Origin of the sequence: Segetibacter aerophilus (assembly GCF_007991655.1) — a bacterium.
In the GTDB taxonomy this organism is placed as follows: Bacteria; Bacteroidota; Bacteroidia; order Chitinophagales; family Chitinophagaceae; genus Segetibacter; species Segetibacter aerophilus.
Genome location: NZ_BJYT01000005.1, coordinates 1 through 57,671, shown reverse-complemented (window position 1 = coordinate 57,671; position 57,671 = coordinate 1). Strand labels below are relative to the sequence as shown.

Genomic DNA, 57,671 nt, shown 5'->3' with positions numbered 1-57,671 from the left:
GATTGCTGAAAAGCTACGGCACTCTTCTATAATTGAATCTACTTTTTCGGGCGTTAGATGTTCTCTGAAATGCTTTCCTAATTGCATCATTGGTGCGTATCCACAAGCTCCAAGGCATTCAACAACTTTCAGAGTAAAAAGTCCGTCAGGCGTTGTTTCTCCCACGCTGATACCTAATTTACTTTTTATATAATTAATAATGTCATCGCTACCTCTCAGCATACAAGGCCCGGTTTGGCAAACTTCAAAAACGAACTTACCTACCGGCTTCATATTGTACATACTGTAGAAAGTCGCAACCTCGTATACCTCTATAGGTGTAATACCAAGCAACTCTGCCACATAATCCATAACTGGAACATCCAGCCAGCCACCAAATTCCTCCTGTGCAAGGTGCAGCACCGGCAGTAAAGCACTCTTTTGTTTTCCTTCCGGATAACGTGCAAAAATCTTCTGCACTTCGTTTAAACTCTTTTCTGAAAACTGTATCATTTATAATTGAAAAAGGCAAAATGAAAAATGACTTCAATTTTTCATTTTTAATTTTAATTTTTAATTATCCGTCCATCTCACCGGCAATCAAATTTAGCGAGCTCATGCAAATGATTGCGTCACTCAACATGCTACCTTTTATTAGTTCTGTGTAAGCCTGGTAATAGATGAAACAAGGTCTGCGAAAATGCAAGCGATAAGGAGTACGACCTCCGTCGCTAATTAGATAAAACCCTAATTCGCCATTTCCGCCCTCTACACAATGGTAAACTTCACCTGCAGGAATATCGGTCTCGCCCATAATTATCTTGAAGTGATAAATAAGCGCTTCCATTTTTGTATACACATCCTTCTTTTCAGGGAGATAATACTCAGGAGCATCCGCATGAAAAACTTCAGCGTCTTTCCCCTTGAAATCCTGCACCTTGCGGTAAGCCTGCTTGATAATTTCAAGCGATTGCCACATCTCTTCGTTTCGAACTAAAAACCGGTCGTATACATCGCCTGTTTTTCCAACAGGAACAGTAAAATCAAAGTCTTCGTAACTGCTATAGGGAGAATGTACGCGCACGTCGTAATCTACTCCTGCTGCTCTTAAGTTAGGACCCGTAAAGCCATAGTTAAGGGCTCTCTCGGGAGCGATACCTCCAACTCCCTGTGTCCGCTCCATGAAAATCCGGTTGCGGTTAAAGAGGTTTTCAAACTCCTTCAGCACCTTCGGATATTCATTTAGAAACTTCTCGAGTTTCCTAAATGCTATGTCGTTGAAATTTCTTTCAAATCCACCGATACGGCCAATATTTGTTGTTAAGCGGCTACCGCAAACCTCTTCCCATATTTCGTAAATCAATTCGCGGTATTGCATCACGTACAAAAAGCCAGTAAAAGCTCCGGTATCCACGCCAACAACTGAGTTACAAATAAGGTGGTCTGCAATTCGGGCAAGCTCCATTATGATTACTCTCAGGTAGTCGACCCTTTTTGGAAGCGTAAGGCCTAGCAGTTTTTCGCACGTCATGTGCCAACCCATGTTATTAATCGGGCTGCTGCAATAATTCAATCTATCGGTGAGCGGTGTAATCTGGTATAAAGGACGATGCTCAGCAATTTTCTCAAAAGCCCGATGTATATAACCAACAGTTTGTTCAGCGTCCACCACTCTTTCACCATCTACCTCCAAAATATTCTGGAACACACCATGCGTAGCCGGGTGCGTCGGCCCCAGGTTTAAGGTGGTAGTGGTTTTTTCAATACTTCCATCGGGAAGCACTCTATGTTTAGGTTGTTCTACAACAGACATCTTTTATTTTTTTGTTGTCGGCATTTCTATTCTATTCAACATTGTTGCGTCGCACTCTTGTACTTTCAATGTTTTCGGCACCTTTTTATAATTCGAATTAAAAGAAGCTATATCCATGTTTTATCCTTATCAGCTTCGCTGATTGTCCTTGGCTCATCAGGTACCTCACGATTGCCAAAGTCAATGCTGCCACCGCGACCAAACATCTCATCATCTTTATCTATACGGCTTTGATCTTCCAAAGGAAATTCTTTGCGCATAGGGAAATAATCCATCTCCTCAACATTCAAAATCCTCTTTAAGTTCGGGTGACCAATAAAGTTGACCCCAAAAAAATCGTAGGTCTCCCGTTCCATCCAGTTTGCGGATTCAAAAATGCTGGTGGCAGTGATTACATCTGGTTGAGCTACCGGAAGAAATACCTTGAATCTTATCCTTACATTCTCCACGAGGTTATGCAAGTGGTAAACCAGGGCTAACTCCTCCCCCACACGTTCAGGATAATGAACCGCACATAAATCAGTCAAGAATTGAAATCCCAAATCGGGCTCATCGTATAAAAAACGCATCACCTTCAAATTCATTTCCCTCGGGGCAGAAAAAGTAAGCATGCCATAAGGTTCACCAAATTCAGTAAGTGATTCTCCAAACTTGTCAACTAATCTTTGTATGATATCAGGGTTAGTTAAGGGCATCTATCTAATTTGAAAATTAATCAATTTGAAATTTGAAAATGAAAAGGCGTAGGATCACATTTTCAAATTATCAAATTTCGAATTTCCCGCATTTGCTTTATTGTATGCCGTAGCTTTCCATCAAAGCTTTGTACTGTTCGCCGTTTCTGCGACGGGTACTTTCGTTGTGTACCAGATCCTGGATACGCAATACGCCATCAATAATTGCTTCAGGTCTTGGCGGGCATCCCGGAACGTAGACATCTACAGGAACTACCTGGTCTATACCTTGTAATACGCTATAAGAATCGAATATACCTCCTGAACACGCGCAGGCACCAACTGCCATTACCCAACGAGGTTCGGCCATTTGCAAGTAAACCTGCTTTACTATCGGAGCCATTTTTTTAGCGATTGTTCCCATCACCATTAGCAAGTCGCACTGGCGAGGTGAGAAGCCTAGTCTTTCACTTCCAAACCTCGATAGATCGTAGTGAGAACCCATGGTTGCCATAAACTCAATACCGCAACAACTGGTTGCAAATGGTAACGGCCAAATGGAGTTTTTTCGTGCAAGGCCTAAAACCTTTTCTAAAGAGGTGGCACCAAAGCCCTCTCCCATATATGTTTCTGGAGCTTCGAGCTCTTTAACTTGTGTATGAAATCTTACTGGACGAGCCATAATTTGTCTGATTTTAAATCCTTTTCAAATTACCTTCTAAAAAATAACCGTTGTTTTACCAACATTTTTTGAAAGCTGCAAAACAGCAATTAAAGACGTGCAAAAGTACTGCAAGTGCGTCAAATCCAAAGAAATGTTTCAAACGGAATTATCTGAAATGAATCACAAATTCCTGTTGTTTAGATTATTTAAAAAGGGATGAATGTTTTTTTTAGAGGATGCAAAAAACATGCAAGCCCCAACCCCGATGGTACAAGCACAGCACTGTTTTGCTGTACAAGTGAGTGACACAACGATGTTGAAAGAAGCAGAACGGTTTGAACAAAAAAGTTATCGATACAGGTTTAAACGAAAAAAGCAGGAATTTTCGCCCTGCTTATAAAATTCTTTCTGATCTTAATCTTCCCACTGCAACGCGCCCTTTTTAATAATATAGTAAAAACCTGCCAGGAAGAAACCGACAAACATCGCGAGCGCCCCAAAGCCCGACCAGCCTAACTGCCTGAAGTTTACGGCATAAGGATAAAAGAAAATAACCTCCACATCAAACAAAACAAAGAGGATGGCCACAAGGAAATATTTTACTGCCATCGGCTGACGCGCATTACCAACCGCTTCTATACCACTTTCGAAGTTTTGAAGTTTATCGCTTGTTTTTCGTTTAGGACCTAATAAGTGAGTAAGGCCCATCATCAAGCCAACAAAGCCGATAGCACAAAGTAGCTGAAGCCCTATAGGAAAATAATTAGCCGAGGTGCTTGCCTCATTTATTGCAGCGTCTAAAAAATACATGTTGTAGAAATTTCGATGTAAAAATAAGGAGTATCGGGAAACGGAATAAAAATCAGTTTGGGAAAGCATGAACCCTATTGCAAAAGTAAGCGGCTGATTACTATCCGCTGCACTTCACTGGTGCCTTCATAGATTTGGGTAATTTTCGCGTCACGCATTAACCGCTCGACGTGATATTCCTTAACAAACCCGTAGCCGCCATGTATTTGCACCGCTTCCACCGCCGCCCACATCGCAGTTTCACTACTGAAAACTTTTGCCATCGAAGAGCTTACCGTATAATCCTGCCCCTGGTCTTTTTGCCACGCAGCCTTTAAACACAACGCTCTTGCCGCCTCGATCCTGGTAGCCATATCTGCCAACTTAAATTGTATCGCCTGGTGATGCATAATCTCTTTGCCAAATGCCTTTCGCTCCTTTGAATATTTAAGTGCAAGTTCATATGCTCCGCTGGCAATACCCAATGCCTGGGAGGCAATGCCTATTCTTCCGCCGGCTAAAGTTTTCATGGCGAACTTAAAGCCAAAACCGTCTTCGCCTACCCGGTTTTCTTTAGGCACTTTTACATTGTCGAACATTACTGAAGTCGTATCACTTCCCCTGATGCCTAATTTGTTTTCTTTCCCCCCGACTGTCACACCGGGCCACCCTTTTTCTATAATTAAAGTATTGATACCATGACTTTTTTGCTCCGGGTGAGTTTGAGCCATAACGAGGTACACTGAAGATGTTGAGCCGTTGGTTATCCAATTTTTGGTGCCGTTCACAAGGTAGTGGTCACCCATGTCCTCGGCGGTTGTATGCTGAGAACTAGCGTCACTTCCAGCCTCGGGCTCGCTTAGCAAGAACGCGCCGATATATAATTCACCATCCTTCTTGCCTTGGGCAAGTGGGGTTAAATATTTTTGTTTTTGTTCTTCCGTTCCAAACGCTTCGAGGCCCCAGCAAACCAGGCTGTTGTTTACGCTCATACAAACACTCACGCTTGCATCGATTTTACTAATTTCCTCCATTGCCAAAACGTAGCTAATAGTATCCATTCCACTACCGCCGTATTGCGGGTCTACCATCATACCCATAAACCCCAGGTCAGCTAGTTTGGTTATCTGTTCTTTTGGAAATTTTTGTTGCTCGTCCCTTTCTATTACTCCCGGCAGGCATTCTGCAATGGCAAAATCCCTTGCCGCCTGTTTTATCATCAGTTGTTCTTCAGTGAATTGGAAATTCATGTAGTGGAATTATTTTAAGCAAGGTAAGAGAATTTAAAAGAGGAAGTATTGTGGAACGAGCGTTAGGAATTCTATTTAACATCGTTGTGTCACACCATTCAACCTATTGTTATTACTCGACTTTTATTGACCCGGCAGCAAGTGAGGTTCTATAATGTCCGAATACATCTCACAAGCAACCAGGTAGAAACGAACAGGGCGGTAAGAATGTTTGATGAAGAACTTTAAATATTCCCGAAAAACAAATAAGCAAGTGTAATAGCAGTCAGTAAACCGACAAGGTCGGCGATCAGCATAGCGCCAACTGCATACCGTGTATTCTTAATAGATACGGCACCAAAGTAAATCGCAATCACATAGAAGGTAGTGTCTGAGGCGCCTTGCATTATAGAAGCAAGCCTGCCTACAAAAGAATCTGCCCCGAAGTTCTTCATTGCATCTACCATCATTCCCCGCGCACCTCCGCCACTTAGCGGGCGTATCAGGGCTGTCGGCAAAGCATCTACAAAACGGGTATCAGTACCCAAGGCAGCAAAAAAAGACTTTATCCCGTTAATAACCACATCGAACGTTCCGCTTGTACGAAGAAGACTTACTGCCGCCAACATTCCCACGAGGTAGGGAATGATACGTACTGACGTTTCAAATCCGCCTTTCGCGCCATCTATAAAAGCATCGAACACATCGATTTTTTTATAAACTGCTGCAGTTATAATTAGTAAAAAAATAACCAGTATAAGTCCGTTGCTTAGCACATTAGAAAATGTTTGTACCGATTGCGCATCTAACGAGGTTAAATACACCACGAGTAGTACAAGCAATACCGAAAAACCTCCGACCCACGCCAATACCACGGGCTGTAATAAGTTGATCTTCTGCTTATATGAAACGATGATCATTGCAGCAATAGTGGCTACAAAAGTGGTAATCATACAAGGAACAAAAATATCGGTTGGGTTTGCCGATTTCATCGAAGCCCTAACGGCGATAACGCTTACAGGTATCAGGTTAAAACCGGCTGCATGCAAACACAAAAACATGATCTGTGCGTCGGACGCCACGTCTTTTTTCGGGTTAATTTCCTGCAGGCTCTCCATTGCCTTCAATCCAAAAGGCGTGGCCGCATTATCTAAACCAAGCAAGTTGGCTGAGAAATTCATCATCATATGCCCATGAGCGGGATGACCCTTTGGGATACCGGGAAATAGCCGGGAGAAAAAAGGACCAATGACTCGCGACAACAAACGAATACCCCCTGCCCTTTCCGCAATGCTCATAAAGCCCATAAATAAAGCCATGATACCAATCAAACCTATGCAGATGTTAACTGCGCTTTTACAGGTTTCAATGATTCCGTCTGCTTTTTTGACTAATCGTGATTGTATTGATTTGTAAGTAAAAATGGCCATCTTTCCCTCTACCCCTTTTAAGATAGAAATGGAGTCATTGTCAACCTTGTCGCTGATTATAACATTAGCGGGATGAGCTGAGTCGGCTGCTACATAAGCAAATGCGGAAAGATATTTAGCAAACCCTTCTTTAGTCTTGATACCAGTTTCGGTGGGAGAACCAATCATCAAATATCGAACACTATCATATGCATCGTCAGCCTTACCTACCACCATTTGACTAAATATCTGGCTATCTCCAAAGAAAACTGCTTTTGATGCTGCAACCAGAACTGCTATAATAATGAAAGCCGACCAAATCCTACTCAATGCCATTAATACTGTTTGATATTAGGTGTCGTGATTTAAGTGTCACAATAATACGGTTATAGTTTCAAATACCTACTTTTGCCGCAAAATGGAGAGGTGTCTTTTACATGTAGTGTTCACCTTGTCTTTTGAATTTTTAATCTTTAATTTTTAATTATAATGGGTCTTCAAGCAGGTATTGTGGGATTGCCAAATGTGGGAAAATCAACTCTATTTAATGCACTCAGTAACGCTAAAGCGGTTGCAGCAAACTTTCCTTTTTGTACAATCGAACCAAATATTGGGGTGATCACCGTTCCTGATGAAAGATTGATTGCGTTGGAAAAAATCGTAAATCCTCAACGCGTTGTTCCGGCAACTGTTGAGATTGTTGACATCGCCGGACTGGTAAAAGGTGCAAGCAAAGGTGAAGGTTTAGGCAACCAGTTTTTAGGAAACATTCGTGCTACCGATGCAATTATACATGTGCTTCGCTGTTTTGAAGACGATAATATTATTCACGTCGATGGCAATGTAAATCCTGTTAGGGACAAGGAAATTATTGATACAGAACTTCAGTTGAAAGACCTTGAAGGAATAGATAAGAAAATCTCTAAAAACGAGAAATTATCAAAAACCGGCGATAAAGAATTCCTCCATGGACTTGACCTCCTAAAGCAACTAAAGGCTTTTATGGAGCAAGGTAAAAATGCCCGCGGCTTTGAAGTAAGTCCGGAAGATAAAGAAAAGCATTTTGCAGATCTTTTCCTGCTTACAATGAAGCCGGTGATATATGTATGTAACGTAGATGAAAAAAGCGTTGTAGGCGGCAACAATCATTCAGAGGCGGTGAAAGAAGCCGTGAAAAACGAAAAGGCTGAAACATTGCTAATCAGCGCGTCTATTGAAAGTGAAATTGCGGTGATGGAGAGTTTTGAAGACAGGCAATTGTTTTTAGAAGATATGGGATTACATGAAAGTGGTGTTGCGCGGCTGATCACCTCAACTTATCGCTTACTAAACCTTGCCACTTATTTTACCGCCGGTGTACAGGAAGTGCGTGCATGGACCATTACAAAAGGAATGCTTGCTCCGCAAGCTGCCGGAGTAATTCATACAGATTTCGAAAAAGGTTTCATTAGGGCTGAAGTAATTAAGTACACAGACTTTATAAAATACGGTTCAGAAGCAGCTTGTCGCGACAATGGTAAACTTGCAGTACAAGGAAAAGATTACTTGGTAGAAGACGGGGACATTATGCACTTCAGATTCAATGTATAAATTCTAGAGTATCTATTTATGTAAAGAGACGGTCAAAAACCGTCTCTTATTTTTTTGTGCTACAGCAAGCAACAAGTTGAGCTTAGTTTTCTACTACGAACCGATATCCAACGCCCTTGATCGTAATTATCTCAATTCTCAATTCGTCCTTCAAATAGGTCCTAAGCTTTGTGATGTATACATCTAAGTTTCGGCTGTTGAAAAAAGAATCGTTGCCCCAAATCACATTGAGAATATCTCTTCTGTCAATAATGCTATTGCGATTTCTATAAAGCAGTTTTAAAAGCTCTGATTCACGGAAAGTGAGTTTTTTTTCTTCTGTACCATATACCAATGACAATCTATTTACATAAAAAGTAAACTTCCCGAGATGGATGGTTTCGTGTTCTTCACTTTCCTTTTTGTCTTTATTTCTTAGCACATTCTCGAGCCGAACAATTAGTTCTTCAAGGCTAAAAGGTTTTCTTATGTAGTCGTTGCCACCTACTGTAAAACCCTTTACCACATCTTCGGTTTGTGACTTTGCAGTTAAGAATACGATCGGTGCAGTTTTATCAATTTCCCTGATCTCCCGGGCAATTTCAAAACCATTTTTGTTGGGCAACATAACATCTAAAACACAAACATCTGGTTGATATTCATTAAAAAGTTTTAACACATTTGTTCCGTCAGCTTCCATACGAACGTCAAATCCCCTGGTTTCAAGACTTTCCTTTACAATTTTTCCAAGAAACAATTCGTCCTCTACATATAGTACTTTGATCGCCATAATTACCGTGGAAATTTAATAATGAAACTGCTACCTTTTCCTTCACTGCTTTCTACCTCGATCATCCCCTTATGCATTTGAATAACGTGTGCGACATAACTTAAACCTAGTCCATACCCTTTTACGTTGTGTTGATTGCCTGTTGGCACTCTAAAGAATTTTTCAAAAATTTTGTCTTTATATTCTTGTGCTATTCCTGGCCCGTTATCTTTTACAGCAATAACCAGTTGTTCAAGCGACCCTTTTATATCAACTTTTATTGCGGCGTCTTTGCCGGTATATTTTATAGCATTATCAAGCAGGTTAAAAATTACGCTTTGCAAATGAATGAAGTCTCCTTTCATTTCAGTGTTTCCCTCGGCTTCTATCTTAACGATCGCTCCAGCTTTGTCAAGTTGTACACGTAAATACGAAACCACTTCCTCAACTAATAACCTCATGTCAAATGTGTCAACTTGTAACTCAATTTTATCTTGCTCGAACATTGAGAATTTAAGCACTTTATCTACCAGCAGTGACAACCTGTTTAGCTCACCTTCAGAAATATCTAAATATTCTTTTGTCCGCTCTTTATCCTGCAAGGCATTGAAGTTTCTCAAGGCCTCAATAGCTACACTAACCGTTGCAATGGGCGTTTTTAGTTCATGCGTGATGTTGCTGATAAAATCATTCTTTACTTCAGCCAGTTTATGTTGCCTAATCAGGCTTGTATAAAAAGCTACAAAAGAAAGTAAGGTTACGGCGACCAAAAAAAAAGAAAACCCAATTGGCAAGGATATTTTTTCTATTAAGTAAGGAAAACTATTGCCGAGCTCTAAACGATATATGGAAGGTTGTTCAATACCAACTAAAACTTCATTATCCTTCTCTTCCACTATCCCCTCTTTCCGTGAGGTTTTGTAAATATTAAAAGGCACATTCAACCGGTCAGCGGAACTCTTTGTTGTATAGGCATTAGAGAGTTCATTAAGAGGAAGCGAATCGAATGGTGTTGAGATGCGATAAACAAAATCAACATCAGGCGGCATGTTAGGTAACTTCTTTTTGAAAAAAAGTCGTCTTTCTTTTTGGCGGTTAGAATCCTTCTCTGATAATACCATTCTTACAACATGCCTGTTTGTACCCAGTGGTGGAAGTTGCCTTGACATTAAACGTTCTGCCATTTGCAAACGAAAATCCTGGGCGCTTGAACTATCGCTGCTTCTAACGCCATTTATAATTACTACATTGCCGATAGAGGCAGGATTTATAGTATCGAGCTTGATTGTATGGGGATGGATACTATCATTTGAAATAAATGAACTGCCCGGCTTAAGCGTAATAAATACCTCTTTTCTATTGTTAATTCCCTTGCCGGTCGAATCATCCTTCAAACGGTTTACAACGGTATTCGTTAGTCTTACAATAGATCGCCGGGAAACGTTTGCGGGAGCTGACATTGTTTGGCTTACTGCAGGAAGAAGATTATTGTCAATAACCTCTTTAACGTTTTTAGTCTTAACTGTATCAAACCTTAGATGCGACGCCTGCACTTCCTCAACAACCTGGCGGAACAAAGAGTTGCTCTTTACCCGAAGTGTTGTTGCCTCACGCTGATAGTTGTTGTAGATCCAATAGCACTGAAACGCTGTTATAACAAACAGTGTAACGACCATCAAAACAACTAACCATTGTAAACGCTTCAAACGCTGCCCATTTGAAATCAAATGTACAGGATTACTAAAACGGTAAATGTGTCATTAACCTTAATTAACCTTAATGATAGATGCATTAACATGTGCGCCAGAAGACGATGTATAACTTTGACAAAACTCAACACATGAAGAAATATGTATTCTCAACAGCACTTCTCATTTCTGCTTTTTCTTCTATCGCCCAAATGAAACAGGGAAGGGTATTGTACGAAAGACAGGTGAAAATGCAGGGGCGCCTACTGCTACAAGGGGCGCCTGAAAATCCTGAAGTTGCCAAAATTTTAAGCCAACCAAGAATAGACCGTTTTGAATTGCTGTTTGGAAACAATCAATCCATATGGCAAAAAGCAGATGATGAAATGCCTCCGGAAGAATTACCTTCTAGTGGACCAATTCGTATTTCATTTATGGGAGGTACCGATGACATAACTTTTGTAGATATCAATTCAGGGAAGCGAACAGACCAGGTGGAAGTTGGTGGTAAAAAATTCATTGTTGAAGAGGATATAAAACAATTGAACTGGAAAATTTCCGACGAAACAAAAAACATACTTGGACATCCCTGCAGAAAGGCAACTGCAGAAACAATAGGTAAAAGGCCTCGAACCCAAATGATTAATGGTGAAATTAAGAAGGAGGAAGTAACAGACACTACTTATTCAACTGCGTGGTTCGCAACTGATATACCTGTCTTTGCCGGTCCCATGTACCCAAAGCAGTTGCCTGGTTTAATACTGGAGCTGGATTTGAATAATGGCCGCACCCTTTACAAAGCAATTGAACTTACAGAAAAGACCGAAGTAGCAAAAATAAAAGTGCCGCAAAAAGGTAAGAAGGTAACGATACAGGAACTTCAAAAAGAAAGAGATGCACTGATGCAGCAGATGCAACAGAATTTTAAAGGTGGCAATATTACAATTAGGGGAGGAAGTTAGAAGCGCTCATTAATGTTTTAAAAAAGTCCCGGAGGTTTATCCTTCGGGACTTTTTTATCTGCCCATTCAGTGAGAGAACTTAAATATTAGCAAGGTTTCGAGTGACTATATTTTTCTTTTTGTTCGAGCATTTAGTTCTGTATTGTACATCGTTGTGTCACTCACTTGTACATTTATTTATTTGCTCTACTCAAGCCGGCACTTTGAACAATATTTGGACAATTATTCCTTTTATTAAAAATTGTCCATAAACATCTAAACCTGCAATAATCGATCTTAGAATTTTTTGAAAAAAGATGCATTGTAGCGCCCGTACAAGTGTGCGACGCAAGAGTGTTAGATGTAGCTTCAAAGCTCATCACAAAAAGAAAAAATTCTAAAAAATCGAAGTGACTTCGCAGGTGAAAACCTTTCAATCTTTACATTCTTATCTGCACGTTATTTCTACCTCCACCGGTTGAAAGGCCCGTCTTGTTTAAACTAAATGTAAAGCTTAACAGAAAGTACCTGCGAAGGCTGGTAATGCTTGCATCCTCGATATAGTTCTGCGTAGTGTTGCGGTTGATGCTGATGTTGCGATTAAGCAGATCGTAACCTGACAACTTAATCTCGCCACGATTATTCTTCAAAAATAATTTGCTAAGTGAAGCAGTCCACAATGGAACATTGGTATTAAAAGCGGATGCCTGGCGACTGTACATATTATAAGTAAAATCTGTAGCGAAGAAGAATTTAGCAGGCAGCTGCCATCCAATTTCAGCACCGTAGTTTTGACTTAAATAAGTAGCATTTAAAGTTTTTTGAAGTGAATACACAGCGGAATTATAATTAGCTGAAGCACTCAAAACAAGATTCAGTTTTTCTGTTGGATTAACGTCTAAACGAACCGCAGGTCCAATCGAAGTGGTAGCAATATTGTTCTGGTTTGAATTGATGAATTGCTTGCCTTTATTGAAAGCAATAGTGCTACTTACCTCCATGCTTCCTCTTAAAGGTTTGATTGGAAAACTGTAACTCAGGCTACCACTTATATCGTAGACGCCGTTTACATTCACCGGCCGCGACCTAACCAAACCAACGCTATCGACGATATCATAATTAACGATTTTGTTTTGCGTCTGGCTAGCATTGATGTTTATAAAAGCGTTCCTGTTTTTATAGAAGTTGATCGAGGTATAGCCAAGCCTTACTGCGTGCGTGTATTCCTGCTTTAGAAATGGATTACCCTCTCTTATATACAGCGGATTACTAACATCAGGCACTGGTTGCAGTTGGGTGACGGAAGGCTGGGTTGTGTAAGTATGGTAGAAAAAGCTGAGCTTATTAAAACGGTTAAAATTGTATTGAAACTGTGCTACCGGTAACAGGTTAGAAAATGCTTTTTTAATTAGAGAATCATTAATTCCCGTTTTTATTTTTCCTTGTAGAGCTGCATTCTGCCAATATGCACCAACCGCATAATAATATTTTTTCCGTTGCGTACGTAAGCGTAAACCTGAGTTTATATACCCGTAGGAATTATCGAAATTATTTGAGAGCATTGGGTTTAAACGGTTGTACTTACCCGTAGAGGAATTGTAGTCGTAGGTCGTTCTGTTAGAATTGTTTTTACTGTTGCTATTGGCGATACTAAACTCTAATAATGATCTTTTAAAAACCGGTTCAGTGTAAATAGCTTTGGCAGTATAAGACCAACTATTTGCGTCTAACTGGCTCTGGCGGTAAATAGAATCCCTCCTAACCAATGTACTTTCCTTGTTATAAAATTGGGTAATAGCTTGTTGGTCTTCGTTGCCATCGCTTTTGTTTTTGGTAGCTTGCAGATTTATAGAAAAGGTTCTTCCTTTTAGCCTGAATTTCTTTCTAAACAACACTTCGTTTTGAAAATTATAACCGCTGCTTTTGCCAAGGTTATTACTAAAGCCTGAATTGCTTACCTGCCCCCTACCTGACGATGTTTCATAATCGCTTACAGAATTGTTTGTTGTACGTTGACTGCCAAACGAAGGAGATATTTTAAGAGAATGAAAAGAGTCTATTTGAATGTCTGTAATGAAGTTGACGCGGTGGGTGTTGGTCAAGTTATTCGTTCTTGAATTTGACTTGTAGAAATAAGAAGAATCGGGTAGTAAATACTCGCGTTGAACATTGCTTTCTATGAATGGATTATAACGGCTGTAGAAGTAATTACTTCGAAAATCTGTTTTTGTACCAATGATATCATTATGATTAAAACCGCCACCCCACGTGGTATTTATACCATTATTATTTTGAGTGCCTGCCATTTGGTTCAAAACCTGACTTCCCCCTCCCCCATTTTGCTGTTGTTGCAAACCTCCTGAGAAATTAAGCATATCAACAAAGGAAAAGCCTTCAGCATTTGTATTATTTCCCATGCCGATCAACGACGTTTGTCGTGCTCCTTTGAAGGAATTTACATTGAATTTTCCCTGGTAACGATCGCTTGTTCCCGCACCGGCGTTTATTTTTCCGAACATTCCACCTTTGCGTTCTTTCTTAAGTTTCAGATTAATGGTCTTTTCACCACTTCCATCATCAAATCCTGTAAGTTGCGCCTGGTCGCTTTGACGGTCATACACATCCACCTTATCAACTGCATCAGCAGGTAGGTTACGGGTAGCTAATTTCGGATCATTGCCAAAAAATTCCTTTCCATCAACCAATACTTTTTTCACTTTTTCACCTTGAGCCTTAATGTTGCCATTTTTATCAACTTGTAAACCCGGTAGCTTTTTGATTAATTCTTCTACCGTCGCATTAGGCTGAGTTTTGAAAGAACCGGCATTGTATTGAATAGTGTCGCCATTTAGCGTAACCGGTGGAGCTTCGAAAGTAACGACAACTTCTTCCAACATAGTTGAACGGTTGTGCATAACAACATTACCAAGATCAACACGCATGTTAGACGAATTAACTGTAAACAGTTTATTCGAATTCCTATAGTTAACATGTGTAATCATCAGCCGATAGTCGCCACTAGCAATATCCGAAATATCAAACCTCCCCTTTTCATCGGCCAATGAGAAGCTAACTAAAGATGAATCTTTTTGTCTTAGTAACGTAACTGTCGCACCGCTTACAGGTTGTTTTAGCAGCGTATCAAATGCTACGCCTTGAACCGTTCCACCTTTTTGTGCAAGAGCAATTGTAGTGAAAATTATTAGTGAAAAAATAAGCAAGCCGACTTTTCTCATAGCTGTGGTAGTTGATGCTACGAAAGTATTCATATGGTAAAGGAAAGCAGGTTAAGAGGGGTTGGTTTAATGTTAACGAAGGTTAATAAAATCAGCAAGATTTTCAGTGAAAGTTTTCTAATGTTTTAAGGGATTGTCGACAGTTTTTTATTAGGCAAACGGGCATGTTTAATAGAAGCACAACGGATAAACGAAATGCGACGCAACGTTGAAAAATTAGATAACAAATGCTGGATTCAATAATGCTCTCACTCCGTTTAATGCCCGACCCTTTAAACAAGGTTTGCATCATTTTAAAGCAAATTTTATTAAATGGCATAATTTTTTTCGACTTAGAGTTACCTCTCCTTAAAAACAACCACTATTATTTCACTAATTCTAAATCATCTTCAATGAAAGCTGCAGTATTTCATAATCCAAAAGACATTAGGGTTGATAACGTACCTGACCCGGAAATAAAACAACAGGGAGACGCAATTATCAGGGTAACATCCACCGCTATCTGCGGATCTGACCTTCATATATATAACGGTATGTTTCCGCAGCCGCGTAATATGATTTTAGGACATGAGTTTATGGGAATAGTGGAGGAAGTGGGAAGCAATGTCAGCAAGTTAAAAAAAGGAGATCGCGTGGTAGTTCCTTTTCCGGTTGCATGCGGAGGTTGTTACTTCTGCAATACCGGCCTTGTTGGTCACTGTGAAAACTCTAACGCCGATAACTACGGACCCGAGGGCGGATTGATGAGTGAAAAAGGCGGCGGTTTGTTTGGATACACGGATCTGTACGGCGGCTATGATGGCGGACAGGCAGAATATGTGAGAGTTCCCTATGCTGATTTTGGACCCCGGAAGGTATCGGACGCGCTTACTGACGAACAAGTATTATTTCTTACCGATATTTTGCCAACAGGTTACGCGGCGGTTGATTGGGGTGGAGTGAAAGGTGGAGAAACGGTCGCTGTTTTTGGTTGCGGACCTGTTGGATTAATGGCGATGAAAGTGGCCTGGCTTCGAGGAGCATCGAAAGTTATCGCTCTTGACATTGAAGATTATAGGTTAACAATGGCTGCAACTGTTTGCGGTGCAGAAATTATTAACGTGAAGGACCATGATAAAGCAATTGAGGAGATTAGAAACTGGACGGGTGGCCGAGGTGCAGACGTAGTCATTGATGCCGTCGGGATGGAGGCAGATAGAAGTGCACTTGACCGTGTAAAAAGCGTGATTAGAATGGAAAAAGGAACAATCAATGCTTTACGCATGTGCCTGTCGGCTGTGAGACGTGGCGGTACTGTTTCAGTCGTAGGTGTATACGGATACCCTTATGATAATTTCCCCTGGCACCAAATCTTTGATAAAGGATTAACTATCCGCGCAGGACAAGCTCCAGCTCATACTTACATTGACGAATTAAACCGTTGGGTAGAGGAAGGCAAAATCAAGCTGGACGATATTATTACACATCGTTTACCGCTTTCACAAGCAGCTTATGCTTATGACATTTTTAATAAGAAAGAAGATAATTGTGTAAAGGTGATTTTAAAGCCGTAGTTGATAATCGATGTAATAAAGAAAGGTGGCTGAATGGCCACCTTTCTTTATTTAGAAAAACTGTTCATTATTTAATCAAAGTATTATTGAGGATTTCAGCACCGTTTACAAGGTCATAAAACTCTTTTTTTGTCGCCAGGCTTTTAAGCATAGCCAAATGTCTGTCATGGTGAAGGTCTGTTCCAAGAAAGTCAACCATCTCGTTTTTGAATAACCGTTCAGCTATCTTCTTTACATGTGGGCCGTAACCTCCGGACAACGATAACAAGTTCACCTGCAGTTTGCAACCAAGGTCCTTAAATCGCTCGTATTGTTCAAACTCATGATGGTAATAGCTATACCTTTCGGGATGCGCAAGTATTGGTTGTAAACCCATCATTCTTAAATCGAAAATTGCCTGGTCAAAATTTGGCGAGGGCGATAAGTAAGACATCTCAACAAGAATATAATCACCAGCTATTGTAAGCAAGTCTTCCTTTTTTGACTTGGCAAGCAATTCAGAAAACATATGATCTATCATATATTCTGCAGCCGCTTCTACCTGGATATCTACACCAGCGGCCTTTAAAGCATCCCTAACAAGGGCTAATTTTGGCAAAATTGTTTGAGGACTGTTAGGATATAAATCTGATAATATGTGCGGAGTACAAATGAGTTTATGGTACCCTAGTTCTTTCAGATCCTTGATGTATGCTACCGAATTTTCCAATTCCTGCAAACCGTCATCTATACCAGGCAGCAGATGAGAATGCATATCAATTCCTATAAATGACAAATCGGGTTCAACTGGTTTACCCGATCTCTTAAAAAAATTAAACATCTAAAAAAAAATTCATTCCTGCAATTTATAAACTATCCATGAGAAGTAAGAGTGGCCGTAAGTATTTCTTCATCCATTGCTTCGTAGATTGAGTTGTTGCTTATATATTCAGGAACAATACGTTTCATCTGTTTTACAACTTCATCATCCTTATTTAGGATCGCAATGCTTACTGCTTTATCTATACTCTTCGAAATTTTTTCGTAATCATATTCTATCACCTTTGCTATAAGTATTTTTTTATTATGGGTTGAAATCACCTCTTCCTCTTTGTTAAGTAGTTCTTCGTACAATTTCTCTCCCGGCCTTAATCCTGTGAATTTGATTTCGATATCTTTTGCCGGTGTGAGGCCTGCAAGCTTTATCATCTTTTTTGCGAGATCAAGTATTTTAATTGGTTCGCCCATGTCAAACAAAAATACTTCCCCACCGTTGCCCATCGTTACAGCTTCTAATACAAGAGAACAAGCCTCAGGTATAGTCATGAAATAGCGAATGATATCAGGATGTGTAACAGTAACAGGGCCGCCTTTAGATATTTGCTCCTGGAAGCGCGGAATAACAGAACCATTAGAACCAAGCACATTTCCGAAACGCGTTGTGATAAACTTAGTTCTTGTTTTGCGTGGGGCTATTTGAATAACGCCCTCATCGAATACTGGGATTGTCTTCCTTGATTGCAAGGACTGACAGTAGATTTCAGCTATTCGTTTGGATGCTCCCATTACATTGGTAGGATTTATAGCCTTGTCTGTTGAGACAAATAGAAATCTCTCTACCGAATAAAATTCAGATAAATCTGCAAGCACTTTCGTTCCTAAAACATTATTTCTAACTGCTTCGGAAGGATGGTTTTCCATCATTGGTACGTGCTTATAAGCAGCAGCATGAAACACGATGTCAGGCATATACATTGCAAACATGTTATTCATTGCTTTCTCGTCTTTGACATCTCCCAGGAATACTTTTAAAGTGTTTCCTAATTGATATTTCTTCTGCAACTCATATTCAAGTTCGTATAGCCCCGTTTCCGTTTGATCACAAATAATCAGAGAGTATGCATTTATACCAGCAATCTGACGTGCAAGTTCGCTTCCTATAGACCCTGCTGCTCCTGTAATTAAAACTTTTTTATTGCGAAGCATGTTTGTTACATGCTCGTTTTTCAAACTTATTTGCGGGCGACCAAGTAACTCATCAATTTTTACCTGCTGCAGCTGGTTAATATTAAGGTGCCCTTGTATCCATTCCCTCATGGGAGGAATGTTCATCACCTTAATGTTCTGTTCAAGGCAATAGTCAACTATTTTATTCTTTTTATTTAGATCAAAATCCTGGCGTGCGAAAAACAACATCTTTATCTGCCACGACTTAATGACGTTCTGAACCTGGTTAAAAGAATAAATCTTTACATTATCGATTGTTTTCCCAAACAAGTTTTCATCGTCGTCAATGAAAGCAACAATCTTATAGCGATTGTTAGAAGTTTGCTCAATCGTTTTCTTTAAAACAGATCCATTCAACTCTGCACCATAAATAACGATATGAATGTTTTCTTCCTGGTTCACGCTGATCTTGTATAAATGCTTCACAAGAAGGCGGTAGCCAAAAACAGAAAAAGAAGAAATGAAGAAATAAATAAATAAGACTGAAGTTGGAATAAAGGATGCGAGTCCAAAGCTTCTTAATCCTACATTAAGAAGCAGCATTATAAAAAATGAATAGAAGACAGCCGAGATACTTCTGAAAGCTTCCTGAAAACCTGATAGTCTTATAATGCCATGATAAGTCCGGAAAATGTAAAATAAAATGGAGTTTACAATGACAGTTGCCATTATATCATCTACAAGGTCTGTAAGATGAATGAGATCCAGGTCAAAATTTAGCCTAAGGTAATTTGCATATACTATTGCGAAACAGCAAATACTAAGGTCGAGAACAAATATCAACCACTTGGGAGCTATTTTGTTTCGCAGTAAAAATTTCCTTAAGTTTTTCACGACCTTTTTTTGTTTTTCTGAGCAGCGCCGTCACTCGCAGCTAAGCTCAATTTGGTATTCTTCTAGAATTGATTTGGGAGATAATAAAGATCTTTTGTTATAAGTCAAACTTAACTAAGTACATGTAATTACTATGCTCCACGATGAATTATGACTAGCAAAAAGAAGAAATAGTTGCTTTTATATCGGTGGCATTAAAAGTAACTTAAATACAACTCTATCTGCTATTTTCCTTTCAAAGAAGTAATGACTGTTTCAATAATTATTTTGAAATATTCACCAACACTTCGATTATTTATATATCTAAAGTTCAGTTCTATCTTTTTTGGCATGATCTCTTTCACGTATAGTTCCTCGGGATTATGCGAAAGCGCCAGGAGGTCGTTTTCATTTCTGTATTGTATTGAAGCATAATCAGTAATGCCCGGTAAAACCTTCAAAGCTTTCAACTGGTCTTCGCTATACAAGTCAACGTACTTCCTCACCTCTGGTCTTGGACCTACAATACTCATTTCACCTTTTATCACATTTATCAATTGAGGCAACTCATCTACTTTAAATTTTCGTAAGTAGTATCCTGCTTTAGTTACCCTTACATCTTTTCCCCCAACCGTCAACAAACCTCTTTTATCTGCATCCACAAACATGCTTCTAAACTTATAAACTTTAAAATCTCTACCATCCTTCCCTACCCGGGTTTGTTTAAAAAAAACAGGTCCTTTGGAAGTAAGCTTGATTAGTAAAATAACAAGTAAAAAAACAGGAGATAAGATAATTAGTCCTACCAACGAAAACGCATAGTCAAAAAACCCAATCATTTTCATTGTCCAATGGTTTCTTTTACAGCATCCCTGACTACCTTAACGATGTGTTCACACAGCTTATTGTCTAATTGAGGATATATAGGTAGTGAGATCTCGCACGAATAATTTTGATATGAAACAGGATAATGCTGAATGTTATAATGAAGCTCGCGAAAGACTGTTAGCATGGGCAAGGGTATGAAATGAACGTTCACCGCTACTTCAGCTAACGAAATTTTCTCAATAATTTGATCCCGTTGTTCTTCCCTAACACCTCTAATTCTCAGAGGGTACAAGTGATAGCTACAGCAACTAACATCATCATTAAAGGGTGCAATCTCTGCCCATGTATTTTTAGAAAATTCACTTGAAAAGTATTCGAAGACACGTTTTCTTTCAGCCAGAATTGATGTAGTATATTTTCTTATTTGCGCCAACCCAATTGCTGCACATACATCAGGCATATTCATTTTAAAACCTGCGTACACCACGTCATATCTCCAACCTCCTACCTGGCTTTTAGAAAAAGCATCCTTTGTTTGCCCGTTTAAACACCACAATCTTAAAGTCCGATAAACCTCTGCATTATCAAAAGGTAGAGGCAACGTTATGCAAATAGCACCTCCTTCGGCAGTAGTTAGATTTTTTACGGCATGATAAGAAAAGACGGTAAAATCTGCAAGGCTGCCAGTTTTTTTATTTTTATATACTGCCCCAAATGAATGGGCCGCATCGCTGACAATAGCTATTCTTGCTAACTTTTCCTGTTTGTCGCCTTTTGGATTAAATATGCTCGTTACCTCTTTATCGTTTACAACTGTAAATAGAGTATCGTAATCACATGGCCAGCCAGCAAAATCTACTGGTATTACAGCTTTCGTTTTATTCGTGATTGCAGCACGAACCTTTTCAGGGTCTATATTGAAATCATCTTTTACGTCAACCATTATGGGCGTTGCTCCAACGTGCATGACTGCTAAAGCTGTTGCACAGTAAGTATAAGCAGGAATGATTACTTCGTCTCCCTTGCCTATCCCTAACCAATGCAATACGAGCATTAAACCGGAAGTTGCTGAGTTTACACAGAGAGCCTGCTCAATTCCTGCATATTTCACGGTTTCTTGTTCCAACGCTTTTACTTTAGGACCAGTTGTGATCCATCCGCTTTCAAGGGCCGACATAACCTCTGCCTTTACATCGTCGTCTATAAAAGGAGGAGAAAAAGGAATTTTCATTTATTAAGCTATCACCGCTATTTATGCAATGATCGAGTAAAACGAGTGTTTTTACTAAAAATTATACTTTCCCATGATTATAATATTTCATTTAAGTTAGATTAAATGTGACTTTTTTAATTATAGTTAACGGACCATGTTACTTATTCTTCTTATCGATAATACACTTTCCGCTAAGAACTAGGCTTCTAACTCTTAACATTTAGTTTCTGATCAAAATAAATTGGAAAAGGCTAATTTTGCAGACTTATTCAGTTTTAAAGACTAGCCTGTTTACAAGCAACTAGGTCTTTTATAGAGACTCTACAAAAAAAAATATGAAATTATCGAAGTTTATTTTTGACCTTCCCCTTAACCTGATTGCCCAAAATCCTACCAAAAAAAGAGAAGACAGCCGAATGATGGTTGTTCATCGCAAGACAGGACAATTAGAAGATCTGCACTTTCGTGACATTTTAAATTATTTTGACGACAAAGATGTTTTTGTTGTTAATAACACAAAAGTTTTTCCTGCCAGAATGTACGGAAGAAAGGAAAAAACAGGCGCAGTTGTGGAGGTTTTTCTATTAAGAGAATTAAATGCCGCTAATCGTCTGTGGGACGTAATTGTGGATCCAGCGCGAAAAATTCGTGTTGGTAACAAACTGTATTTCGGAGACAATGATGAGTTGGTTGCTGAAGTAATAGATAATACAACAAGTCGCGGAAGAACAATTAAGTTTTTGTGGGACGGAGCTGAAGATGATTTCAAAAAACAACTTGAGGCATTAGGTGAAACTCCTCTGCCAAAATATATAAAGCGTAAGCCGGATGAAGAAGATCGCGAAAGATACCAGACAGTGTATGCAAAACATGAAGGTGCTGTAGCAGCCCCTACTGCAGGCTTTCACTTTAGTAAGGAATTGATTAAGCGTTGTGAAATAAAAGGTATTCGCTTTGCAGAAGTAACACTTCACTCAGGGTTAGGCACTTTCCGTCCGCTTGAAGTAGAAGACTTGCACAAACACAAAATGGACGCTGAGTTTTACCAGATTGACGAATTTGCCTGCAAAATCGTAAACAAAGCGAAGGAAGATGGCCGCCGTATTTGCTCGATTGGCACCACTACGATGCGGGCTTTAGAAAGTAGCTACACGTCGCAACAGTTGCTAAAACCAAGTGAAGGCTGGACTAACAATTTTATTCACCCGCCTTATGATTTCAATGTAGCTAATGCAATGGTTACCAATTTCCATTTGCCAAAAAGCAGCTTATTTATATTGACCTGCGCTTTTGGGGGGTACGACCTTATCACCGAAGCTTATAAAAAAGCTATAAAAGACAAGTACAAGTTCTCTACATACGGAGATGCTATGCTGGTTCTATAATAGATCTTGAAATTAAAATGACCGATTTTTCGAAAAGCTGCATAATTACATGCGGCTTTTTATTTTAAGGCTAGCAGTTGTAAACAGCCGGAAAAGTAAAAAAGCATGTATGGTAAACTAAAAAAGCAGCCGAGGGCTGCTTTTGAAAAATTTCAAATATAACAGGGCTAGTCGTTTTCGGCTTCCGAAATATTAAGGCCTTTATTTATAAGCCAAAGAAATACAATACATGCGCTTCCTATTAAATAGCCGATATAACCCTCCTGATTCTTCAACTGCATAACTGTATAAATTTTTGCCAAGGTACACGTTTTAATAGTTTTCGACCACAATATATATCTAAACGTAAAAAGGGTAAAGATGTTGTACTAACAGCTCTTCAATTTTTAAAGGTAATTCTGGCTGTAAAAACAAGAAATTAACGCACGTCTACCTTTTATAAAAAAAACCGCCCTTAAAGGACGGCTTTATTTTATTTAAGCACAATTAGCAAGATTAATCGATTGAGTAGTCGGTCCATTTTTCGTTACTCTCATGGCTTTTCACTACGTTTTCTATGAAAGCCATTCCTCTTATGCCTTCGGTAATAGAGGGGAATTCTATGATACTAGTATTGACTGTTGTGTTGTTAAGCCTGGCAGATAATGTATTTGCAAAATTTCGATAAATGTTTGCAAAAGCTTCCAAGTAACCTTCAGGGTGCCCGCCGGGAGTGCGTTGATTTTGTTTGGCCAAATCACCCACAAACGGAGTTCCTGCTCTTAAGATTTCCATTGGTTTGTCAAGCCATCTTACAATTAAAGAGTTAGGCTCTTGTTGGTGCCATTCTAATCCTCCATTCTCGCCATACACTTTTATAGAAAGGTTGTTTTCTTCGCCGGCTGCTATTTGCGTTGCGGTTAACACACCTGAAGCTCCATTGTCGAACTTTAGAAATACTCCGCCGTCATCGTCTAACAGTCGACCTTCTACTACTATATTAAGATCAGCACAAAGCTTTGTAACTTGTAAACCTGTTATGTACTCAGCTAAGTTAAAGGCATGGGTTCCGATGTCGCCCATGACACCACTTTTTCCAGACTTCTTTGGGTCTGTTCTCCAGCTAGCCTGTGCATTTCCTTCTCTTTCTGATAATCTGCTGAGCCATCCCTGGTGATAATGAACATATACTTTTCTTATTTTACCCAATGCTCCGCTGGCAACTAAGTCTTTCGCCTGTTTTACCATCGGAAAACCGGTATAGGTATGAGTTAGGCAAAGTATCAATCTGGTTTCATCCAGTTTTTGTTTTAGCTTTTGAGCCTCTTCTAAAGAAACGGTGATAGGTTTTTCGATCACTACGTGAAAACCTTTATCCAATGCGGCTACAGCAGGCGGAAAATGTGCAAAGTTTGGAGTTACAATAGTTACGAAATCCATCCGCTCGCCCTCGGGTAGCTTACTCTCTTTTTCGATCATTTCTTCGTAATTCGTATAAATCCTATCCTCAGGAAGAAACAGGGAACGACCGCTCTCGATGGCAACGTCTTTATTAATGCTGAGTGCTCCACATACCAATTCAACCATTCCGTCCATATTAGATGCAAAGCGATGAATACTACCTATAAAGGCATCTTTTCCACCTCCTATCATCCCCATCCGTAATTTTCTTTTCATAGCAAACAAGGTTTTTGATTTTAGTTTTTGAGTTTTTGTGGTCACGAAATTATACATATTTAATTTCCGCAACTATAATGGTTGATTGAACAGCAATTTTTAATCGGTTGCAAAAAGAAAAACAGTACAAGTGTGCGACGCAACAAATGCTTTGAAATGATACAATGCCCGCACGACCATCTTCTTTCTTTTTAAACAATATGTCTACTATTTACTTTTTACTGACCGTACTATTTCCATAGCTTCTTTCGTCATGCTTTCTATTTTGCCGTAGTCTTTGGCTTCAAGAAGTTGTTTACTGATTAGTTTACTGCCCATGCCAACTGCAGTGACACCTGCCTTAAACCAACCTGCAATATTTTCTTTATCCAAGTCAACTCCACCGGTCGGCATGAACATGACTTCGGGAAATAATTCTTTGATAGCGCTTACAAAAGCAGGCCCTAAAATATTACCAGGAAATAGCTTTACAAACCTGGCACCAAGCTGTTCTGCCCTGATTACTTCGGTTGGGGTCATACATCCCGGTACCCACAGCATATTGTTTTGATCGGCCACTTTTGCCGCATCCTCTACCAAACCCGGACTTATTATGTAGTCAGCTCCGGCATCAATGAAGGCTTTGGCGCTATCTGCATTCTTAATCGTTCCAATACCCAAATACATTCCATTCAACTCGCGCTCACACAGCTGTTTCATTTCCCTAAAGTTCTTCAAAGCAGCTTCTCCCCTGTTGGTGTATTCTACCGTTCTTATTCCAGCATTAAAAAGGGCTCTTAAAACATTTAAACTTACTTCCGTGTCCTTGTAAAAGTATAAGGGTAAAATCCCTTGTTCCGGAATAAGCTTAAGTAGCTCGGTCTTCTTATCCATTTGTTTTATTTTATGGGATGTTTTGGTAAATAAATCAAGACATAATTAAAATGGGAAGTTACAAAGCATCTGATTTAATATAAAAAGCAATTTATTTTTCTTGTACCCACGGAGATACAACTGACGTTTTACAACCGCTTAACATGTATCAATATTCGACTACAACAAAAAAGCTCCGCAATTGCGGAGCTTCGAATTTCATAGATACTAGCACACTTCCATTAAAATTATTCGGTGTCTTTTTTATCATCTTCGGCTTTGTAGTAATTCTTTTTAGCCTCGATAATTTCCTGGTCTTTTTCGTGTTTCAGATCGCGAACCTTTTGCTTTCTCTCATCTTTGGAAAGAGTTTTATCATCTTTCACAGAAGAAATTTTGTAATCGTATTCGTTATCGATTTCCTCTAACTGAAGGTCTAGCTGAGTAGGTTTTGAGTCGCGTCTAAAATCATTTCTTTGATAATAAAAAGGATCATTGAAAGGTGAATAGCCATAACCAAACCTGTTATATCCAAGCCCGAGACCATAGCCATAATAAGGAACAACAGGTGCTATAACAGTTACACGCGGTCTAACATAATGTGCACCTCCACCGTTATAAACACGACCACGAAAAGTACCCCCAATCTTTGGTTGAGCCATTGCGCTCAACGTTACGCTCAACGAGAACAATATCACAAGTAGCTTTTTCATAATTTATTTTTTACGTTGATATTTATACAAATTATGTGCTGATTAAGGTTAAAACATCGTCTTATAACTATTCGATAACAGTTGAATACTACCCTTTTGTTAAAGAAAAATAAAGGAATGTTTTAATGGCAGATGAACGATAAGCAAGCTCAAAAAGCTGACAGTTTTTGGCAAAGCCTAAGCTTAAATGACAGTTCTAATAACGGGCTTTTTCAGACTGCAGGAATTGTAACAGTTCAAGGTTTAAAGCTTTTGTAATAGCTTTTAGCGTTCTTCTACAAACAGCATTTCTTTATCTGCATCAAAGGTTACGTAAGCTCTCTTCCATGGTTGGTCGTCAATCAATTTCCACTTGTGCCCGGAGCCGGTCACATCCATTGCCAGCAAAATCTCCCCGGGTTTTAAAATAAAAGTTTCGCCTAGAAAAGTTGTAAACTCAAGGGTGCCGGTCAGTGTAATCACATATTGAATAGAAGGTGCAGGATGCCAATCGTAGGAAGAATAAGCGGGCGTTTCTTTGAACCTGATATTATTTGCATTTGAAAGAAAATCTTCTGCAACAGATCCCCGAGTAATATGAGTATGCCCATCGTAATCTGTGTAAATTTTATAAGCCTTTATCATAGCATGAATTAAGTAAAATCTGTGCCTCTTGCAAAAGAACTACAAAACCTTTTGCAGGGTTTTAAACTTTTTGGAGCATGAATCGGAAATTGGTAAGAAGTATATTTACACATGAAATTTTTTGTAGAGAAGGATTCTGTGGTACGGGAGATTTGGGGCAAAGGAGATACCATTCTCTTCATCTTTGCGGGAGCGTCTGCTGAGTTCGCTCTTAACAAAGCTGTTGATTGGCTATACTATACCGGGCGCTTGCCTGCCGATCCTTTAGGTAGATTGTTTTCTACTGTCAACTACGCGAGAAAAATTGTTTTTTCTGAAAATGAAGCTGCTCTAAAGGCGATTGATAAGATCGCCGCCATTCACGCCTCTGTCGAACAACAAAGAGGTGATAAAATCCCTGACTGGGCTTATCGCGATGTTTTGTTTATGCTGATTGATTATTCCATTCGTTCTTACGAAGTACTGGAAAGGAAGCTTTCTATAGAAGAAAGAAAAGAAGTATTTGATGTGTTCAATCGTGTGGGGCAAAGGATGGCTTTAATAGGACTTCCTTCAAGCTATGAAGAATGGTTGAGAATGCGCGATGAACACTTGCAGAATGACCTGTTGAAAAGTGACTTTACGGTAGACCTCTACAAACAATATAAAAAGCATTTAGGTCCCGTCAGGTACAGGCTTCTACTTGAGGGCCAAATATTAGTTGTACCTCGGCGGGTGAACGAACTTCTATCGCTTGGAAAATTTTCACTCTTGACCCCGGTTCTTGGCTTATACAAACTGTTACAAAAACTGCGTCTTGACTGGTTTTTAAAATCAGCCATTCTACCTAAAGAATACAAACAAGAAATTAAAGAATTAGATGTGGTATAAAGCCTGCTGTTTGTAATCTTTCATTTCCAAAATCTACTATCTTCAATTCAAACCTAGCTATGATAAATGCTTACTTTCAATTGAAAGAAAACAAGACGTCTTTTCAAACGGAGGTGATTGCAGGCGTTTCATCATTTCTTGCTACGTCCTATATCATTGTTGTCAACCCTTCTGTTCTTAGCCAGGCGGGAATGCCTTTCTCTGCGGTTCTTACGGCCACTGTTATTGTTGCCTTCTTTAGCAGCCTTACGATGGGTCTATATGCCAACAACCCTATACTGGTGGCTCCAGGTATGGGTTTAAATGCGTTTTTTACTTTTTCAGCAGTAATAGGAATGAAAGTGCCGTGGCCAATTGCATTGGGAGCGGTATTCTGGTCCGGTATTATTTTTCTGTTGCTTTCTGTTTTTAATATCCGCACGCACATTGTTCGCGCAATCCCCCGAACACTTCGTTTTGCAATTGCATCTGGTATAGGCCTTTTTATAACACTTATAGGTTTTGCCAATGCAAAATTTCTCGTTGCCAACCCGGCAACCATTATAGGAATTGGCAAATTGACTCCTGTGCTGCTTACTTTTATTACCGGCTTTATTGTTACCGCAGTGCTGGTAATTAGAAATGTAAAGGGTGCAATTTTAATTGGGATTCTATTTACAACATTATTGGCCTATCCCCTTGGAAGATGGTGGGGTATCAGCGACAATACATTCCCGCTTGTCAATTATCAAGGCATAATTGCTGCGCCTGATTTTAGCCTGTTAGGGCAACTTGATCTTGTACACTCACTGCAGTGGTCAGTAGTACCGGTTATTTTTGCCTTTGTTTTTACTGACATGTTTGATAGCCTCTCCACTTTCGTGGGATTATCTGAGGCAGCAGGGATGCTGGACGAAAACGGCGAGCCAAGAAATATAAAGCGTTCACTAATGACGGATGCGGTTTCAACCACTCTGGCCGGGCTAGTAGGCTCAAGCCCCGGCACTGCTTATATAGAATCGGCAGTAGGTATCGAGGCGGGAGGAAAAACAGGATTGACAGCAGTAGTTGGCGCTCTATTATTTTTGCCTTTTTTATTCCTGGCCCCTTTGCTATCGGTTGTTCCTTCTATTGCAACCGCACCTGCGCTCGTTTTAGTTGGCGTGTTTATGATCAGACCGGTAACAAAGATCAACTGGAGTCAACTAGATGAAGCGATACCAGCTTTTCTTGCAATGGTGCTCATCCCGTTTACCTACTCAATTACACAAGGAATCATTTGGGGGTTTCTTAGTTGGACCGTTTTAAAACTGTTTTCCGGCAAATTCAAAGATGTAAGTATCTCGCTGCTTGTTATTGATGTATTTGCAATAGTCGCGTTGATACTGGAATAGCTGGTGTCGAAATAACACGCTTTCTTCCAGCAGCCTTGAGCGACGTAAAAAGACCTACGGTTAATTAAATTCAGGCCTAATTTCTTATTGCTAGTAGACCAAGTTTGCACTTTAGATGGGGTGAGTCTAGTATGAACTTTTACAAATGCTTTTCTTAATTTCTTTATAACTTTAGAATGGTAACAATTGCTAACGTTTTATACCTGCCATATGACTAATATCATCACCAAAATTGAAAGATGGGGTGATACCCATCATCCTCGCTGGATTGATATTCTGAGAATAATATTGGGATTAGTGCTGATTTGGAAAGGAGTTGAATTTGCTTTAAACCTTGATGCGTTTTCTGTACTGATGGCAAAATCAAAGTTGGTAACCTCCTTTGGCATCAGCTTGTCTGCCCACTTAATTATTGTTATTCATATTATCGGGGGTTTAATGATTACCATCGGTACTCAAACCCGTTCTTCGTGTCTTTTTCAAATCCCTATTCTTCTTGTCGCGGTTTTTTTTGTTAATCTTCCTGAGCACGTTTTTAAACCTTACTCAGAGTTCTGGTTATCTGTAAGTGTTCTTGTTGGTCTTATATTTTTTCTTGTTGAAGGCAACGGTCCCTTATCAGTTGATCGAAGCGGTAACCGCAACTCATAATTCAATAAACATTAATCCACTTAAAAAAACTACATGCAAAAAAGCAGACGCACGTTCCTTAAACAATCTACATTAGCTGCCTCTGCTTTGTCGATAAGCTCTAGTTCTTTTGGAAAGGCTTTCAGCCGGTCAGCAAATCCTCAGGCATCCCCTTTAAAAAAGGAAGCATTTAAAGTCTCCATTTTCTCTAAAAATTTGCACTGGCTGAACTGGAATGACATGGCAGTTGCAGTAAAAGAAATGGGCTTTGACGGAATGGATCTGACGGTAAGACCTGAAGGGCATGTACTGCCCGAACGGGTTGAGGAAGACCTACCAAAAGCAGTAGCTGCCATCAGAAAACAAGGACTGGAAGTTTACATGATTACTACAGCCATTACAAAAGCATCCGACCAATATTCGATACCTATCTTAAAAACAGCTGGAGCGCTAGGAATAAAAAATTATCGCCTTGGGTGGTTTTCTTACGACAAAAAAGCGAGCGTGGCTGATAACATTCCCAATTTTAAAAAACAACTGCAGGAGCTGGCCGAACTAAACAAGAAATACAAAATTCACGGAGACTATCAAAATCATGCAGGAGAGTATTTTGGCGCTGCTGTGGTAGACTTGTGGATGGCTTTGAAAGATCTGGATGCGGAATGGATAGGCAACCAATATGACATTAGGCATGCCACTGTAGAAGGTTCGCATAGTTGGGGAGTCGGATTTAATCTGCTACAGAAGTATATCAAAACAATCAACTTGAAAGATTTTCAATGGGCGAAAAAGGACGGGAAGTGGGTAGAAGAAAATGTGCCCCTGGGAACAGGTATGGTTGATTTTAGCAAGTATTTTAAAATATTGAATGAATCGCAGTTCAGCGGACCGGTGTGCCTGCACTATGAATATAAATTGGGAGGAGCAGAAAATGGTGCAAAGACCCTTACGATACCAAAAGACGAAGTGCTACAGGCAATGAAAAGAGACCTTACTACTTTCAAAAACCTTTACAAACCTTACACAAACATTTGAGTTGGTTGCCTTTTAAACCTTTAAGGTGTAGATGAGCAAGCGATACAAGTACAAGGGAGTGACACAACAATGTTGAAGAGAGCTGTAATGCCCGCTACCTCCAATCCATTTTAGCTTTTTAGAGAATCTCTATCAAAAACATTCAATCTATAAACTCAGCTTGCCCTGGTAGTAGTCAAGTATTTTCAGCCTAAAAATGTAATCGTACTTGGTAGAGATTAAGTTGGCGTTCGCCCTGTCAACATTGTTTTTAGCGATCAGATAATCTACCTGGTTTATCGCGCCGGCGTTGAACCTTACTTCTGCAGTTCTAAACGATTCGGAGAAATCTGCTACCTGTCGTTGTAATGTTTGATACTTCTCGCTTGCCGCAGTCATGTTGAAATAGGCTTCCTCTATGTTTTGACTCAATTGTGTCTTAACAGTCTCGGCAACCACCTCTGCATTTCTTACATCAATTTTTGCCAAAGCAATCCTGTTTTTAGCACGAAAACGATTTAAAATAGGAACCTGGATACTCAGAAAAAGAGAGGTGTTGTAGTTATTATTGAACTGGTCTCCATAACCAATTTTTTGTGAAGTGTAATTTTGTCTCGTGGTCATGACGGGAACTTTAGATCCGTTGAGGCTAACGTAGTCACCGGATGGAACCTCCTGGGAGTTAACGAAAATTTCTTTGGTAGCAGCATTCGAATAATTAGTATTGAAACTACCGCTCAGGCCAACAGTCGGGTAAGAAATCCCTTTTGCAACCTGCACACTTTTTAATGCACTTTGGGTTCTTAACTCGGCAGCTTTAACTATGGCCAGTTGTCTTACCGAAGCGTCGTATAAGGCTTTAGGATCTGTGTTGTATTGCTGCAGTGTATCAACAGGAACTTTTTCTACTACTACATTACTTTCAAAAGGCACATTCATTAGTTGCGCCAGGCTGAGTTTAGCAGCATTCAAGGCGTTTCTATTGTTTACGATGGTTATTTCGTCGTTCGCAAGTTGCCCTCTTAAATCATATAATTGTGAAGGTGGAATTGCACCTGCTTCGTTCATGACCGTCAGACGTTGCACCTGTTTTCTTGTAACCTCTGCAGAATTGTAAGATTGCTGCAATTGTTCCTCATTGTTCAGAATTTGTACATAGGCCAAGATGACATTAAGGGTTACGTTATCTTTTGTTTGTTGCAGATCCATCTTGTTCGCTTCGTAGCTAAGGCTATTTTGCTTAATCAAATTCTTTAGCTGAAAACCGTTAAACAATACTACTGTTGAACTGAGGCTGTAATTAGCAAAATTAATTTGTTGATTGATATAGCTATTAGTAAATGGATCAATACTTCTTCCCTGGTTGAAGCCGTGGCCTAAATTGCCAGACAGGTCGGGTAATATGTTTGACTTCGCTTGCTTTAAGTTTACTCCGGCAGCTTGCATCTGCAAGTCACTTTGCCTTACCTGAAGATTATTGTTGATTGCTGCATCCACACATTGTTTTAAAGTAAGTCTTCGTTCACCTGCAGTTTGACTTATCCCTTTTAACTGCGCCACTAAAAACAAACAAACTATACCTGCAATTATTCTTTCTTTCATTGTTTTAATTCTTTAAAAAAATTCTTTTATAGCCAGATCAGCTCTCAATACGTCCATCAAGCAGGTTGACAATCCTGCTTCCGTACTCTGCATTTTTTTCTGAGTGTGTTACCTGTATGATGGTAACGCCTTCTTTGTTTAGTTCAGTAAAAAGGGCCATAATTTCCTCGCCTTGTTTTGAGTTAAGGTTGCCGGTAGGTTCATCTGCAAGTATCAGTTTTGGTTTTACAATCAATGCGCGCGCAATGCCTACCAATTGTTGCTGTCCGCCTGATAATTGGGATGGAAAAAGATCTTTTTTCCCTACCATTTGAAAACGGTCTAAAATGTCTGCAACCATTGCTTTGCGTTCAGAACCTTTTACATCCTGGTAAAGCAGGGGAGTTTCGATATTTTCGTAGACTGTCAGTTCATCTATCAGGTGATATGCCTGAAATACAAAACCTATGTTTTGTTTATAGATCTTCGAACGCTGTTTTTCTTTCAGCTTGTTTACTGATTCGCCCATGAAAATATATTCTCCTTCATTTGGCTCATCCAACATGCCGATTACGTTTAGTAGGGTTGACTTGCCTGAACCGGAAGGTCCCATGATAGAAATAAACTCGCCTTCGTTAATTGAAAGGTTGATGTCTTTTAAAATAAACACTGGTTTGCCACCTTGCATATGCCACTTGGAAATGTGTTTTAGCTCTATCATTTGGTTTTGGTTGTTTGTGCTAGTTGATAAACCAGTAACCTGGCTAGTTACAGAAGTCATATAAAAATTTATTGCTGTACTGTCAACAATATGCCATTTTTATAACTGGTTGATTTGCAAAGTAGAAGAACTATTGTTGGCAGCCAAATGTTCCGTTTGTGATACAGCCTGTGTTCGCTTTTGATACACCGTTTCATTCCGTAATTCTTTCATTCTAAAAATCATAAAAGGTAAAAGCGCCGGCGTTAAAGTGGTCTTCTGATTTTATCGAGAGGATAAATCACTGTTAAAAAGGTTGAAAGCCTGGAGTTTATAAAATTCTGTAGGTGACCCCTTCGATAGCGAGATCGGTTGTAGGAAAAACCTCCCTGGCCTCCTCCAAAAAGTCATTTAGCTCTTCGTATTTGCTGCTAAAATGACCGATTAATAAACGGCCTGCATTTGCCTTTAGGGCTATATCTGCAGCCTGGTGAGTAGTTGAATGAAAGCGTTGAGAAGCTCGTTCCTCAAGGCCTTTCAAATAAGTCGTTTCGTGATACACCATTGTTACATGCTTTACCTTGTCAGCAAGTGTAGGATTGTGTAAGGTATCGGCACAATAGGCGTAGCTTCTAACCGGGGTATTGGCAACGGTAACGGTTTCGTTTAACACTACTTCTCCCGTGTCGGTTGTCACATCTTCTCCGCTTTTTAGCGACTCGTATTGGGTAGCATTAAGATGGTATGGGGTAATTGCTTGTTTGTTAATTTTTCGCGGCTTTTTCTTTTCTCTGAAAATAAATCCCCAGCATTGAATTCTATGATAAACATGGAAGGTTTCGACAGAAAACTTTGCGTTGTCTACCAACACACCTTCTTTGTCTAATGGATGAAAATGAAGGGTATAACCAAACTTGGTATCGGCAGCACTCAAGATCAAATCAATAATGGGTTTCAATTCAGGAGGCGCATACAGGTGAAGATCTGTATCCCGACCCAACAAACCCATGCTAGTGATAAGGCCAGGTAAACCAAAATAATGATCGCCATGTAAGTGAGAGATAAAGATATGGTTGATGCGGCTTCGCCTGATTTTATACCTGGCGAGTTGCATTTGGGTACCTTCTCCGCAGTCAACTAAAAACTGGAATTGATCGAGCGTAACTACCTGCGCAGTGGGATGCCGGTCGTACGCCGGCAAAGCAGAATTGTTTCCTAAAATAGTTACTCCGAACATTGTTACAACAACATTTTTTATATTGGATAAAGATAACGGAATTAGGCTTTCAACTATTGAAGTTGCCGCGGTTAAGATAAACCGCTATATTATAATAACGACTAAAGTGTTGGAAAGAATAGAGTTAAAAATCCGGTACAGTTTGTAATTGCTAAAGGATGAACAATGTTACACTAGTCGCATGATTCGACGCATCGTTGGCGATAGAAGATTTGAAGCCGATGAAGAAAAACGTACTACAAATTTTCGTTGTTATCGTCCATCAGTTCTCTTTCGATCTCTTCCATTTGAATAATATCCCAGGCTTCGCTTTCACTAGGTGTTATATTCATCTCTTCGAGCAATCCCATCTCGTCAAGCTTTTGCTCAATACTTGGTTTCAAACCGCAAATAACAAATGAGGCATTTTTTTCATAAAAGACTTGTTGAAGTTGTGCCAATTCTTCAGCTGCTTTATCTTCAACACTTTCAACTTCTCCCATCTTTAGTACCACATTGCTAATCTCTTCATGTAGAAATTTCGTAACTAATTGAGTAAGGTCTGCTGCTAAATTGTCAGAGAGAAATGGCTCCATCAGCGTTATAACATAAAATTTCTCTTTGGTATCAATTTTGACCTTCATGATTACGGTTTGATTAACATGTGTGAATAACGACGCATACTCAAGCTTCAAAAATATTCGTTATTATTGTATCTAAGCAATTTAAACTTTATGGATAATAATTTTTCAGCCCAGGTTAAAGAAATCATCTCGTTTAGCAGAGAGGAAGCTCTCCGTTTAGGGAATGATTTCATAGGGACGGAACATTTGCTGCTAGGTTTGATAAGAGAGGGCGAAAATACAGCTATCCGCATTTTAAAAACATTAAATGTAGACCTGTATGAGCTTCGCAAAGAAGTCGAGCTTGCAGTAAAAGATAAAACAGGAAAGAACATCGCAAACATCAATAGTTTGCCTTTAACAAAGCAGGCGGAAAAGGTAATTCGTGTCACCGTTTTAGAAGCTAAGGCGCTAAAAAGCCCGCTTGTGGAAACTGAACATCTGATGCTTTCAATTCTAAAAAATAAAGAAAACATAGCAACACAAATCTTAAATCAATTTGATGTGGATTATGATGTTTTTAGAAACGAATTAGGAATGGTAAGAAGCAGCGAACCAAGAAGCGAATACACGGAGGACAATGACGATGATTTCGATGACGACAGGAAAGGCTATTCGCAACAGCAACGAGCTAAGCAACAGAGCAACCCTAAAAGCAAGACTCCGGTTTTAGATAATTTTGGACGTGACATTACCAAGCTTGCAGAAAGTGGCACTTTAGACCCGATTGTTGGTCGTGAAAAAGAGATCGAAAGGGTAAGCCAAATCTTAAGCCGCCGTAAAAAGAACAACCCAATATTAATCGGTGAACCAGGTGTGGGTAAAACCGCCATTGTGGAAGGTTTAGCTTTAAGGATTGTGCAAAGAAAGGTAAGCCGTGTATTGTTCGACAAAAGAGTAATTAGCCTTGATCTTGCAGCACTTGTTGCCGGAACTAAATATCGCGGTCAGTTCGAAGAAAGAATGAAGGCTATCATGAACGAACTGGAAAAGAACCGTGACGTGATTTTGTTTATAGATGAAATTCACACCATTGTAGGTGCTGGTGGCGCCAGTGGATCATTGGATGCTTCTAACATATTCAAACCAGCTCTTGCCAGAGGAGAGTTACAATGCATAGGCGCCTCTACTTTAGATGAGTATCGTCAGTACATCGAGAAAGATGGCGCGTTAGATCGTCGTTTTCAAAAAGTATTGGTAGAACCACCTACTGTTGAGGAAACCATTCAAATACTTACCAATATTCAAAGTAAGTATGAGGACTATCATAGTGTTTCTTACTCCGTTGATGCTATTGAAGCTTGTGTGAAGCTGAGTGACAGGTATATGACCGATCGTTTATTGCCAGACAAAGCAATCGATGTGTTGGATGAAGTAGGTGCAAGGGTTCACTTAAAGAACATTAATGTTCCTAAAGAAATATTAGAGCTTGAAAAGAAAATCGAAGATATTAAGCTTGAAAAGAACAAAGTTGTAAAGAGCCAGCGTTTTGAAGAAGCTGCCGCGCTCCGTGATACTGAAAAGCGCTTGGGTGAAGCTTTGGAAAAAGCTAAAACATCATGGGAAGAGGAAAGTAAAAACAAACGTTTCCCAATTGACGAAGAAGCAATCGCTGAAGTGGTGAGCATGATGACAGGAATACCTGTTAAACGTATGGTAGAAGCTGAAACAGAGAAGCTTCGCCGTATGGGTGATGACATGAAAGCAATGGTTGTAGGCCAGGAGGAAGCAATTGCAAAGGTTACCAAAGCCATTCAAAGGAACCGTGTAGGTTTAAAAGATCCTAAGAAGCCCATTGGTACTTTCATATTCTTAGGTCCTACAGGCGTTGGTAAAACTGAGTTAGCCCGTTCTTTAGCGCGCTATATGTTCGATAGCGAAGATTCACTTATTCGCATTGACATGAGTGAGTACATGGAGAAGTTTACAGTGAGTCGCCTTGTTGGTGCGCCTCCGGGATATGTGGGATATGAAGAGGGTGGTCAACTTACTGAAAAAGTTCGTCGCAAGCCTTACAGTGTAATCCTGTTAGACGAGATCGAGAAAGCTCATCCGGATATTTACAACATATTGTTGCAGGTATTAGATGATGGTCAACTGACTGATGGTTTAGGTAGAAAGATCGATTTCAAGAATACGTTGATCATCATGACATCAAACATCGGTGTTCGTCAACTAAAAGAGTTTGGAGACGGTGTAGGTTTCGCTACTGCAAACAGGGTTCAAAACGCAGACGAGAATAACAAAGCGGTGATTGAAAAAGCGCTGAAGCGCACATTCTCCCCTGAATTCTTAAACAGGATCGATGACGTTGTTGTCTTCAACTCGCTTTCGAAAGATCACATTTTTGAGATCATTGATATACTAATGAAGAACGTGATGAAGCGTTTGACTAACCTTGGTTTCAGTTTAGAGATTACGCCTGCTGCTAAAGACTTTATTGCAGAGAAAGGTTATGATGTTCAGTTTGGTGCAAGACCATTGCACAGAGCTATTCAAAAACATCTTGAAGATGAATTAGCAGAAGAGATTCTAAGCATGAATGTCAAACAAGGAGATGTTTTAATCGCAGACCTTGATAAAGCAAATGAGAAGATCGTTTTCAGCCTTAAAGAGAAAATAGAGGAAAAAGAACAAAGTCAGGCTTAGTCTTCGTAGTTGTAATTTTTTAGCCATCCATCCTTCGGGTTGGGTGGCTTTTTTTATTTGGGCTTTTACCAATTGATTCTACCCTACTTTCTTGTATTAAAAAAAGCTTTTATAGCTTTTGAAGCTTGTTTTGATCAAACTACTTTATTCTCGATTTACAAAAATTGCCTCTCATTTAATCATACTTTCTTTCCGATAATTGTTACATTTTTGCAGAAGCAATTCCTGCGTTTGTATGAAAAAGATAATAATTACTATCGATGGATATTCTTCTTGTGGCAAGAGTACTTTAGCAAAAGCTTTAGCGGCAGAGCTAAATTATGTTTTCATCGACAGCGGAGCAATGTACCGCGCCATCACCCTTTACTTTCTACGGAACCACGTGGACTGGAATGTAAAAGAAGCCGTAGTTCAAGCGCTTGAAAATATAACACTTGAGTTTTGCTATAGCGAGGAAACAAATAGCTGCGAGATTTTTTTAAATGACGAAAACGTGGAATGGCTCATCAGAGATATGGTTGTTGCTGAAAACGTAAGCGAGGTTGCCTCTGTAAGAGAAGTGCGTGAGTTTGCTGTAGAACAGCAAAGAAAAATGGGTGATACCAAGGGTATTGTAATGGATGGAAGAGACATAGGAACAACAGTTTTTCCTGATGCTGAATTGAAAATATTTTTGATTGCAGATCCTGCAGTTAGGGTTGAAAGAAGGTTTCGAGAATTACTAGCTAAAAATCCGCATATCACGATAACGGAGGTGAAGGCAAACCTGGAGACGCGAGATTATATAGACAGTCATCGCGAGTTTAGCCCTCTGCGGAAAGCCAAAGATGCCGTCGTTCTTGACAATTCAAACCTATCGATGAAGGAACAATTGAAGATAGCTCTGAAGCTTGTAAAGGAAAAGTTGAAAGAACCGGAAGTGGCGTAGTTCGTCGAGAGATTAATCGAAATGGAAGTGTTATAGGGGTGGGCAGAGTATGGAGGAAAAAACTAGTCTTTACCGTTCTATTCAAAATAGCTCAAAATTTCTTCTACCGTTCTATCGACCTCATAGAAAGATACAAACTTTCTTATCACCGCTTCGACTACTGCATCCGGGCAGCTTGCTCCGCTGGTAATTAATATTCTAACCGGTTCATCGGATGGCAGATACTCAACAGTGTGCAGTTCCTGCTTACTATGGAAGTTGTAGTGCAGAATTTCTTTTTTTGACAAAATTTTGTCTGCAGAATCAATATAAAAGGTAGGAAGCTTCTCCTCGCACAATTCAACTAAATGAGATGTATTGCTACTGTTATAGCCACCTACCACCACTGCAAGATCAGCAGGAGTTTCCAGCAATCCCATCACGGCAGTTTGGTTATCATTTGTTGCATAACACAGGGTATCCCGTGTATCAGCAAAGCGTTCATCAATGTTTGCATCCGTTAAGTTGAAATACTGCACCATCAATTCTTTTAAAAAATCGCTTATCGCCTGCGTGTCGCTAGCCAACATAGTAGTTTGGTTGACAACTCCGACTTTTTGCAAATCCCTTTCAACGAGAAAACCTTCTGAATATCGTCCTTCAAATTCTACATAGAAATCAGCCAGTGGCTTTTCCCTTGTGATATATTTTGCAAGCTTAACAGCATCATCCATATCGTTCACAACTACTGTTGGTGCGTTCGCAGCACTATGACTGAAGGTGGCTCTTGTTTCCTCGTGGGAAGGTTTACCATGCACTACGATTGTGTATCCTTTGCCTGCAATCTGCTCGCTCCTATTCCAAACTTTCTCGACGAAAGGACAAGTAGTGTTATATTTTTCCGTGGTAATGCCAATTTTGTTCAGCTTGCCCTCAATAGAAAGTGTTGTACCAAAAGCGGGAATGATAACTATGTCGTCAGCAGAAAGTTCATCAAAATCAACTAAAGGTTTGCCTTTGGTATCTTGCAGAAAGTGGACGCCTCTATTCAAGAGATCGGCATTTACCTGCGGATTATGAATCATTTCACTAAGCAAAAAAATGCGCTTTCCCGGGTTTTCATCTATCGTTCTGAAAGCAATCTCTATAGCGTTTTCAACACCATAACAAAAGCCAAAATGACGGGCGAGAAAAATTTGAAGCGGACCAAAATCCAACAGGGTGGGACTAAAATCTTTTTTTAGCTTATCTGCCTCTTTCCTTTTGCTTTTTATAGCACTAATAATACTGCTTCGATAAACACCTGGAACATTAAATTTCTTCATAATTTTAAACGGAAACAAAGGTACAAAGTGCGAAAGGAATAAATGTTAAGGCTGCAAGAAATAACTATTGCACATTTTTCGTTTAAATCAATTCCGGCTAAAATTTCAATTTAAAGAATTCTTCATTTTTGTTCGTAAACCCAAATTAAACAACTACCTATTTTCTTGGAAAATTCAGCTACCTGGAATGAAAGTCAGATCAAGAATGAACAGTTTTACAACGATGTTTATTCGCGTGTAAATATTGAAAGTGTCTTAAATAAGATCAAAAACAAGGACACTTTTTTGGATAATGCTGTACGTACCTACACGAGCTTTGCAGGATTTTATCATGGAAACTTCAAAAATGAGATTGCGGGAAAAAAGGTATTAGAACTGGGCTGTGGCGATTGCGTAAACGTTGCTTTGATGGCGGCTTTTGGAGCTAATGTAACCGCCAACGATATATCTGCACAATCAGGAAGGATAATAGAGGAACTCAATAGGCAGTATCCTTTCAGACATCCTATCAAGTTTATTTACGGAGATTTTCTTTTGGCTGAAATACCACCTGAGTCATTTGACATAGTCGCAGGGAAAAACTTTGTGCACCATTTAACTCATGAGCAAGAGTTGGAGTTTACAAAGAAAATAGTAAACGTTTTAAAACCTGAAGGTGTTGTTCGATACTTCGAACCTGCCGAAAACAATAAGCTTTTAGATACTCTTCGCTGGATAGTTCCTGTTCCTGGTCGACCGTCGATCTTGCAAAAAAGAAAGTTTGAAGAGTGGAAGAATAAAGACCCACATCCTACGAGAGACAATAGCTATAGAAGTTATGTGCAGATAGGCAACCAATTTTTTGCTAAAACAGAAATAGTTCCTTTAGGCGGGATTGAAAGATTTAACAGACTTCTTCCGCAAGGACGTTTCAACTTTCGGTTCAGGCGATTTGCGCTGAGGTTTGAAACATTATTGCCTCGAAAGTTCAATTTACTAATTGCCCGAAGTCAGACTATAAAGTACAGTCATCCAATTAAACCTGTTAAATAACAAAAATGCCATCTCTTGGGAGATGGCATTTTTGTTATGTTCTTTGCTAATCTTTACTCTGTCTTTGCGAGCCCAGAAGTTTTGGCCGTCATGTCTTTGATAACATTAGCAGCTTCGTTTATATAAATATCTGTTCTAAGGTTCTTAAGCCAATTCTTATATCTCTCTCCCTTGTCTTTATCAACGTTGTTATACTTCGCCTCATCAGTTTTTAGTCCTTCAAAAGGAAGTTCAACTGTCAGCTTAGCTAAACTATCATTTTGTTTTATAGTAGCCCTTAACGCCTTCTGTTCCTCTTTATACTTGTCGATATTCAAGCTGTAAATTTTGTCATTCTGCTTCGACAGCCAAAGCGCATTATTATTAATCAGGTTAAAATTTACATTGTTTTTAATTCTTTCTGCACTCTTTGCCTTCACCTCATTCACATCCCAGCCACCTTGCCATTTAGTGAAACTTGTTTTCTCAATTTCATCCCATGGCAAAGCATTCTCGTTGTCTTTTTCTCTGAATTTTAAGTACTCATATTCATCAGGAAGTACAATGTCTGGAGTAACACCTCTCAGTTGGGTTGAACCTCCGTTAACTCTATAGAATTTTTGAAGAGTAAGTTTTATTGCCCCAAATTCAGTTCTTCCCGTAAAAAGGTCTAAAGGCCTGCCGAAAGGAATATTTCTCTGAACGGTACCTTTGCCATAAGAAGAAGTACTTCCGATGATAACTCCACGACCATAATCCTGGATAGCTGCTGCAAAAATTTCAGAAGCTGATGCACTAAACTCATTGATCAAAACAGTAAGAGGTCCGGTGTAGGCAACAGACTTATCGTTGTCTCTAAGCACAGTCGCTTTACCTTCTCTGTCTTTCACTTGCACTATCGGTCCATCAGGAATAAACAAACCTACCATTTCAACAACTTCAGGTAAGTATCCTCCGCCATTATTTCTTAGATCCATTACTATTCCGTCAACACCCTCTGCTTTAAGTTTTTGAATTTCTTTAGCTACGTCCGAGGAGCAACGATGTCCATCTGGCTTTTCATAGTCAGCATAGAAATCAGGCAGAAAAATGTAACCAATTTTCTGCTTTCCGTTTACAATTGCGCTTCTTACATATACTTCATCCTGAACTATTTCATCACGAATAATCGGAACCAACTTCAAACTTCCGTCAGGCTTTTTAAGCGTAAGTCTCACCTCTGTTCCCTTGTTGCCGCGAATTATTTTTACAGCATCTTCAACGGCTAACCCGGTTAACTCGGCAGGTTCATCTTTCCCTTGTCCAACTTTCATTACTATATCACCCACTTGTATCTCGCCACTTTTCCAGGCAGGACTTCCGGTAAGTAAGCTAGCAACTTTTATATTTCCTTCCTCTTCTTTCAACGATGCACCAATCCCGTAAAACTTTCCACTCATTTGCTCGTCAAACATTCTTTTCTCTACCGGGGGAAAGTAATCAGAGTGAGGATCCATGTATGCAGTGATGGTATTGATGAACATGTTGAAACGATCATCTGCGTTAAACTTCAATCTGATCCTTTCAAAATTCTTGTCCATTATTTTACCCACTTTCTCCCTTGCCTCTTTTTCAAGCTCAGCATTTGTCTTTACGACAAAATCTTTTTTGTCTTTGTTTTTTTCACGTTGGTCTAATAGATCTGTATATCTCTCAAGAGTAAGAAACTTAATTTTCTTCTTCCACATTTCCTTCCTTTGATTTTCGCTGCTGGCAAAATTTAGCTTCTTACCATCAACGACAATTTCTTCATTAGCAGTAAAGTCGAAGGGTTTGGCAAGTAGGTCCTTATAAAAAGCCATAACCTCCTGCATCCTTTTGCTATATAATGCATCGACAGCAGGAACAAATTGAATTGGAGCTCCATGGATTTCGTCGTCAATAGAAGTCTCAAACTTTTTTAATGAATTAATATCCGACTGCAGAAAAATATTTTTTTCGGGATCGATCGACTCTAAAAATTTCTTGAAGATCTGTTGCGAGAAATTATCGTTAATTGCTTTAGGGTTATAATGATTTTGCTCAATTATAGTTCCGAGGCTAGTTAAGATTTTTTGCTGTGTAGCTAAAGAGCTACCATTTCCTCCCTGAGATTGAAATGCCCAAAAGACGCCGGAAAACAAAACAACCAGCACTACAGGCAACACTTTGCGTTTAAGCATAAATTGAAAGATTTTTTTCATTCGATTCAAAAATAAAGTAAAAAGCCTTGTATTAAAGTTCCACTTTTTATCTTAACAAAGGTTTTACCGCGACTTAATTTCCTCTACAATAACTGCTGTGAAGAAACATTTGTTGTCCTACAATTAAAACAATTAAGGTTAACCTAAAGAAGCAATAACAACAATAATCGGACTAAGTGAACTCTTAGATGTTATAAAAATGAAAACTAATGAAATTTAGGTAGCGGCGTTAGTGAAAGGAAAAATTTAGTCTTAAATGAGAATAAGGGCCGTTAAGGTGCAAACCTTTGAGGATTTTCAGCAATGCGAAACACGTCAGATAAATTATTGTGGAAAGACTTTTTTTTCTATTTTTGCCACCCTAATAAAAACGGAGATCGTAGCTCAGTTGGTTAGAGCGTCAGTTTGTGGCACTGAAGGCCGTGGGTTCGAAACCCATCGGTCTCCCTTAGGAAACTTAACCTTGTTGCATTGTAACAAGGTTTTTTTATTTAACTCGATTACTTATTACCTGCTATTTATTTACATGAATTTGAGTCTCGTTTTCATTCCTATTATTTCGGCTTTCATTGGTTGGGTTACAAATTGGCTTGCTATTAAATTGCTTTTTCATCCTAGAGAACAAAAACGCTTTTTAAGGGTTTCTATCCAAGGAATTCTCCCTAAGAGACAGCGACAGTTTGCCATGAAGTTGGGAAAGCTGGCAAGTGCAGAATTCTTTTCTTTCAATGATTTAGAGGGAAAAATAGCTAATCCTGAAAATGTGAGTAAAATCTTGCCGCTGCTTGAAGTGCACATTGATACTTTTTTGCGTGAAAAGTTAACAGCACAGATCCCGATGCTGGGAATGCTAATTGGCGATAAGACCATTGCCCAGGTGAAAGCTGTTTTCATGAAGGAACTGGAAGAACTTTTTCCTGTTTTGATGAGGCAATATTTGACTGTACTACAGGCCGACCTTAACATCGAAAAAATAGTGACTGAAAAGATCAGCAATCTCCCATTGAATGAAATTGAGAAGACATTTACTTCTGCTATTTCTGCCGAATTAAAAATAGCGGGCGTCCTTGGCGCGGTTATAGGGTTTCTAATTGGGCTGTTCCAGGTTTTTTTATTGTTAATGACCCAATAAGCGTGTAATTAGGGAGAAAGTAGGATTACTAATCCACTTATCTTTCAAATTTGCCGTTTATACCTTTTATCAACCTTTGTTCACTGGAGCAGGGAGAACTTTGCACTTTTAAAATGAACTATATGAGAAGAATATTATTCACTTTTTTACTTTTTATTTCAGCGGGATTGATGGCCCAACGGCCTGCGGGTGGGCGACCTGGAGGGGCCGGAGGAGCAGGACGAGCTCAAGGTCTTAATTCGGGTCATTTGTATGGAAAAGTAGTCGACAGCAAAACTAACAAGGGCGTAGATGGAGTGTCCCTTCAACTATTGGGAAATCGAACCGATACAGCCACCCAGAAAACTGCTTCTACCACTCTTAAAGCAACTATCACTGAACCTAATGGTGATTTTAGCCTTGACAATGTTCCTGTCATGGGAAATTTCACACTAAGAATATCTGCCATAGGATATAAAACAGCTGAACAGAAGATTTCTTTCGGAGCCCGGGGACAACAGGGAGGTGGAGGAGACCAGATGATGGGTATGATAGATCGAGACCTCGGAAACATCAAATTAGAGCAGGATGCAGCAAATCTCGGTAACGTAACTGTTACTGCTACGCGCCAGATGTTTGAGATGGGTGTTGACCGCAAGATTTTTAACGTGGACAAAAACTTAACTAGCCAGGGCCAGACCGCTACCGAGGTTATGAAAAGTATTCCATCGTTAAGTGTAGATATTGACGGAAACGTAACACTGCGAAATGCAGCACCTCAATTATTTGTAGATGGTCGCCCTACCACAATGACTCTCGATCAAATACCTGCAGACATAATTGATCGGGTTGAATTGATTACTAACCCATCTGCTAAATTTGATGCCTCAGGCGGCAATGCTGGTATCTTAAACATTGTATTGAAGAAAAACAAAAAGACTGGTTACAACGGTGGAATTCGTACAGGTATAGATGCAAGAGGAAAAGTAAACATCGGAGGCGATTTAAACCTCAGGCAGAACAAGATCAACTTCTTTGCAAGCGGAGTTTATAATCAAAGAAAATCTATCTCATCCGGAACAACAGATCGTATAAATCTTAACAAAGGAATACCTACAAGCAGGGTGTTGCAACAAAGCAATCCTATTAACAACGGGTACTTTGCATTTATTCGTGGCGGTTTTGACTTTTTAATAGATAACAGGAACACAATCACGATCTCCACTAACTATAATAAGGGAAATTTTAAAAACAATGACCAACAGCATGTCGACTCGTTGCTAATTGCTAATCCTTCCTTTAATACGGTCAGGCAGAATAGCGAAGGAAAAATGAAGAACATCGGTTCTCAGTTTAGCTACAAACACAACTTTGCAAAAACAGGACATGAATTAACCGGAGACGTCAACTACAATTCCAATAACAATGAAAATGTTGGCTTCATAAACACACAGACCTACATTTCTACCTACCAGTTCAAAAGCCTTCCTGTAATGCAAAAATCAGTTAGTGCCGGAAGTACTAAAAACTGGACAATACAAACTGATTACACTAATCCTCTAAGCGAGACACAAAAATTAGAATTGGGAGGTCGTGCTTCGATTCGCGATCAGAAAAACGCAAACGATCAATATTTTTACAATCAAAGTACCGATCAATATGTGCTTTCAAAAAACATTAGCAGTACGTATAAGTATACAGATAAAGTGTACGCTGCTTATGCAAACTACAGTCAGAAAGCAGGCAAATGGAATTATCAAGTAGGTTTGAGAGCAGAAAGTTCTACTTATAATGGATCAACCATTGGTAGAGATGTTTTGGGAAGAGATTCTATTTCTTCTTTTAATGTTGACTTCCCTCTATCTCTTTTCCCAAGTGCTTTTCTTACTTATAAATTGTCTGATAAAGAAGATTTACAGTTCAACTATTCAAGAAGGATTAATCGGCCGAACTTCTTCCAGCTGATCCCTTTCACAGATTATTCAGATCCGTATAATCTAAGCGTTGGTAACCCACGCCTAAAGCCTGAATTTACCAACTCCTTTGAAATCGCTTATAATAACAACTATAAAAGGGGCGCTAACTTTCTAGCTAATGGTTATTTCAAATACAACACCAACCTGATTACCCGCTACCAGTACCTGGATAAAAATCCCGACACCGCACATCACTATTCAAGTAGCGATAGTGTTCTTTTCAATACCTATTTAAATGCAAATAACAGCGTCACTTATGGTATTGAATTGACTAACAGAATGCCTATTACAAAATGGTGGGACATGACGGTTAACTTCAACTTGTTTAATTCAAGGATAAATGTGAACGATCCCAAACTTCCCAATATCTCTAATAAACGCACTAGTTGGTTTGTTAAATGGAACAACAGCGTCAAATTCCTAAAAACATTCTCTTTCCAATTTTCCGGCGACTACTACGCCAAAACTGTGTTACCACAAAGCGGCGGTGGCGGCGGCGGAATGAGAGGCGGTGGAGGTGGAGGCTTCGGCGGTGGACCTGTAGCTACTGCCCAAGGATACATTAACCCGCGTTACGGATTTGATGCAGCGATCAGGAAAGATTGGACATGGAAAGGTGGCAACAGTGCCTCACTGACTATCAGTATGAACGATGTCTTCAGAACGCAATTTTTCAGCACTTACTCTGAGTCTGATTTCTTAAGGCAAACTTCAAGACGTAGAAGAGATCCGCAAATTGTTAGAATAAACTTTGGCTATCGCTTCGGTAAATTCGACGTTAACCTCCTCAAAAGGAAAAATACAAGAGAAGTCGACGGTGGTGATAATATGATCAGTCAATAAGATTGTTTCTTCAATGAAAAGGTCGCTCTTAATAAAGCGACCTTTTTTTATGCGTTCAATTTTACAACTACATAGCTTCTACCCGCTTCTTCCTTCGAGCATAGGAACGAAGGAGAAATTATCAAATTGTTCTTCAGTATATCCTCCGTCAGCGAGTTTTGTTAGTCGCAGCATTTGAGTAACAGGTCCCAAATCTACTGGTACAACCATCATCCCCCCGGTCTTTAACTGTGCTACCAGCTTTGGAGGAATAAAGGGCGCTGCCGCAGTTATGATGATTTTGTCAAAAGGCGCGTAAGTTGGTAGCCCTTGAAATCCATCCCCGTAAAAGAACTTGATATTAGGATAATTGCCTTTGAATATAAAGTCTTTGTTTTTTTCGTAAAGCTTTTTCTGGCGTTCAATTGTAAACACCTTAGCTCCCATTTCTGCAAGAACGGAAGCCTGGTAAACGCTTCCCGTACCTATCTCAAGCACTTTATCATTTGGCTTGATTTCCAGCAACTGGGTTTGATAAGCAACAGTGTAAGGTTGTGAGATAGTTTGCCCCTCACCTATCGGAAAAGCCCGGTCTTCGTAAGCAATTTTGTCAAAAGCGGAATCAAGAAAGAAATGTCTTGGGATATTATTAATTGCGGCCAATACACCTTCGTCAGTTATCCCTTTTTTTCTAAGAAGTTCTACCAATTGGCGCCTTAATCCTTTGTATTGATATGTATCAACGTGATTTTTCATTCTGCTGACGAAATTACTTAATGAGTTTGACAGCAGAAGTCTTTCACGCCTATTTCCTTTCCATGTGAAAAATAAACTGCTACACAGCTATTAATAAACAATAAAGAGTATCAAGCTAAAAATATACGTATAGCATTAACGCCGGCTACGGTTGTTCACCAGCCCATATCTCTCCACGTCAGTTACATCTCCGTAACCGGTTCTGTATTCATGTTTAAAGTATCCTTCCTTCTCGAAGCCATTATTTATAGCAACTCTTTTACTACCCAAATTTCTCGGATCAATTTTGATGTATAGCTTCTCTATTTTCAAATCCTCAAACGCGTAATTCTTAACCAACTCCACTGCGTTAGAAGTAAAACCTTTGCCTTCTTGTTCGGCATCAATAAAATAAGCCAGTTCTCCTTTTGGTACACTCCAATCTATGTTTTTAACCATGACATTTCCAATGATTGGGTGCTGTTTTTTAAAAACACCACAAAATAAAATTGCTCCCTGTTCATTGCCTGCCGCAACTTCAACCGCGTGAATTTTCTTGCAGATTCAAGATCAGTAATAGCACGGGAAGTTTTTGGAAAATAGGTTAAAAGCCTTTCCCTGTTTTTTTTCTACTAATTCAAATAATTGAAAATAATCTTCCGTTTCAATCATTCTTATTTCAATCATCTTATGTTATTGGAGCTTGCTTAATTTTCTTTCCGCTTACATACTTATTGCCTTGCACAATAAAACGATAAGGCAATAAAGCATCTTCGGCGGCATAATCAACACCAATTCGCGGGCTGACTACTATTTCACCCTGGGCGTATTTAAAACCATCCTCGGCTATATAAAGCTGGTCGCTTTGAAGGCTCATGCCTGTTTGGCTTGTATGAAACCCAAGCGCTTTGGCTACGTTTCCGGGTCCCCGGGTGAGATCGAAAGTATGGGCGGTTTTCTTGGTTCTTTCAAGCATAATATCTATACCTGCAAGCGGCTCAAGTGCCCTGATTAAAATGGCGTTCGGTATCCCTTCAGCATTCGTCACAATATTGAACATTTGATGTATCCCATAGCACAAATAAATGTAAGCCCTGCCTGCAGGACCAAACATCACTTCAGTACGCGCAGTACGACGGTTGCCGTATGAATGAGCGGCTTTATCAAATGGACCGTTGTATGCTTCCGCCTCCACAATTCTGCCTGCAGTTAGTTTATCATCAAAATTTGTTACAAGTATTTTTCCAACCAGGTCTTTCGTGATGGCTACAACATCCTGCCTTTCAAAAAACTCCGTTGGCAATTTTCTCCAATTTGCAAAATCAGTATTTAATTCCCGTTGTTCGTTCAATTTGCTCTCTTGTTTAAAGTTGTTTGTTTGCCGTCCCTCATCTAATTTAAAAGACGGCATGAAATACGGTCTAAATTTATACCATAAACACTATCCCATTTGCTTAAAGACATTGTAATTGGCATTAGATCATACGGAGATGCGTATAGCTTTATTCGTAAGCACAAGCTGTGGAAATGGATCATTATACCCGGCATTATTTACATGCTGATGTTTTGCATCAGCATGTATTTCTTTGGCAAAAGTGCAACCTATGTGATCGAGTGGATCAGTATTGAAACGGGTTTAAAGCAATGGATCGAAAGTATGCAAAGCACGGTTGTAGGTTTGCTGTTTACAATTGCCGGCATCATACTTTGGATGATTTTAATGCTCTTTTATTTTTCCTTGTTTAAATATATCTGGCTCATTTTAGGCTCACCCATCTTTGCCTATCTGAGCGAAAAAACCGAAGAAATTCTTGAAGGAAAGGAGGTGCCTTTCAATTTCTCGCAGTTGCTAAAAGACGTAGTGCGCGGTGTTCGTATTGCATTTCGAAATACGTTATGGCAATGCGTCTATCTCATTGCATTTGCCATTCTTTCTTTTATTCCTGTTGCGGGCTGGATCATTCCTGTCTTTGCGCTCCTGGTCGAGTGTTACTATTACGGCTTCTCAATGCTCGATTATAGCCTGGAAAGAAATCATTTAACAGCAGCAGAAAGCATTCACTTTATTGGCAAAAGAAAAGGCCTCGCCATTGCAAACGGCCTGGTGTTTTACCTGCTTCACCTGGTACCGGTTGCAGGATGGCTTTTCGCTCCTTCCTATGCCGTTATTGCAGCAACGTTAAGTATCCATCAAGAGAAAATAAAACAGGCTGAGCAGTAATAAAAGGAAGTTGGCAAGTTGCAAAAGGCAGTCAGATTTGGTGCCCAACAATTACTCACTATTAAGCTTTCGTTGCGTCGCACTCTTGTACCTTATTGCAATATTCGTCAAAATCAAAATCAGCACTTTCAATGATTTGAGCACACATTCTTTTGTTGAGCCAATAGAATTTTTGACCTAATTTCCGAGCTTCGCAAACTTCTAATTTCTAAACCTTCTCCATGACCGGCAGTGTTTTTCTTATCCCTACTTTCTTGTACGACCAGGCAATAGAAACAATTCCTCTGTATGTGCTGGATGCCGTTAAGCAGTGCCAGGTCTTTTTTGTCGAAAATGAAAGAACTGCCCGAAGACATTTAAAGCTACTATGGCGCGAGATGGTGATTGACGATTACAAATGGTTCACCATTCACAAAGCTGAAAGTGAGGTGCAACAGGCTTTTACGCAACTTTTAAAAGAAGGAAAGAATATCGGTATTATCAGTGAAGCGGGTTGTCCCGGCATTGCAGACCCGGGACAAGTGTTGGTAAATGCAGCCCAAAAGGCTGGTTCGATAGTGAAGCCGTTAGTGGGTCCGAGTAGTATATTATTAGCGCTTATGGCGAGCGGAATGAATGGCCAACGTTTTCAATTTACCGGCTATCTTCCTATTGACAACGGCGAACGCAGAACAGCTTTGAAAGAGCTTGAAAATGAGTCAGCGAAAAAAAACTGCACGCAAATATTTATTGAAACACCTTACCGAAATAATCAATTAATAAAACAGCTGGCAGAAACATGCAAACCTCAAACACAGCTCTGTATCGCCGTAGACATCACGGCGCCAACTGAAACGATTGTGACTAAAACAATTGGTGAATGGAAAAAACAGTTGCCGGATATACACAAGAGGCTTGCAATCTTCCTGTTGTACTCCTCATAACTTACGGTACTACGTTGCTTACGCTGTCAACTATATAACGTGTGTCGCCTCTCCAAAAGAGCGCTCCATTTTTTTCTTCGTAATGAAGTACAACCCTTTTTCCTTCAAACCCGGCCATTTTTGAGGCAACATTTTTATCTTCTACTGAGAAAAAAAACTTTTCCATCGTCATTGGACTCGCATTGTTGCTGATGACACTATTAAGCACCATTTCGCCCTCGTAGGTTTTGAAGACATTTCCTTTGCGCGAAAATTTTTGCAACAACCCGGTACGGTTGCCATCGCTATAAGTGAAGTAGTATTTCCAATAGAACCAACCCCCAAAAACCAGGAGTAAAATAAGAACCACTATGCTGACGACTTTTGCCATGGAGAATAATTGTAATTATCGTTTAGTATAAAATAATCCTGCCAATACTACACTTTTTAAAATCGTTTTCAAACTTTTGCCTCATTGGTAGTTGAAGCTTTCAACATAAAATACAGCCTTTTGGCAGAAGCGTAAAATACCTTTAAAGTCGCTTTTTTTATAGTGACAAGCCGTATTTGTCTACGAGGTAAATTAAAGCTGCCATATTAATAGCACCCAATAAAAGTTCTCTTTTGTTTACTGCCTCAAAAACATCATTTCGTGCGTGATGCAAATCAAAGTACCGCTGGTTGTCAGGAACGAGTCCAGCTAAGGGTGTGTTTAGCGTTTTGTTTAAAGGGCCTATATCGGTACCACCTCCACCTGCTGTAAATTCATACACCCCGTACGGCACCAGTAGTTTTACCCAGGGCCGTATTTTTTCTAACGTGTCACTACCTACGGTAAAACCGAATCCACGGGGTGTAAAGCCACCCTCGTCACTTTCGATTGCAAGCACGTGATGTTCGTTTTTAGCTTTTGCCTGTTCAGCATATTTAAGTCCTCCGCGGGTTCCATTTTCTTCATTTGCAAATAAAACAAACCGAAGCGTTTTCTTTGGTTTATAGCCTAAAGCTTTTAAGGTTCTTAAAACCTCTATAGTTTGTACGATGCCTGCTCCGTCGTCGTGTGCACCCTCATTTACATCCCAACTATCAAGGTGGCCGCCAACAGTTATAAAATCATTAGAACCATCTGAACCTTTCAATTCTGCTATCACATTGTGACCGGTTGTGTCGGGTAAAAAATGACCATTGGTAGTAAACGAAACATAGACTTTGCGCCCTCCTTTACAAGTTTGCCACAAGTAATCCGCATCCTCTAAGCCAACAGCAACTGCGGGGATCTTTGGAAAAGAGTCGTTATACCTGGTTGCTCCTGTATGGGGATGATTGTTTGTTCCTTCACTCATAGATCGAACAATAACCCCTACTGCCCCATATTTTGCTGCACGGCTTGGACCGGCTGCTCTGTAAATACCTGACTCACGATAAGCTAGCGCAGGAACGACATAAGTTGGATTGAACGGATAGTTATAAAAAACAATTTTACCCTTTACCTCATCCTTTCGTTTTTCAAGCTCATCGAACGATGCCACTGCGACTACTTCGGCGGTAACTCCTTTTTTACCACTGCCCATTGAATTTCCTAAAGCAAGCACGTCCAACAGTCGTCTCTGTTTTCTGTCATCTACACTTATTACTGTAGCCTGGTCCGCCCCTCCCCTCACCCAATGAGGAACAAGACACTCCTGGAAATAAACGGTATCGGCGCCCGATTGCCTTAGCGTTGACAGTCCCCAGTTTTCAGCTTTCACCATCTGCGGAGATCCTGCCAGCCGGCCACCAATCTTTTTGGTAAGGTGTCGAAGATTTTCGAAGGCTTTTCCGTTAGTCAGCATTTCATCTGCAATTCTTCTTATAGAAAGAGAGTCGGTATTTTGGGCCTGACCTATAAAAGGCAATAAAACAAAAGCAGCAAGTAGTTTCTTCATGTAAAAAATTATGCGGCAAATTACTGCATGTTAGTCAACCCATGCATCGCCCTAATCTAAACCAATAAGAGAATTTATTGTTACTTGCATGTTATTGCACCGCAGGTTATTTTGAATAAATTGATGCGGGCAATAGAAAATTTTCGGCACAAGGGTGCGACGCAAGTAAAGCTGCATAACAAGCCAATGCCGGTAACATAAAAAATTCAACTGCAACAATGCGTATAGGTATCGTTTGCTACCCCACCTTTGGTGGAAGTGGTGTGTTAGCTACAGAGTTAGGTAAAGCACTGGCCGATAAAGGACATTTTGTTCATTTTATTACGTACCAGCAGCCTGTACGTTTGAATGTTTTTAGTGCAAATATCTTTTATCACGAAGTTCGCGTGCCCACGTACCCCTTATTCGACTATCCGCCTTACGAGGTTGCGTTATCGAGTACAATGGTCGACGTAATACTGTCTCACAAACTAGATTTGTTGCACGTGCATTATGCTATTCCGCACGCATCGGCGGCATACATGGCAAAGCAGATAGTGGCAAAAGTTGGCAAAAAAATACCTGTCATTACTACCCTGCACGGTACGGACATTACGTTGGTAGGAAAAGACAAAACCTACGCGCCCGTGGTAACTTTTAGTATCAACGAAAGCGATGCAATAACTGCTGTTAGTGATAATCTGCGACTTGAAACTTACCGGTCTTTTGCCATTACAAAAGAGATCGAGGTGATCCAAAACTTTGTAGATGTGGGACGGTTTAGCAAGAAACCGATTGATGCATTTCGCCGTGTGATTGCACCGCACGGAGAGCGGATATTGGTGCACGCTTCCAACTTTAGAAAGGTTAAAAGAGTGCAGGACGTGGTGCATGTGTTTGCAGAAGTGAGGAAGCAAATGCCGGCAAAATTGCTGATGGTTGGTGATGGTCCTGAAAGACCCGTAATGGAAGACCTGGTGAAAGAACTGGGAATTGTAGACGACGTGCGCTTCCTCGGTAAGCAGGAGCAAATGGAAGAAATTTTGGTGGTCAGTGATCTCTTTATACTTCCCTCGGAGTACGAAAGTTTTGGACTGGCGGCACTGGAAGCGATGGCGGCAAGTATGCCAGTGTTAAGTACCAACGCAGGTGGTTTGCCTGAAGTGAATATTGATGGCAAAACTGGGTTCATGTGTAATGTTGGTGACGTTGCACATATGAGCCGGTGTGCAATTGAAATTCTACAAAACGATGAAACACTTGCCACTTTTAAGCAACAGGCTTATGAGCAGGCGTGCAGGTTCGACATTCATAACATCGTGCCCGTGTACGAAAAACTCTATAGCCGTTTTTGCACTATGGATTGCGAAGAAAGCCAGCTTAAAAGCGAAGCTGTGTAAACTGGCTTTATAACGTTTTGGAGCATCGTTGTGTCACTCACTTGTACAGTTGAGTTTCTATTCAACCTGGTTGATCACTACTATCTATGTAGTCTACATCAAGTATAAAGCAACTCACACTTCATCAATCCATTTCCTGAAAAACTTCGCCGACTCCTGGCTCACAATGATTTGGTGGTCTAACTCGGGCACGGTTAGATAGACCTGAATTTTTACCTTCTCAAAAGGCTTAAAGGCCTTTATAAAATTTATACTGATTATATATTTTCTGTTTGCCCTAAAGAAAATGCTGCCATCTAATTCCTCCTCCAGTTCGACCAGCTTCTTATCAGTTATATATTTTTTGCCGGATTGGCCATCAATTACAAATACCAGTTTATTTTCCGTGTAGATCAAGGCTATGTCTTCAATCTTCAGTGCAATATTCTCTATGCCTTTTTTAACAATTAGCCTCTTCTTCATTCGGATGGGATTTTCGAATATTTCTTTCATACGAAGACGTTCTTAGGTTCTAAAGTAGAACTTATCTTGGGGGAAACGCCTAAAAAAGAAGTGTAAATGATAAGCGGTTCATAAGGCTGTAAAAAGGCTTTATAGCTTGAATAATGGAAACCGGATGTCAAATTTATTAGGCTGTTAACACTTTGGAGAACCCTGTAAAATCGGCGCATTTCGGTTGACATTTTAAAGTAAAATCTGCACCGGAAACTAAAGCCTTTTTTTGCCCAGGATGAATGGGCTCCGTCCCGCTCTTTTCCAAATAAAAATGTACTTTCTCCACCTTCAAGAAAGTTTAATAATGCTTCACCTCAACAAGTAACGTCTCGGCAAAACAGCAACCTATTGTAGCACCTAATTTTTTATTATTGTATAAGCGACATTAAGAAGAACCGACAGCAAGAGATCTACAAGTAGCGCGTTTCCTAGCCTTCGTTATTTCAGTTCCTTTCCTCTCCTCAATGCTAAAAACGTCTGATCGCATTTGCGTTTGGGAGAGTAAGTAGCATAGAAGCTTCAGCAATCATCAGCCGATTTTATAAAACCTATAAAAACTCTCGTATGATTTCTAACACGTTATACAAGACTTTCTTCGTTCGCTTGCTATGCATTACTGCTACGGCTCTTTTTACAAGCTTTTCCGCATATTCAAAAAATGAGACAGAAAGCTCTAAAGCAGAACTGCTTACTAAATTTCCTTTCATATTAACCAACCGCGGAATCATTATCATAAAAGGCCAGTTCGGTAGTTTCCCCGATACACTCAATTTCATTCTTGATACCGGCAGTGGGGGAATCTCAATAGACTCTGCTACTGCACAGCGCTTCAATCTAACTCCTACAATAAGCGAGGAAACGCTCAAAGGGTTGGCGCAAAAAAAGACGGCTGAATTTATAATCGATCAAAAACTAAGGCTGCCTCGTCTCCAAATTAATCACCTTAATTTTCATGTAAATGATTATAGCTTTTTAACAGAAGCTCATAATATTAAAATTCACGGGGTAATAGGTTACAGCTTTTTAAAGGCATATATCGTTAAACTGAATTATGATCAATTCATGATCGAAGTTTGGAAACCCGGAAGCATTGCTTACCCAAAAGAAGGATATGTATTGAAGACGCGCCCTAATAAGCTCGCAGCTATTGACGCAACTTTACGTGACAACCGGAAAATTGATAGCAAGTTTTATTTTGACACAGGTGCCGATATGTGTTTTATGCTACCAGACAAGTTTATTAAAGACAGCAGCGTGCTGAATAATAACAAAAAGATTTTTACTTCAGGTGCAGAGGGGCTGGGTGGAAAAAAAGAAATGATGTTGACGACGGTCGAAGAAGTACACATTGGCCCTTACTCTTTAAAAAAAGTACCCACTTACATTTTCGATGACACTTATAACGTTTCTAACTATCCTGCAACCGGGGGCATTATCGGCAACGAGTTAATGGCACGTTTTAACGTAATTATCAACTATCCCAACAATGAAATTCACATTGCCCCCAACAACACTTTTAACCAACCTTTTAACTATAGTTATGTCGGCTGTTCACTTTTAGTTGAGAACGGAAAAACGATCATCAAAGACATTGTGAAGGACTCACCTGCCCATGTCGCCGGCCTTAAAGACAACGATATTATTTATGGCATAAATAACAATTTTAAAAACGACATCGAAGAATATAAAATGCTTTTGTCAAAAACAGGGGCTAAGCTAAAAGTGTTTTTGTTGCGAGGCAACCAGGTTACTTCCACGATTGTAGAGGTGAAAAGCATTTTATAAACGACCGGGTTGTAATAAATAAAAACCTGCGTGGAAGCGCAGGTTTTTTATGTTTAGTTCGATTAGGTTTACAAGGAGTCCCCTGTAGAAACAGCGGACGTTGCGCTCTTAAAAAAGCACATGAGAATAACGTTAGTATTAAAATAAATTCAAGTAGATTTTCAATGTTCAGAAATAAAATTAATGCGATTGTTGACCTAATCACAACACAAAAGCGCGAAGCAGTAAACTTTTTGCCTGAAGGATTTTTTTTTCATTTTAAAGCAATGCATATCAAAAGTGACCACTCTTGCGAGAGAGGTAGTAGTTTTTTAGCTACAGAAGAAGCGACTTCTTGATCTCATATAATGGTAAGTTGATCCGCCTTTTATAGCCCTTTATACAATTTCGGATCTGCATTCAGCATTGGAAACTGGCGTTGGTGCCAATACGGGTAGGCTGGGTAGACTTCGCTCACCTTATCCAGTTTTTTTACTTGTTCAACAGTTAAGTTCCAACCCACTGCACCGAGGTTTTGTTTTAGCTGTTCTTCATTTCTTGCACCTACAATAATGTTTGCAATAGTAGGCCGTTGCAAGAGCCAGTTGAGGGATACTTGTGCAATAGTCTTTCCTGTTTCTTCTGCGACCTCCTCTAAAACATCCACTATTTTGTACAGCCTTTCATTGTCTATCGTATCTCCGGGAACCGGACTTCCTCCCTGGGCCACGCGGGCATTTTCGGGTGGCGGTTGATCACGGCGATACTTCCCACTCAACATGCCACTTGCAAGCGGACTCCAAACAATTGTTCCTATGTTTTGATCGATACCCAGGGGCATCAGTTCCCATTCAAAATCACGGTTAACCAAAGAATAGTAAGCCTGGTGAGCGATGTATTTTGACCAACCGTAACGTTCCGAAACAGACAACGATTTCATCAAATGCCAGCCGGAGAAATTAGAACAGGCGATGTACCGAACCTTGCCGCTTTGCACCAGGTTCTCCAATGTTTTAAGCGTCTCATCAATAGGAGTTTTTGCATCAAACCCATGCATATGATAGATATCAATATGGTCGGTATTTAATCGCTTGAGACTGTCTTCACAAGCGTTGATCAAATGAATTCGAGCAGAGCCATAATCGTTTACTTTGTCCGACATTGGAAAGGTTGCCTTTGTAGAAATTAATACCTCATCTCTTTTCCCGACGATCGCCTTCCCTAAAATCTCTTCGGCAACTCCATTAGAATAAACATTAGAAGTATCGAATAGATTTACCCCGGCATCAAGGCACAGGTTTACCATGCGTGTTGCTTCACTTACCTCTGTGCTTCCCCAAGCTTTAAAAAATTCGTTACCCCCACCAAAAGTGGCTGTCCCAAAGCTTAACACCGGCACTCTCAAACCCGAGTTTCCCAATTGTCTGTATTCCATTTTAATAATTTGAGTTGTTTTTTTGTTCTAACTAAAAAAGTAAGCCAAGGAGGCCGGGAGTTTTGGGGGAGTTGTAAGTTGTAAGTAATAAGTTTTTGCGTTTTGAGTTTTGGTGTTTTGAGTTTTGCGTCTGCGAGTTTTGTTTTTTGATTTTTGGCTTTTGCCTTTTGACTTTTGACTTTTGACTTTTGACTTTTGTCTTTTGCCTTTTGACTTTTGTCTTTTGCCTTTTGACTTTTGACTTTTGCCTTTTGACTTTTGCCTTTTGACTTTTGCCTTTTGCCTTTTGCCTTTTGACTTTTGTCTTTTGTCTTTTGTCTTTTGTCTTTTGACTTTTGCCTTTTGCCTTTTACCTTTTGTCTTTTGTCTTTTGACTTTTGTCTTTTGTCTTTTGTCTTTTGT

The 57,671-nt window shown here is 39.7% G+C and carries 49 protein-coding genes and 1 tRNA gene (1 of these 50 running past the window's edge); 18 read left to right on the top strand and 32 right to left on the bottom strand.

Annotation, left to right across the window (positions count from 1 at the left end; translation table 11 throughout):
* The 7 genes from SAE01_RS07765 to SAE01_RS07735 form a co-directional block, all read right to left on the bottom strand.
* Nucleotides 1-492, bottom strand: partial view of an NADH-quinone oxidoreductase subunit NuoE family protein gene (locus SAE01_RS07765; RefSeq protein ID WP_147203180.1) — the 5' portion only. It extends 9 nt beyond the left edge of the window; 492 of the gene's 501 nt are visible here — the first part of the coding sequence; its start codon is at nt 490-492; its stop codon lies off the left edge, out of view.
* 64 nt (nt 493-556) lie between these two features.
* Nucleotides 557-1,792, bottom strand: a complete 1,236-nt coding sequence (locus tag SAE01_RS07760) for an NADH-quinone oxidoreductase subunit D (protein ID WP_147203178.1) — start codon at nt 1,790-1,792, stop codon at nt 557-559.
* Between the two features lie 107 nt (nt 1,793-1,899).
* Entirely contained in the window at nt 1,900-2,487 is a 588-nt protein-coding gene (locus tag SAE01_RS07755) for an NADH-quinone oxidoreductase subunit C (RefSeq protein WP_147203177.1), read from the bottom strand.
* A gap of 97 nt (nt 2,488-2,584) precedes the next feature.
* Complete coding sequence (locus SAE01_RS07750; protein WP_147203175.1) at nt 2,585-3,148, bottom strand: NADH-quinone oxidoreductase subunit B; 564 nt, start codon at nt 3,146-3,148, stop codon at nt 2,585-2,587.
* Between the two features lie 396 nt (nt 3,149-3,544).
* Nucleotides 3,545-3,940: an NADH-quinone oxidoreductase subunit A gene (locus tag SAE01_RS07745; protein ID WP_147203173.1), complete on the bottom strand. Its 396-nt coding sequence runs from the start codon at nt 3,938-3,940 to the stop codon at nt 3,545-3,547.
* A gap of 74 nt (nt 3,941-4,014) precedes the next feature.
* Entirely contained in the window at nt 4,015-5,169 is a 1,155-nt protein-coding gene (locus SAE01_RS07740) for an acyl-CoA dehydrogenase family protein (protein ID WP_147203172.1), read from the bottom strand.
* A 224-nt stretch (nt 5,170-5,393) separates the two neighbouring features.
* Nucleotides 5,394-6,893: a spore maturation protein gene (locus SAE01_RS07735; protein ID WP_147203170.1), complete on the bottom strand. Its 1,500-nt coding sequence runs from the start codon at nt 6,891-6,893 to the stop codon at nt 5,394-5,396.
* A 153-nt stretch (nt 6,894-7,046) separates the two neighbouring features.
* Here SAE01_RS07735 and ychF point away from each other — a divergent pair, with 153 nt between their 5' ends.
* The gene (gene ychF / locus SAE01_RS07730) at nt 7,047-8,147 is read left to right on the top strand and encodes a redox-regulated ATPase YchF (protein WP_147203169.1); all 1,101 of its coding nucleotides are present in this window, start codon (nt 7,047-7,049) and stop codon (nt 8,145-8,147) included.
* A gap of 82 nt (nt 8,148-8,229) precedes the next feature.
* Here ychF and SAE01_RS07725 read toward each other — a convergent pair whose 3' ends face one another.
* The gene (locus SAE01_RS07725; protein ID WP_170234108.1) at nt 8,230-8,916 is read right to left on the bottom strand and encodes a response regulator transcription factor; all 687 of its coding nucleotides are present in this window, start codon (nt 8,914-8,916) and stop codon (nt 8,230-8,232) included.
* A 2-nt stretch (nt 8,917-8,918) separates the two neighbouring features.
* Nucleotides 8,919-10,601, bottom strand: a complete 1,683-nt coding sequence (locus SAE01_RS07720; RefSeq protein ID WP_147203165.1) for a sensor histidine kinase — start codon at nt 10,599-10,601, stop codon at nt 8,919-8,921.
* Between the two features lie 134 nt (nt 10,602-10,735).
* Between SAE01_RS07720 and SAE01_RS07715 the strand changes: the two genes are divergently transcribed.
* Nucleotides 10,736-11,545: a GLPGLI family protein gene (locus SAE01_RS07715; protein WP_170234107.1), complete on the top strand. Its 810-nt coding sequence runs from the start codon at nt 10,736-10,738 to the stop codon at nt 11,543-11,545.
* 419 nt (nt 11,546-11,964) lie between these two features.
* On the opposite strand, the gene SAE01_RS07710 is transcribed toward SAE01_RS07715, so the two are convergent.
* Nucleotides 11,965-14,760 carry an outer membrane beta-barrel protein gene (locus SAE01_RS07710; RefSeq protein ID WP_218029115.1) on the bottom strand — a complete coding sequence of 932 codons (2,796 nt, stop codon included), beginning with the start codon at nt 14,758-14,760 and terminating at the stop codon, nt 11,965-11,967.
* Nucleotides 14,761-15,152: 392 nt separating this feature from the next.
* On the opposite strand from SAE01_RS07710, the gene SAE01_RS07705 reads away from it, so the two are divergent.
* Entirely contained in the window at nt 15,153-16,313 is a 1,161-nt protein-coding gene (locus SAE01_RS07705; RefSeq protein WP_147203159.1) for a zinc-dependent alcohol dehydrogenase, read from the top strand.
* A gap of 67 nt (nt 16,314-16,380) precedes the next feature.
* Here the strand turns inward: SAE01_RS07705 and SAE01_RS07700 are convergent, their stop codons facing one another.
* The 4 genes from SAE01_RS07700 to SAE01_RS07685 form a co-directional block, all read right to left on the bottom strand.
* Nucleotides 16,381-17,133 (bottom strand): tyrosine-protein phosphatase, encoded by a 753-nt coding sequence (locus SAE01_RS07700; protein ID WP_147203157.1) that lies wholly within the window; start codon nt 17,131-17,133, stop codon nt 16,381-16,383.
* Between the two features lie 32 nt (nt 17,134-17,165).
* Complete coding sequence (locus SAE01_RS07695) at nt 17,166-19,133, bottom strand: polysaccharide biosynthesis protein (RefSeq protein ID WP_147203155.1); 1,968 nt, start codon at nt 19,131-19,133, stop codon at nt 17,166-17,168.
* A gap of 224 nt (nt 19,134-19,357) precedes the next feature.
* Nucleotides 19,358-19,957, bottom strand: a complete 600-nt coding sequence (locus tag SAE01_RS07690; protein ID WP_218029114.1) for a sugar transferase — start codon at nt 19,955-19,957, stop codon at nt 19,358-19,360.
* Nucleotides 19,954-21,171 carry a DegT/DnrJ/EryC1/StrS family aminotransferase gene (locus tag SAE01_RS07685; protein WP_147203153.1) on the bottom strand — a complete coding sequence of 406 codons (1,218 nt, stop codon included), beginning with the start codon at nt 21,169-21,171 and terminating at the stop codon, nt 19,954-19,956. Before SAE01_RS07685 ends, SAE01_RS07690 begins: the two co-directional genes overlap by 4 nt.
* 317 nt (nt 21,172-21,488) lie before the next feature.
* Between SAE01_RS07685 and queA the strand changes: the two genes are divergently transcribed.
* Entirely contained in the window at nt 21,489-22,538 is a 1,050-nt protein-coding gene (gene queA / locus SAE01_RS07680) for a tRNA preQ1(34) S-adenosylmethionine ribosyltransferase-isomerase QueA (RefSeq protein ID WP_147203150.1), read from the top strand.
* A 495-nt stretch (nt 22,539-23,033) separates the two neighbouring features.
* Here queA and SAE01_RS07675 read toward each other — a convergent pair whose 3' ends face one another.
* The 4 genes from SAE01_RS07675 to SAE01_RS07660 all read right to left on the bottom strand — a co-directional run bounded on the left by SAE01_RS07675 (nt 23,034) and on the right by SAE01_RS07660 (nt 26,383).
* The gene (locus SAE01_RS07675; RefSeq protein WP_147203148.1) at nt 23,034-24,194 is read right to left on the bottom strand and encodes a Gfo/Idh/MocA family protein; all 1,161 of its coding nucleotides are present in this window, start codon (nt 24,192-24,194) and stop codon (nt 23,034-23,036) included.
* Nucleotides 24,195-24,401: 207 nt separating this feature from the next.
* Complete coding sequence (locus SAE01_RS07670; RefSeq protein ID WP_147203147.1) at nt 24,402-25,067, bottom strand: bifunctional 4-hydroxy-2-oxoglutarate aldolase/2-dehydro-3-deoxy-phosphogluconate aldolase; 666 nt, start codon at nt 25,065-25,067, stop codon at nt 24,402-24,404.
* A gap of 227 nt (nt 25,068-25,294) precedes the next feature.
* Nucleotides 25,295-25,759, bottom strand: a complete 465-nt coding sequence (locus tag SAE01_RS07665; protein WP_147203145.1) for a hypothetical protein — start codon at nt 25,757-25,759, stop codon at nt 25,295-25,297.
* A 264-nt stretch (nt 25,760-26,023) separates the two neighbouring features.
* The gene (locus SAE01_RS07660) at nt 26,024-26,383 is read right to left on the bottom strand and encodes a cupin domain-containing protein (RefSeq protein ID WP_147203143.1); all 360 of its coding nucleotides are present in this window, start codon (nt 26,381-26,383) and stop codon (nt 26,024-26,026) included.
* Nucleotides 26,384-26,494: 111 nt separating this feature from the next.
* On the opposite strand from SAE01_RS07660, the gene SAE01_RS07655 reads away from it, so the two are divergent.
* The 4 genes from SAE01_RS07655 (at nt 26,495) to SAE01_RS07640 (ending at nt 30,291) form a co-directional block, all read left to right on the top strand.
* The gene (locus SAE01_RS07655) at nt 26,495-27,253 is read left to right on the top strand and encodes an oxygenase MpaB family protein (protein WP_147203141.1); all 759 of its coding nucleotides are present in this window, start codon (nt 26,495-26,497) and stop codon (nt 27,251-27,253) included.
* Between the two features lie 59 nt (nt 27,254-27,312).
* Nucleotides 27,313-28,626 (top strand): NCS2 family permease, encoded by a 1,314-nt coding sequence (locus SAE01_RS07650; RefSeq protein ID WP_147203139.1) that lies wholly within the window; start codon nt 27,313-27,315, stop codon nt 28,624-28,626.
* Between the two features lie 210 nt (nt 28,627-28,836).
* A complete protein-coding gene (locus tag SAE01_RS07645) occupies nt 28,837-29,277 on the top strand; it encodes a DoxX family protein (RefSeq protein ID WP_147203138.1) in 441 nt (146 codons plus the stop codon).
* A 33-nt stretch (nt 29,278-29,310) separates the two neighbouring features.
* A complete protein-coding gene (locus SAE01_RS07640; protein WP_147203136.1) occupies nt 29,311-30,291 on the top strand; it encodes a sugar phosphate isomerase/epimerase family protein in 981 nt (326 codons plus the stop codon).
* Between the two features lie 147 nt (nt 30,292-30,438).
* Here the strand turns inward: SAE01_RS07640 and SAE01_RS07635 are convergent, their stop codons facing one another.
* The 4 genes from SAE01_RS07635 to SAE01_RS07620 all read right to left on the bottom strand — a co-directional run bounded on the left by SAE01_RS07635 (nt 30,439) and on the right by SAE01_RS07620 (nt 34,411).
* Nucleotides 30,439-31,872, bottom strand: coding sequence for a TolC family protein (locus SAE01_RS07635; protein WP_147203134.1), 1,434 nt, complete (start codon nt 31,870-31,872; stop codon nt 30,439-30,441).
* Nucleotides 31,873-31,909: 37 nt separating this feature from the next.
* Nucleotides 31,910-32,572, bottom strand: a complete 663-nt coding sequence (locus SAE01_RS07630; RefSeq protein WP_147203386.1) for an ABC transporter ATP-binding protein — start codon at nt 32,570-32,572, stop codon at nt 31,910-31,912.
* Nucleotides 32,573-32,882: 310 nt separating this feature from the next.
* Nucleotides 32,883-33,788: a ribonuclease Z gene (locus SAE01_RS07625; RefSeq protein ID WP_147203132.1), complete on the bottom strand. Its 906-nt coding sequence runs from the start codon at nt 33,786-33,788 to the stop codon at nt 32,883-32,885.
* Between the two features lie 236 nt (nt 33,789-34,024).
* Nucleotides 34,025-34,411: an STAS domain-containing protein gene (locus tag SAE01_RS07620; protein WP_147203130.1), complete on the bottom strand. Its 387-nt coding sequence runs from the start codon at nt 34,409-34,411 to the stop codon at nt 34,025-34,027.
* Between the two features lie 90 nt (nt 34,412-34,501).
* Here SAE01_RS07620 and SAE01_RS07615 point away from each other — a divergent pair, with 90 nt between their 5' ends.
* Both SAE01_RS07615 and cmk read left to right on the top strand, forming a co-directional pair.
* Entirely contained in the window at nt 34,502-37,039 is a 2,538-nt protein-coding gene (locus tag SAE01_RS07615) for an ATP-dependent Clp protease ATP-binding subunit (protein WP_147203128.1), read from the top strand.
* 235 nt (nt 37,040-37,274) lie between these two features.
* On the top strand, nt 37,275-37,967 hold the full coding sequence (cmk, locus tag SAE01_RS07610) for a (d)CMP kinase (protein WP_147203127.1): 693 nt from the start codon (nt 37,275-37,277) through the stop codon (nt 37,965-37,967).
* A gap of 77 nt (nt 37,968-38,044) precedes the next feature.
* On the opposite strand, the gene SAE01_RS07605 is transcribed toward cmk, so the two are convergent.
* Nucleotides 38,045-39,271 (bottom strand): 4-hydroxy-3-methylbut-2-enyl diphosphate reductase, encoded by a 1,227-nt coding sequence (locus SAE01_RS07605; protein ID WP_147203125.1) that lies wholly within the window; start codon nt 39,269-39,271, stop codon nt 38,045-38,047.
* Between the two features lie 165 nt (nt 39,272-39,436).
* Between SAE01_RS07605 and SAE01_RS07600 the strand changes: the two genes are divergently transcribed.
* A complete protein-coding gene (locus tag SAE01_RS07600; RefSeq protein ID WP_170234106.1) occupies nt 39,437-40,303 on the top strand; it encodes a class I SAM-dependent methyltransferase in 867 nt (288 codons plus the stop codon).
* Nucleotides 40,304-40,356: 53 nt separating this feature from the next.
* Here SAE01_RS07600 and SAE01_RS07595 read toward each other — a convergent pair whose 3' ends face one another.
* The gene (locus SAE01_RS07595) at nt 40,357-42,483 is read right to left on the bottom strand and encodes a carboxy terminal-processing peptidase (RefSeq protein WP_147203122.1); all 2,127 of its coding nucleotides are present in this window, start codon (nt 42,481-42,483) and stop codon (nt 40,357-40,359) included.
* 394 nt (nt 42,484-42,877) lie between these two features.
* Between SAE01_RS07595 and SAE01_RS07590 the strand changes: the two genes are divergently transcribed.
* From SAE01_RS07590 to SAE01_RS07580, 3 genes are all read left to right on the top strand, one after another.
* Nucleotides 42,878-42,951, top strand: a tRNA-His gene (locus SAE01_RS07590).
* A gap of 79 nt (nt 42,952-43,030) precedes the next feature.
* Nucleotides 43,031-43,636: a DUF445 domain-containing protein gene (locus SAE01_RS07585; protein ID WP_147203120.1), complete on the top strand. Its 606-nt coding sequence runs from the start codon at nt 43,031-43,033 to the stop codon at nt 43,634-43,636.
* Between the two features lie 122 nt (nt 43,637-43,758).
* Complete coding sequence (locus SAE01_RS07580) at nt 43,759-46,434, top strand: TonB-dependent receptor (protein WP_246113184.1); 2,676 nt, start codon at nt 43,759-43,761, stop codon at nt 46,432-46,434.
* A gap of 78 nt (nt 46,435-46,512) precedes the next feature.
* Here SAE01_RS07580 and SAE01_RS07575 read toward each other — a convergent pair whose 3' ends face one another.
* From SAE01_RS07575 to SAE01_RS07565, 3 genes are all read right to left on the bottom strand, one after another.
* On the bottom strand, nt 46,513-47,169 hold the full coding sequence (locus SAE01_RS07575) for a protein-L-isoaspartate(D-aspartate) O-methyltransferase (protein ID WP_147203118.1): 657 nt from the start codon (nt 47,167-47,169) through the stop codon (nt 46,513-46,515).
* 135 nt (nt 47,170-47,304) lie between these two features.
* On the bottom strand, nt 47,305-47,658 hold the full coding sequence (locus SAE01_RS07570; protein ID WP_262713364.1) for a GNAT family N-acetyltransferase: 354 nt from the start codon (nt 47,656-47,658) through the stop codon (nt 47,305-47,307).
* A gap of 178 nt (nt 47,659-47,836) precedes the next feature.
* Complete coding sequence (locus tag SAE01_RS07565; protein WP_147203115.1) at nt 47,837-48,559, bottom strand: DNA-3-methyladenine glycosylase; 723 nt, start codon at nt 48,557-48,559, stop codon at nt 47,837-47,839.
* A gap of 39 nt (nt 48,560-48,598) precedes the next feature.
* Here SAE01_RS07565 and SAE01_RS07560 point away from each other — a divergent pair, with 39 nt between their 5' ends.
* A complete protein-coding gene (locus tag SAE01_RS07560; protein ID WP_147203113.1) occupies nt 48,599-49,369 on the top strand; it encodes an EI24 domain-containing protein in 771 nt (256 codons plus the stop codon).
* A gap of 221 nt (nt 49,370-49,590) precedes the next feature.
* On the top strand, nt 49,591-50,292 hold the full coding sequence (locus tag SAE01_RS07555; RefSeq protein ID WP_147203112.1) for an SAM-dependent methyltransferase: 702 nt from the start codon (nt 49,591-49,593) through the stop codon (nt 50,290-50,292).
* A 1-nt stretch (nt 50,293) separates the two neighbouring features.
* Here the strand turns inward: SAE01_RS07555 and SAE01_RS07550 are convergent, their stop codons facing one another.
* Nucleotides 50,294-50,662: a DUF8785 domain-containing protein gene (locus tag SAE01_RS07550; protein WP_147203110.1), complete on the bottom strand. Its 369-nt coding sequence runs from the start codon at nt 50,660-50,662 to the stop codon at nt 50,294-50,296.
* A gap of 157 nt (nt 50,663-50,819) precedes the next feature.
* The gene (locus SAE01_RS07545; protein WP_147203108.1) at nt 50,820-52,196 is read right to left on the bottom strand and encodes a M20/M25/M40 family metallo-hydrolase; all 1,377 of its coding nucleotides are present in this window, start codon (nt 52,194-52,196) and stop codon (nt 50,820-50,822) included.
* A 218-nt stretch (nt 52,197-52,414) separates the two neighbouring features.
* Between SAE01_RS07545 and bshA the strand changes: the two genes are divergently transcribed.
* On the top strand, nt 52,415-53,575 hold the full coding sequence (bshA, locus tag SAE01_RS07540; RefSeq protein ID WP_147203107.1) for an N-acetyl-alpha-D-glucosaminyl L-malate synthase BshA: 1,161 nt from the start codon (nt 52,415-52,417) through the stop codon (nt 53,573-53,575).
* A gap of 114 nt (nt 53,576-53,689) precedes the next feature.
* Here the strand turns inward: bshA and SAE01_RS07535 are convergent, their stop codons facing one another.
* Entirely contained in the window at nt 53,690-54,067 is a 378-nt protein-coding gene (locus SAE01_RS07535; protein WP_147203105.1) for a LytR/AlgR family response regulator transcription factor, read from the bottom strand.
* A 567-nt stretch (nt 54,068-54,634) separates the two neighbouring features.
* Between SAE01_RS07535 and SAE01_RS07530 the strand changes: the two genes are divergently transcribed.
* Nucleotides 54,635-55,855, top strand: a complete 1,221-nt coding sequence (locus SAE01_RS07530; protein WP_147203104.1) for an aspartyl protease family protein — start codon at nt 54,635-54,637, stop codon at nt 55,853-55,855.
* Nucleotides 55,856-56,222: 367 nt separating this feature from the next.
* Here the strand turns inward: SAE01_RS07530 and SAE01_RS07525 are convergent, their stop codons facing one another.
* Both SAE01_RS07525 and SAE01_RS24780 read right to left on the bottom strand, forming a co-directional pair.
* On the bottom strand, nt 56,223-57,269 hold the full coding sequence (locus tag SAE01_RS07525; protein WP_147203102.1) for an aldo/keto reductase: 1,047 nt from the start codon (nt 57,267-57,269) through the stop codon (nt 56,223-56,225).
* The coding region (locus SAE01_RS24780) for a hypothetical protein (protein ID WP_218029113.1) at nt 57,236-57,671 on the bottom strand (436 nt) is incomplete at its 5' end. The genes SAE01_RS07525 and SAE01_RS24780, both read right to left, overlap by 34 nt.

Excerpts from the sequence above, each read along its gene's own strand:
- queA (WP_147203150.1), top strand. The coding sequence starts at position 21,489 with ATGAAATTATCGAAGTTTATTTTTGACCTTCCCCTTAACCTGATTGCC.
- SAE01_RS07710 (WP_218029115.1), bottom strand. The coding sequence starts at position 14,760 with ATGAGAAAAGTCGGCTTGCTTATTTTTTCACTAATAATTTTCACTACA.
- SAE01_RS07685 (WP_147203153.1), bottom strand. The coding sequence starts at position 21,171 with ATGAAAATTCCTTTTTCTCCTCCTTTTATAGACGACGATGTAAAGGCA.
- SAE01_RS07750 (WP_147203175.1), bottom strand. The coding sequence starts at position 3,148 with ATGGCTCGTCCAGTAAGATTTCATACACAAGTTAAAGAGCTCGAAGCT.
- SAE01_RS07700 (WP_147203157.1), bottom strand. The coding sequence starts at position 17,133 with ATGTTTAATTTTTTTAAGAGATCGGGTAAACCAGTTGAACCCGATTTG.
- SAE01_RS07645 (WP_147203138.1), top strand. The coding sequence starts at position 28,837 with ATGACTAATATCATCACCAAAATTGAAAGATGGGGTGATACCCATCAT.
- SAE01_RS07745 (WP_147203173.1), bottom strand. The coding sequence starts at position 3,940 with ATGTATTTTTTAGACGCTGCAATAAATGAGGCAAGCACCTCGGCTAAT.
- SAE01_RS07725 (WP_170234108.1), bottom strand. The coding sequence starts at position 8,916 with ATGGCGATCAAAGTACTATATGTAGAGGACGAATTGTTTCTTGGAAAA.
- SAE01_RS07555 (WP_147203112.1), top strand. The coding sequence starts at position 49,591 with ATGACCGGCAGTGTTTTTCTTATCCCTACTTTCTTGTACGACCAGGCA.
- SAE01_RS07530 (WP_147203104.1), top strand. The coding sequence starts at position 54,635 with ATGATTTCTAACACGTTATACAAGACTTTCTTCGTTCGCTTGCTATGC.
- cmk (WP_147203127.1), top strand. The coding sequence starts at position 37,275 with ATGAAAAAGATAATAATTACTATCGATGGATATTCTTCTTGTGGCAAG.
- SAE01_RS07615 (WP_147203128.1), top strand. The coding sequence starts at position 34,502 with ATGGATAATAATTTTTCAGCCCAGGTTAAAGAAATCATCTCGTTTAGC.
- SAE01_RS07585 (WP_147203120.1), top strand. The coding sequence starts at position 43,031 with ATGAATTTGAGTCTCGTTTTCATTCCTATTATTTCGGCTTTCATTGGT.
- SAE01_RS07630 (WP_147203386.1), bottom strand. The coding sequence starts at position 32,572 with ATGATAGAGCTAAAACACATTTCCAAGTGGCATATGCAAGGTGGCAAA.
- SAE01_RS07735 (WP_147203170.1), bottom strand. The coding sequence starts at position 6,893 with ATGGCATTGAGTAGGATTTGGTCGGCTTTCATTATTATAGCAGTTCTG.
- SAE01_RS07715 (WP_170234107.1), top strand. The coding sequence starts at position 10,736 with ATGAAGAAATATGTATTCTCAACAGCACTTCTCATTTCTGCTTTTTCT.
- SAE01_RS07635 (WP_147203134.1), bottom strand. The coding sequence starts at position 31,872 with ATGAAAGAAAGAATAATTGCAGGTATAGTTTGTTTGTTTTTAGTGGCG.
- SAE01_RS07705 (WP_147203159.1), top strand. The coding sequence starts at position 15,153 with ATGAAAGCTGCAGTATTTCATAATCCAAAAGACATTAGGGTTGATAAC.
- SAE01_RS07740 (WP_147203172.1), bottom strand. The coding sequence starts at position 5,169 with ATGAATTTCCAATTCACTGAAGAACAACTGATGATAAAACAGGCGGCA.
- SAE01_RS07675 (WP_147203148.1), bottom strand. The coding sequence starts at position 24,194 with ATGAAAAGAAAATTACGGATGGGGATGATAGGAGGTGGAAAAGATGCC.
- SAE01_RS07690 (WP_218029114.1), bottom strand. The coding sequence starts at position 19,957 with ATGAAAATGATTGGGTTTTTTGACTATGCGTTTTCGTTGGTAGGACTA.
- SAE01_RS07655 (WP_147203141.1), top strand. The coding sequence starts at position 26,495 with ATGAAATTTTTTGTAGAGAAGGATTCTGTGGTACGGGAGATTTGGGGC.
- SAE01_RS07550 (WP_147203110.1), bottom strand. The coding sequence starts at position 50,662 with ATGGCAAAAGTCGTCAGCATAGTGGTTCTTATTTTACTCCTGGTTTTT.
- SAE01_RS07605 (WP_147203125.1), bottom strand. The coding sequence starts at position 39,271 with ATGAAGAAATTTAATGTTCCAGGTGTTTATCGAAGCAGTATTATTAGT.
- SAE01_RS07565 (WP_147203115.1), bottom strand. The coding sequence starts at position 48,559 with ATGCCGTCTTTTAAATTAGATGAGGGACGGCAAACAAACAACTTTAAA.
- SAE01_RS07580 (WP_246113184.1), top strand. The coding sequence starts at position 43,759 with ATGAGAAGAATATTATTCACTTTTTTACTTTTTATTTCAGCGGGATTG.
- SAE01_RS07760 (WP_147203178.1), bottom strand. The coding sequence starts at position 1,792 with ATGTCTGTTGTAGAACAACCTAAACATAGAGTGCTTCCCGATGGAAGT.
- SAE01_RS07755 (WP_147203177.1), bottom strand. The coding sequence starts at position 2,487 with ATGCCCTTAACTAACCCTGATATCATACAAAGATTAGTTGACAAGTTT.
- SAE01_RS07575 (WP_147203118.1), bottom strand. The coding sequence starts at position 47,169 with ATGAAAAATCACGTTGATACATATCAATACAAAGGATTAAGGCGCCAA.
- SAE01_RS07545 (WP_147203108.1), bottom strand. The coding sequence starts at position 52,196 with ATGAAGAAACTACTTGCTGCTTTTGTTTTATTGCCTTTTATAGGTCAG.
- SAE01_RS07620 (WP_147203130.1), bottom strand. The coding sequence starts at position 34,411 with ATGAAGGTCAAAATTGATACCAAAGAGAAATTTTATGTTATAACGCTG.
- SAE01_RS07625 (WP_147203132.1), bottom strand. The coding sequence starts at position 33,788 with ATGTTCGGAGTAACTATTTTAGGAAACAATTCTGCTTTGCCGGCGTAC.
- SAE01_RS07525 (WP_147203102.1), bottom strand. The coding sequence starts at position 57,269 with ATGGAATACAGACAATTGGGAAACTCGGGTTTGAGAGTGCCGGTGTTA.
- SAE01_RS07660 (WP_147203143.1), bottom strand. The coding sequence starts at position 26,383 with ATGATAAAGGCTTATAAAATTTACACAGATTACGATGGGCATACTCAT.
- SAE01_RS07535 (WP_147203105.1), bottom strand. The coding sequence starts at position 54,067 with ATGAAAGAAATATTCGAAAATCCCATCCGAATGAAGAAGAGGCTAATT.
- SAE01_RS07650 (WP_147203139.1), top strand. The coding sequence starts at position 27,313 with ATGATAAATGCTTACTTTCAATTGAAAGAAAACAAGACGTCTTTTCAA.
- SAE01_RS07640 (WP_147203136.1), top strand. The coding sequence starts at position 29,311 with ATGCAAAAAAGCAGACGCACGTTCCTTAAACAATCTACATTAGCTGCC.
- SAE01_RS07665 (WP_147203145.1), bottom strand. The coding sequence starts at position 25,759 with ATGAAAAAGCTACTTGTGATATTGTTCTCGTTGAGCGTAACGTTGAGC.
- bshA (WP_147203107.1), top strand. The coding sequence starts at position 52,415 with ATGCGTATAGGTATCGTTTGCTACCCCACCTTTGGTGGAAGTGGTGTG.
- ychF (WP_147203169.1), top strand. The coding sequence starts at position 7,047 with ATGGGTCTTCAAGCAGGTATTGTGGGATTGCCAAATGTGGGAAAATCA.
- SAE01_RS07595 (WP_147203122.1), bottom strand. The coding sequence starts at position 42,483 with ATGCTTAAACGCAAAGTGTTGCCTGTAGTGCTGGTTGTTTTGTTTTCC.
- SAE01_RS07670 (WP_147203147.1), bottom strand. The coding sequence starts at position 25,067 with ATGGATAAGAAGACCGAGCTACTTAAGCTTATTCCGGAACAAGGGATT.